Here is a 52,377-nt window from a genome sequence, read left to right as displayed (position 1 = left end):
AGACGTTCTGTTGCCAGCCCTTTACGACGTCTTCTGCGTTTTACGCCCAGGCCACTGAGGTGATAAAGCCGGTACACGCGCTTATGATTAACATGAAGCCCTTCACGGCGCAGCAACTGCCAAATACGACGGTAGCCAAAACGCCTGCGCTCCAGTGCCAGCTCAGTGATGCGCCCTGATAAATGCGCATCAGCAGCCGGACGGTGAGCCTCATAGCGGCAGGTCGACAGGGATAAACCTGTAAGCCTGCAGGCACGACGTTGCGACAGACCGGTCGCATCACACATCAACATCACGGCTTCCCGCTTCTGGTCTGTCGTCAGTACTTTCGCCCAAGAGCCACCTGAAGCGCCTCTTTATCCAGCATGGCTTCGGCAAGCAGCTTCTTGAGTCTGGTGTTCTCTTCCTCAAGCGACTTCAGGCGCTTAACTTCAGGCACCTCCATACCGCCATACTTCTTACGCCAGGTGTAAAACGTGGCATCGGAAATGGCATGCTTGCGGCAGAGTTCACGGGCGGGTACCCCAGCTTCGGCTTCGCGGAGAATACTGATGATCTGTTCGTCGGAAAAACGCTTCTTCATGGGGATGTCCTCATGTGGCTTATGAAGACATTACTAACATCGGGGTGTACTAATCAACGGGGAGCAGGTCACACTGAGCAGCGCGGCGACGCCAGGAACTGAGGCTATAAGTCCGCTGATAAAGGCAATATTGCTGACATTACCGGCAAGATCGCGAACATACAGCGTCAGAATGGGGGCGATGGAACCGGTCGCGACCTGAATAATCATTGTGGTAACAAAAAGGCTCAGCACAAGTTTGGGATTTTTCAGCGAGGCCAATACATCACGCGCATGGAGCATCTCTTTTTTCGGTACAGGGGTAAAATTCTCACGGATACACAGCAATGTCACAATAAAACAGGCGAAGAGCACGCTGGCTGTGATGAAAAAGACGGGACGCAAGCCGTAGTTATCTGCCAGTAAACCGCCTGCCAGTGGCCCTAACAGAGCGCCGCTCACCGCTCCCGTAGACAGAGTCCCTAGCGCCCAGCCACTTTTATGACGAGGAATTTGTGTGGCAATCAGGGCGTTAGCATTGGGGACAAAACCGCCTAACAGGCCAAGTAATGCCCGCAACACTAAGAATTGCCAGACGTTTTGTGCAAATCCCATTAACACCATAATCATGGACATGCCGAGTGCTGAACGCAGCAGCATGATTTTGCGTCCCTTACGGTCAGCGAGGCCACCCCAGAAAGGAGAGGCAATAGCTGAAAACAGGAAGGTGATGCTGAAAACCAGCCCCGACCACATGTTGAGCGCACTGTGGCCAGTGACACCAAGTTGTTCGACATAGAGCGGGAGGAAAGGCATGACCAGACTAAACGCTGCACCAGTGAGAAAGCAGCCGAGCCAGGCAACCGCAAGGTTACGTTTCCAGTTTATGGGGGCATCATTGGGTGGCATAACAATCCGCATTGCGAGGTGCTGAGCACCATGAAAGTAGAGGTAATAAGCCTGCTAATTATGCACCTGGGTTATGATTGCTGCAACGTCGGGGGGCTTTTAATGCTAAAACAACATGCGGCCACGAGGGCCGCAGGGGGATCAGTACCGGGAGGGAACGCCTTCTGGGCGGGTTTTGAAGCGACGATGTAGCCACATATACTGCTCCGGAGCCATCATAATGCACTTCTCGATAATGCCATTCATCCAGGCTGCCGTGGTTTCTGCATCATCCAAAGGTGGTGAGTTTTCCGGTTCCAGCATGATTAATTGATAGCCTGAGCCATCTGGTTTACGCCGTGGAACAAAGGGGACAATGCTGGCTTTCGACATGCGGGCCAGCATCCATGTCCCGGTTGTGGTAGCCGCATCGGGGACCGCGAAAAACGGAACAAAGACGCTGGCCTGTGGGCCGTAATCATGATCGGGGGCATACCAGATAACTTCGCCTGATTTCAGGGCGCGGATCATGCCTTTAAGATCCTTACGGTCGATCATGCTTTTGTTGGAGCGCATACGTCCCCAGGTTTGCAATAAATCAATCACAGGGTTGTCATTGGGGCGGTAAACACCAATGCCGGGGGCTTGCATACCGAACATTCTGGCCCCTATTTCCAGGGTAAGAAAATGCACGCCAATCAGCAGTACACCTGTTTTATTCGCCTGGAGGGTATGTACTGGATCCATGCCGGTTCCGGCAACCTCCATCCAGCGAGCCATGCGCTTATCGGACCAAAACCAGGCCATGCCCGTCTCCATCAGACCCATGCCGACAGACTCGAAATTCTTCGTCACCATGTTCTGTCGTTCTGATTCGCTCATCTGAGGAAAGCAGAGTTCAAGATTGCGGTGCGCAATTTTGGCGCGCCGTTTCATGATTATTTGAGCAAGGTGACCCAGACTTTTACCCAGGCGGAAAATCACCGGGTAGGGAAGTTGTACAATAAGCCACAAAAAGCCAATGCCAAGCCAGATCAACCAATAGCGGGGGTGTAAAAGGGTGGCAGTAAATTTTGGTAACTGGGTCATGTCTGTCCTGTTTTCTTACGTCCTGATGGCCTTATTGTCTCATTTTTTAAGGCTTAGCCAAAATCTCTGGCATCACAATGCGTGCTAATAACACGAATGTTATAACTGAATAGCCAGGTTGCATGAAATGTAGCGCAAAATGTGTGGATGTAAATTGTCATTGTTTGCTATATGATGCGGCCCGATTTTCTTTCTCTTAACGATTGCAGGACTTGTACACCATGCCAGTGTTACACAACCGCATTTCGAATGAGATGTTAAAAGCGCGTATGTTGGCTGAAACCGAACCGCGTACAACCATCTCATTCTACAAATATTTTACGATCAATGATCCACAGACGACACGTGATGCCCTGTATCAGGCTTTTACTGAACTGAATGTATTTGGACGAGTCTATCTGGCCCGTGAGGGCATTAACGCACAGATCAGTTTGCCAGAAAGTCATGTGGATGCATTTCGTGACTTTCTCTATGCCTTCGATCCTGCATTGAAAGATTTGCGCCTCAATGTTGCGCTCGATGATGACGGTAAATCATTTTGGGTGCTGCGCATGAAAGTGCGTGAGCGCATTGTGGCAGATGGTATTGAGGATCCAGCGTTCAATGCAGCAGATGTGGGTGAATATCTCAAAGCGGCTGAAGTGAATGCGATGCTGGACGATCCCGATGCCGTTTTCATTGATATGCGCAACCACTACGAATACGAAGTCGGGCATTTTGAAAATGCCATGGAAATCCCGGCAGACACCTTCCGCGAACAACTGCCTAAAGCCGTTGAAATGATGCAGGAACATAAAGATAAAAAAATCATTATGTACTGCACGGGCGGGATCCGTTGTGAAAAAGCCAGTGCGTGGATGAAACACAATGGATTTAACAAAGTGTGGCACATAGAAGGCGGGATTATTGAATATGCCCGTCGTGCCCGTGAGCAGGGATTACCGGTACGTTTTATCGGTAAAAACTTTGTGTTTGATGAGCGTATGGGCGAGCGTATTTCAGATGACGTGATTGCTCACTGTCATCAATGTGGTACGCCATGTGACACGCACACGAACTGTAAAAATGACGGTTGTCACCTGTTGTTTATCCAGTGCCCGGCCTGTGCTGAAAAGTATCATGGCTGCTGTAGTGAGCTGTGTAGCGAAGAGAGTGTACTGCCTGAAGAAGAGCAGCGCCGTCGCCGTGCAGGACGCGAAAACGGGAATAAAATTTTCAATAAATCTCGCGGTCAACTGAATACCAAACTGGGTATTCCAGACCCTGAGTAAAGATAAAGCCCGGCGGAGCCTCTGCTCTCCGGGCTTATATATCAGGATTTCTGCTGTACACCCTCTACGGAAATAATCAGATCAACATCCTGAGACGCCGGGCCTAAATCGGTGGTGATGTTAAAGTCCTTCAGGCGAATTTTACCGGTTGCTTCGAAGCCTGCGCGTTTGCCGCCCCACGGATCATCCCCCTGACCGATTAATTTTGCATCCAACGTGATCGGTTTCGTTACACCATTGAGCGTCAGATTACCGGTAATATCCAGCTTGTCTCCATCCTTTTTCACCTCGCTTGAGGTAAATGTCGCCTGCGGGAATTTGGATACATTCAGGAATTCGGCACTGCGTAAATGTTTATCACGCTCTGCGTGATTGGTATCCACACTGTTAGTATTAATGGTTACGTTCACTTTATCCGATGCCGGGTTTTTATCGTCAAAGCTAAATGTCCCATCGAAATCTTTAAACGTACCATACAGCCAGCTATATCCCAGATGCTGAATACGGAAATTGACAAAGGCATGCTGACCTTCTTTATCAATTTTATAGTCAGCGGCAATAGCAGAACCGGCAGTAAATAACAGTGAACCTAATGCGATACCCAGCAGGTGTTTTTTCATTTTATGCTCCAGAGTCAACTGACGAACGGCCCAGCATGCGCTTTAGCGTATCGTCTTTATCGATAAAATGGTGTTTGAGTGCGGCAAGCCCATGGAGGACAGACAGGATCACGATGCTCCACGCCAGCCACAGATGCAGAGTGCCAGCGGTGTCAGCCTGAGATCCGGCATCAGCCAGTGTGGCGGGAATCTCGAAAATCCCGAATACACTAATGGGCTTGCCGTCAGCCGTTGAGATGAGGTAGCCGCTAATCAGAATGGCAAAGAGCAGGGCGTAGAGCGCAATATGGGCTGTTGTCGCACTGAGGCGAGTAAGGCGAGTATGGTGTTTGGGTGCAGGTGGTGGTGGGGAGATGCGCCGCCAGACGACGCGGATCACCAGACCCATCATCAATAGTACACCAATGCTTTTATGCAATTCGGGAGCCTGGTGATACCAGCCGTCATAATAACTCAACGTCACCATCCAAAGCCCAATTCCGAACATGGCATAGACAGCAATGGCGAATATCCAGTGCAAAAACATGGATATTATTCCGTAGCGTTGAGGAGAATTACGAAATTGCATGAGGTTTACCATTCTTAATAAACTGAGAGGTAAAAATGACGGGTAAAAAAAGTAATTGCAACTGAAATATATAGATAACGTTTTTTATTTTATTTATTTCAGGTGTTTTGAAAGTGATCGTGAAATGTAATTCAAAGGATTCGTGCAATACGGTGAGTAGGCTTGCAGGGATGAGGTTGGTCAACGATTTTAAATATTATAGAAATATATAATATCGTCAATAATTGTCAGCCTTTTCTTTTCAATAAAATACAATGTAAATAAAATCAATGATTGCCAGTAGTGACCACAACAATATATAGAGTATTAAATGTTCGCGTATATTATTGATGAGGTAAGCAAAGAGTTTGCGCATAGGTATCAGCTAGTCAGAGTTAAAGAACAGGTTCCGGATGTCCGGAACCCGCATTGTATTATCGGTCAAAACGGGATAACGCGAAGGGCGTCAGATCAAATTGCGGGGTCATACCCTGCGCAAATTGCGCGGCAATTTCGCCAAGGACAGATGCAAATTTAAAACCATGACCACTGAGCCCAGTGATCAGCAGGGTGTTGCTGTGGCCTGGTAAGGTATCGATGATGAAGTCTTCATCCGGCGTATTGTCATAGGTACAGGCTGCCCCATAGAGTAATCCACCGATTCCCGGCAGCACATTACGCAAGAATGTGAAGGCTTCTGAGCCATCTTGCGGGTACGCACCGAATGGCTTACGGTCCTCTGGTGATGTGATGGGTTGTCCACCATTATGTTTGCCAATTTTAAGCGCATCTTTCTCAGAGGGAAAACCGTAGAACTGGTCACCGTTCGGGAGCTCACCAGTGAATGCCGGGAAATGATTCTGGGTGCTGTAACGACCATCGGCCTGGAACCATGAGAAGACTTTGCGGACCGGTTGAACGGGCAGATCAGGCAACAGTTTTGTCACCCAGGTTCCCGCACTGATCAGCAGTCGGGATGCTGAATATTCGCCCTCCGGTGTTGTCACTATGACACCATCGGCGAGATGTTCAATTGCATTGACCGGGCAATTGAACAGTTGCGCGCAGCCTGCTTTAGCCGCCAGATCAATCCAGTTTTTGATGGCTGTTTCGCAATGCAGCACGCCAGAATTAGCTTCAAATAACCCAATGTAATCATCGGGAACCTGAATTTCTGGCCAGCGTTTCGTAATGGACGTCGCGTCAAGACGTTCAACATCCAGGTTAAATTCGCGAGCACTTTGCTCGACGGTGGTCAGAAATGCAGAGTGAGCGGGACCAAGATTGATAATGCCTGTGCGGTCAAAAATGCGTTCTTCTGTCTGTTTCGCGAGCTCATCCCAAAGTGTCTGAGCACGTAATACCAGCGGTACATAACGCTCTCCTTCGCCGTAGGCGTGGCGAATAAGGCGGGTATCACCATGATGGCTTCCTTCCGAATGCGGAGGGAGGTGCGAATCAATCATCAGAACCTTGAGGCCAGCTTGCGTCGCGTAATAACCTGCGGCAGAACCAACGGAGCCGCTACCAATAATGATCAGGTCGTATTTCATGAGGATCTCTTAATCAGCACTTTGATTAGCAGAGTAATTAACATCACAGGCTTATACAAGGGAGAAATAAATAAGGCACCTCATGGGTGCCTGTTGAGTGAAAAGTGGGCATAAGATTAATGCCGTTTATACTCATTTTCCTGATAGTCGCCAGATTCTATTTTTGCAATACCTGCTTCCAAAATAGAAATAAACTGACGGGCAACGTCTGTGGTTAGCCACAGCGTCTGTCCAATTTCCGCTTCTTCACGGTTTGGTTGATTCGGGGTCTGGTAGTGCAAACGCAGCATCAAAGCATCGTAGCTATCTACGGTACTGATATCCCAGCCAACAAGCGGGTGGGTCTGGATGACTTCACTATTCTTTTCCATTATAACCCCCGTAATACGTGTTAGAAGACAACGACTTTGAGGTTCAATGCATGTTTTTCTGAAGCAACTTCAGTATATCAATAAATAAGGGTTATGCCTGGAAAAATAAATAGCTGGCAACACATTTTTCTGTTTTTTAGGATTGTTCGAACAATAAATCACCATCTGCTTCACGTTTTTTAAAGAAGATGGCCAATTAATTTGAACGTAATGGATTAAGACGAAAAAAAGCCGGGGCGACCCGGCAAAAAACACAATGAGGGAGCAAGTTTTAATCAGTAATGAACCAGTCGTCAGCACTTTCCCACGTTTCCTGCAGGATCTCGCTGATGCGATCTTTATCTTCTCGCGCGCCACCGATGACGGACAAATTGTTCGCGGCAGCATAACGAACTGTTACGGAACCTTCATTTTCTGGAAACGAGCTGTGAATACGGCGGGATAACTCACCAGCCAGTGCATCGATCGCACCAGCTGGCAGGATGGTTGTTTTGGCAATAGTGACTTCAATACGCATAAATGCCCCCTGTGTAATATACTGTTTATTTATACAGGTAATTTCTAAGCTTTACAACCAGGGGCGTTCATTTTTTAGCGCTTTATCGTCCAGTGTACGGTTTCACCCGCCAGGAACGGGATCAGCGTATCATCCGTCAGGGCTATAGATTCCTCAACCTGGCTTGTTTTGCGCTCAAGTTCAATAAAGGTGTCATTGACAGGCAGGTCATAAAAACGTGGGCCATTAAGCGAGCAGAAGGCTTCGAAATGCTGCAACGCGCCCATTTCTTCAAACACGGTCGCGTAGCTGGCGAGGGCCGTCGGGGCATTGAAACAGCCAGCACAACCACAACTGGCTTCTTTACGATGGCGGGCATGAGGCGCAGAGTCAGTCCCGAGGAAAGCGCGCGTGAAACCATTGGCAACCAGCTCACGCAATGCCTGCTGATGGATATTTCGCTTGAGGATCGGCAGGCAGTACAGATGCGGACGCACGCCGCCTACCAGCATATGGTTACGGTTAAACATCAGATGCTGAGGTGTAATCGTTGCGGCAATAAGCTCATTACCTTCACGCACATAATCAGCGGCATCTTTTGTTGTGATGTGCTCAAACACCACCCTCAGACCAGGAAGACGCTGACGCAAAGGTTCCATCACTGTTTCAATGAAGCGGGCTTCTCTGTCGAAGATGTCGATATCGGCATGAGTGACTTCACCATGCACCAACAGCGGCATGCCCAATTTTTGCATTCTTTCCAGCACTGGCATAATGGCATCGATACTGGTGACACCGTGGCTGGAGTTGGTGGTCGCATTGGCAGGATAGAGTTTGGCTGCCGTAAACACACCTTCATTGAACCCGCGCTCGACTTCATTTGGGTCGAGTGTGTCCGTCAGATAACAGGTCATTAACGGGGTGAAGTCATGTCCAGCCGGAACGGCAGCAAGAATTCGCTGGCGATAAGCGATAGCGGCATCGACGGTGGTGACAGGCGGAACCAGGTTAGGCATAACAATCGCGCGGCCATAAATTTCGCTGGTATAAGGCACGACGGTTTTTAGCATATCGCCATCACGCAGATGGATATGCCAGTCGTCAGGGCGGCGGATTTTAAGAACCTGGGGTTGTGCAGTCATGGATGTGCTCCGGCTTGTCAGGAATCAGTCACTAGGATGGCTGTTTTTGCCGGACACAAATCATATGCGGAAACGTTTTCGTTTGCACACTTTTCCGCAAAAAAAAGGGCGCATTTGCGCCCGTAAGGTTAATCGGTGAAGGGAATAATGATTTCACCCGGTTTCACCTCTATCCCTTTCGCATATTTTTTCGCCAGTGATTCACCTTTGCTCTTGTCCTCACTCAGGACATACGCAGGTTGCTGATTAAAATAATTACGCAATGACTGGTTCAGATAAGGCATCAGGGTCTGCAATACGGGCTTCATCTTGTCTGGCGAGACGTCTGCATCCACCACTTCCATCTCCTGAAGATAGATAGCCCCTTTCTCTTTATTAAAGACCGGCAGCGCTTTAAGTTTCAGTTTGATATTCGCTTTTTGGCTACCAAACAATGAATTCATATCCAGGCTGGCATCGCCGGAGAGGGTCACTTTGTTGGGTTCCTCGCGTCCGATCTGGCTGGCGAGATTGGTGAGTTCGATATGGGCATCAGCGACACCCGGCACGCCGATGTCTTTGGCGAAGTTATTGTGTTTTTCCAGCGCCTGATTAATTTCCTGCTCACTGACGGTATATTGCGTAAGCTGGTTACAACCTACCAGCAGGCCGCTGACGATCAACGCCGCGGCAATGACGATCTTGTTCATGGGGTTCCTCAACATGATATCGGCGCTTCTGTCCTGACGCGTCAGTATGTCAGGCTGATATAGCACAAACCAGCAGAAAAAACTGATAACGCAAGGATACCGCCCATCCGTTTGTCATGCGCCGGGTTCGAGCATACTGCGGGCACTGCGTTTTGGGCTGAACTGCCACCACAATGCGAAAAGGGTCATAAAGCCTACAACGCCGAGCATCATCCACGGCAGTTCAGGCTGATTCATTGCTTTACCTGCATCAAACAACCAGCCGCCACCGGTATAACCCAATGCGCCACCAAAAGCGAGCCCCAGACGGCTGAATCCCATATAGCTGCCGCGTGCCCGGGCATCCGCAAGACCGGCGCTGAGCGTTTCACGGGCCGGTTCGGCGATAATAGAACCGATGTAGAAGGTACAAATCAGCATGAAAAGTTGCTGTAACGAATTCACCAGGCCAATAGGCATCATGCTTAATGTCATCAGCAATAGCCCAGCCATCAGACGATGTTCAAGCCGGAATCGCTTTTCGCTCCAGCGTGCAATCGGGTAGAGCAGCGTCAGTGACAGACTGGCCTCAATGGCATACATCCACTTAACGGCCGCCGGAGAACCGGCAACATCGTTAACCATGATGGGCAACATCAGCATGACCTGGACGGCCAGCATGTAGTAACCCGTCAACGTTAATACATAGGTGACAAAGCGTTTGTCACGCAGCACGCGGCCAAGACCTTCACGCACGGGCGCTTTAACGGTAGAAAGTTTCCATGCCGGCAGGAGCCAGGCATTAAAGCCCGCACACAGAATAAACAGTATCGCACCCGTCGCACAGACTAACCGGAAGTCATACTGCAACAACCAACTTCCCAGCAGTGCACCAATCACTGCACCCGCGCTATCCTGCATCATCAGGAGGGAGAAGAACCGGCCACGCTGTTGTGGTCGAATCAGTTTTACCACCAGCGCGGTGCGTGGAGGATCAAACAGTGTGCCGCCAATACCGGAGAGAAAGCAGGAAAACCACAGTAGCCAGGGTTCATGCGCAATCGCCATAGTGGCGAATCCGGCCGCACGTAACAGCATCCCCGTGACAATCATCGGCTTTGCGCCAAACCGATCGGCAATAGCCCCGCCAAAGACGCCCAGCCCTTGTTGAACAAACTGACGTAAGCCGAGCGCGATGCCGACCATTAATGCCGCCCAGCCCATTTGATCCACAAAGCGAATAGAAATGAGGGGAAAAACGACAAAAAAGCCGAGCACGACCAGCATGTTATCAACTAACAGGAAATATTTACCCAGATTACGGGCCTGCGATACGCGGGACATTTCCCCTCCAGGGAAAAGAAGATGGTGAGCACGCTAATATTCTGCGGTGTTGCCGCCTGTTTTCCCACCCAACCAGCGACAATATTTTTTTATCAAAAGGGTGCTTTGATAGAGAGTTCTCATCGAAAAAGATGAAAAGTACGCAAAATGGTATGTCACTGTTTTCACAGAAAGCGAACGCGCAGGTATAGTAAAGCTATTAGGGTGAGCAGAAGTCACGGGAAGGAGTGGTATCGATGTTTGGCTATCGCAGCAATGTGCCAAAAGTGCGTCTGACGACAGACAGGCTGGTTGTTCGTCTGGTGCATGAGCGTGATGCCTGGCGGCTGGCGGATTATTACGCTGAGAATCGTCAGTTTTTAAAGCCCTGGGAACCGGTTCGGGATGAGAGTCATTGTTATCCATCAGGCTGGCAGGCGCGTCTTGGCATGATCACCGAGTTTCACAAGCAGGGGACAGCGTTTTATTTTGCTCTGTTAGATCCTGAAGAAAAAGAGATTATCGGTATCGCCAACTTTTCGAATGTGGTGCGTGGCTCGTTTCATGCTTGCTACCTCGGTTATTCCATTGGACAGAAATGGCAAGGACAAGGGCTGATGTATGAAGCGTTAACGACGACGATTCGCTATATGCAACGTACCCAGCATATCCACCGTATTATGGCGAATTACATGCCGCATAATCAGCGCAGCGGTAATTTGCTGGCGCGACTGGGGTTTGAAAAAGAAGGTTATGCCAAAGATTATCTGCTGATTGATGGTGAGTGGCGGGATCACGTGTTGACGGCGTTAACCACCAAAGAATGGACCGCAGGTCGTTAAGGAGTGAAGATGAAATATCAGTTAACCGCCGCTGAAGCGCGCGTCATTGGTTGTCTGCTTGAAAAGCAGGTTACCACGCCGGAACAGTACCCGCTTTCCATTAATGCTGTCACGATGGCCTGTAATCAGAAAACCAACCGAGAGCCAGTAATGAACCTGGGCGAGCATGATGTGCAGGACATTCTGGATGCGCTGGTCAAACGTCATTATCTGCGCACCGTTAGCGGGTTTGGTAACCGGGTCACTAAATACGAACAGCGCTTCTGTAATTCCGAATTTGGCGATTTGAAGCTGAGTCCGGCTGAAGTGGCTGTGATAACGACCTTACTATTACGCGGCGCGCAAACGCCGGGTGAGCTGCGGACTCGTGCGTCCCGAATGCATGAATTCAGTGACATGCAAGAGGTTGAGCAGACGCTGGAAGGGCTCGCCGCCCGTGATGATGGGCCTTACGTTGTGCGCCTTGCGCGAGAACCGGGTAAACGCGAAAGCCGCTACATGCATCTGTTTAGCGGTGATGTTGATGCCGCGTCGGTGAGCGCGTCGGAAACGGCGTCATCTGTCGTTGATGAGAGTTTGCTTGCGCGTGTTGAGGCGCTAGAAGATGAGGTCGCCGGACTAAAACAGCGCCTGGATGCGTTGCTGGCTCATTTGGGGGATTAAGGGTGGCAAAATTACGCGTAGGCGTTGTTGGGTTAGGGGGTATTGCCCAGAAAGCCTGGTTGCCCGTATTAGGTGCATCGACGGACTGGACGCTACAGGGAGCCTGGTCGCCAACGCGCGAGAAGGCGGAGCGTATTTGCGAAACCTGGCGGATGCCATATGCCAACTCAATGCTGGCGTTAGCCCGTGATTGTGATGCGGTGTTTGTGCATACCTCGACGGCAACACACTACCAGGTGGTCAGCGAATTATTGAATGCCGGGGTTCACGTCTGCGTAGATAAGCCCCTGGCAGAAAATATTCAGGATGCAGAGCGCCTGATTGAGCTGGCTGCCCGTAAAAAACTGACGTTGATGGTGGGTTTCAACCGCCGCTTTGCCCCGCTTTATCAGCAACTGAAAGCGCAGCCAGGTGATCTTGCCTCGTTGCGTATGGATAAACACCGTACCGACAGTATTGGTCCGCACGATTTGCGGTTCACCCTGCTGGATGATTATCTCCACGTTGTCGATACGGCTCTGTGGCTAACAGGCGGTAATGCGCAACTGAAAAGTGGCACGCTGGTAACTAACGAGCAGGGCGAAATGGTCTATGCTGAACACCATTTTGCACATGACCACCTGCAGATCACGACCAGCATGCACCGCCGCGCCGGTAGTCAGCGCGAATCGGTTCAGGCCATTACAGAGGGGGGGCTGTACGACATCACCGATATGCGTGAATGGCGGGAAGAGAAGGGCGACGGCGTGGTAACGCTTCCTGTTCCTGGCTGGCAGAGTACGCTGGAACAGCGTGGTTTTGCCGGGTGTGCTCGTCATTTCATCTCTTGTGTGCAAAGTCAGACGGTTCCTGAGACATCGGGTGAGCAAGCCATTTTAGCCCAGCGCATTGTGGATAAGCTCTGGCGAGACGCCATGAGTGAATAACCCGCTGTAACATCTGTCGATAGTAATTCGCTTAAATCCAGGTAGACTAAGCGCTTCTTCAACGCCTGCATTGCAGGCGTTTTGCCGTGTGGTTGTGGAAATTCACGTTAATGAACTTATTAAAATCGCTGGCAGCAGTCAGCTCGATGACCATGTTTTCTCGCGTGCTCGGCTTTGCGCGTGATGCGATTGTGGCGAGGGTTTTTGGCGCAGGCATGGCAACGGATGCCTTTTTTGTGGCGTTTAAATTACCCAATCTGCTACGCCGTATTTTTGCGGAAGGGGCATTTTCTCAGGCATTTGTTCCGATTCTTGCGGAATATAAGAGTAAGCAGGGCGAAGATGCTACCCGCGTATTTGTGTCCTATGTCTCCGGCTTGCTGACACTGGCCCTGGCCGTTGTGACGGTTATCGGGATGCTGGCAGCCCCCTGGGTCATTATGGTCACTGCGCCGGGCTTTGCTGATACGGCAGATAAATTTACACTGACCACGCAGCTCCTGCGCATTACGTTTCCTTATATCCTGTTGATCTCACTGGCCTCGCTGGTGGGGGCGATACTCAATACCTGGAACCGTTTCTCTGTTCCGGCGTTTGCGCCGACCTTTTTGAATGTCAGCATGATCGGCTTTGCCCTTTTTGCTGCACCGCATTTCAACCCGCCGGTACTGGCGCTGGCATGGGCGGTGACCGTAGGTGGCGTACTGCAGCTCGCGTATCAACTGCCGCATCTGAAAAAAATAGGAATGCTGGTTCTGCCTCGCGTTAATTTTCGTGATGCAGGCGCAATGCGTGTGATCAAGCAGATGGGACCGGCGATCCTGGGGGTCTCTGTCAGCCAGATCTCGCTTATCATCAACACTATTTTTGCCTCTTTCCTGGTGTCCGGTTCGGTTTCATGGATGTACTACGCTGACCGTCTGATGGAGTTTCCGTCGGGGGTATTAGGCGTGGCGCTTGGGACGATTCTGCTGCCTTCGTTGTCAAAAAGTTTCGCGAGCGGCAATCATGATGAATATTGTCGTTTGATGGACTGGGGTTTACGCCTTTGCTTCCTGTTGGCACTGCCAAGCGCAGTCGCATTAGGCATTCTGGCAAAGCCACTGACCGTTGCTCTGTTCCAGTACGGTAAATTTACGGCCTTCGATGCGGCAATGACCCAGCGTGCGCTGGTGGCCTACTCCGTAGGATTAATGGGGCTGATTGTTGTGAAGGTGTTGGCTCCGGGCTTCTACTCACGTCAGAACATTAAGACACCGGTTAAGATCGCTATAGTGACGCTGATAATGACTCAGGTGATGAACCTGGCATTTATTGGCCCCCTGAAGCATGCCGGTCTGTCTCTGTCGATTGGTCTGGCGGCCTGTCTCAATGCGGCACTGCTGTACTGGCAACTGCGTAAACAAGATATTTTCACACCGCAACCCGGCTGGACGAGTTTCCTGGTTCGCCTGGTAATTGCTGTGTTGGTGATGTCTGCCGCGCTGCTGGGGATGATGTACGTGATGCCTGAATGGTCTTCAGGAACAATGCCTTACCGCTTGATGCGTCTGATGGCCGTGGTCATTGTGGGGATCATTGCTTACTTTGCAACGCTTGCGGTTCTGGGCTTTAAAGTGAAAGAGTTTGCCCGCCGTACGGCATAAACGCCAAAAGGGGAGTTCACCAGAGGTGCTCCCCAAAACATAACTTGTCGCTTATGCGATCAAATCGAAATCTTTTTTCCGCCCGCCAAACGTGAGCTGGATGTTTGACCATCCGCACCGTACAGTCCTGGCTCCTGATGCGGCTTTAACACCTCAAGGGCCTGCTGATTACGGACTATCTGTCCTTCCAGCAACCAACCGTTATGTTGGTTAAGGTCGCGAAGATGCTGGGTTTTTTCTGTAATAGTCTGCCAGCGTTCAACAATCTCATCATTGGCACTGCGTCGTGGATCTTGTTCTGCACGTCGCTGCTGCTCCAGATAATCCAGCGTCGCCAGAAGTGAGCTTTTATCTTCCGTAATGCGTTGCAAAGCACTGCCGTTGATATGACCGACAGACAATTGCTGCTGCTCTGCATCCATTACAGTTTTCAGGTCGTTCAGGACAACCGTCATTTGATCCAGTATTTCTGACAGTCGACTCATAGGGTTAATTACTCTGTAAGAAACTCTGAGCTTCCTGAATCAGCGCGTCAGCGATTTTGCTGGTGTCCATTTTCAGTTCGCCGTTACGGATTGCCGTTTTCAGCGTTTCAACACGTTCCATGTTGATATCGCTGCTGCCTGGTTGCATCAGTTTCGCCTGCGCATCGCTCAGCGTCACGCTGGTGCTGTTGGCCGTCGATGTTTTTTCCAGACGCGTTTTTTGCGGTGCAGCGTCATTCGTTTCGCGAGGTTGTACAGTGCTAACCGGTTTTAGGGCCGATGTACGATCAATGCTCATGGTGTTGTCCTCATCGAGGGTTCGCGGCGTTTGCGCCAGATATTATCATTAGTGCAATATTTATCGGCAGCCGCCGCGAAATCTTTAAAAAGATTATAGGTTAATCAGAATATTCCCATCAGAACCGACGGTTCCGCTCACCACCTGGCCTGAGGACATCCTGACCCTGGCGTTTTGGGCAACGGCAGCGTTGTTTAGCGCCTGCCCTTCACTGTTGACACTAAACCCATCTCCGTTAGCAACAACCATCACCCGTTGACCCGCTTTTACCCGCCATGCCTGGCGCAACATGGAGAGCTGAATTGGCTGTCCTGGCGCCATATCACGCAGGCTGACGGAGTCCTGCGCCTGGCTGATATCGAGCATGGTTCGTGGCGGAAGCTGGTCCAGCCGCCCCCGCTTCAGTGTGACGCTATCCGCCTGAAGTACGCTACCGCGCGCAATCGGGGATGCCGCCACAACATAATTACCCGTGGCCTGTACGGTAACCTGTAAATAGCGCTTCTCATTGGCGCAACGCGCAAGCACATTCAGATTTCCCCACAGCTTTGCACTGCCGGTGACACTGAAAGAGGGTTGCTCGCATGAAGGCAGAAGATTCGTGGGTGTCCGGACGGTGACGGATACGTCATCGCTGAAGCCAGCCAGTTGCTGGGTGAAAAAAGCGGTCAGTTGATCGCTCAGATTATCAGCCTGCACCAGGGGGCTTAAAAGCAATAAGGTTGCCGCCAGGCCGCTTTTTAATGTCCACATCGCACGTTCCACCGTTTCCAGAGTTGGGACGATTCTACCTGCAGTGGTTTCTCATCAACGCAATAAATAGCGACGCATTTTGTGCTTATTCCGTCGATAAGGGACACGGGTTGAGATTTAAGCTGTGAGCTGAAATTTTGCCATCAGCGGAGGAGACATGCTCGATAAACTCGACGCCGCGTTACGTTTTCAGCAGGAAGCGCTCAATTTACGTGCCCAGCGGCAGGAGATTTTGGCCGCCAACATCGCTAACGCGGATACCCCAGGGTTTCAGGCGCGCGATATTGATTTTTCCAGTGAGCTAAAAAAAGTGATGGAGCGTGGACGTGCCGAAGGTACGGGGGTTGCACTTGCATTGACATCCTCACGCCATATTCCCGCTCAGGCGATGACTGCGCCAACGACTGACTTACTTTATCGCATTCCCGACCAGCCTTCCCTCGACGGCAACACCGTTGATATGGACCGGGAACGTACACAGTTTGCCGATAACAGCCTGAAATATCAGACAGGACTGACCCTACTCGGTGGACAAATCAAAGGCATGATGAGCGTCCTGCAGGGGGGCAACTAGTAAATGGCCTTGCTGAATATTTTTGATATCGCCGGTTCGGCGCTAACGGCACAGTCTAAACGTCTGAACGTTGCCGCCAGTAACCTGGCTAACGCCGACAGCGTAACCGGACCTGATGGGCAGCCTTATCGTGCGAAACAGGTCGTCTTTCAGGTCGATGCTGCACCGGGTGCAGCGACGGGCGGCGTGAAAGTCTCTGAAGTGGTAGAAAGCCAGGCACCAGACAAGCTGGTTTACGAACCAGGTAACCCTCTGGCAGATGCCAGCGGTTACGTAAAAATGCCAAACGTGGATGTGGTGGGCGAAATGGTTAACTCCATGTCTGCGTCTCGCAGCTACCAGGCAAACGTCGAAGTGCTTAATACCGTGAAGAGCATGATGCTCAAAACGCTCACTCTCGGCCAGTAAAGGAGACACGCATGTCCATCGCTGTAAAAGTGAATGATACGACGAACTCGACTGCAACGAGTTCAACCAGTTCCACTTCTCTGACGGGAAACAGCGCATCCGACCTGCAAAGCAGCTTCTTGACGCTGCTGGTCGCGCAGTTGAAGAACCAGGACCCGACAAACCCGATGCAGAATAACGAACTGACTACGCAGCTTGCGCAGATCAGTACGGTGAGTGGCATTGAAAAACTCAACACCACGCTGGGGTCAGTTTCTGGTCAAATCGACAGCAGCCAGTCACTGCAGGCTGCGAGCCTGATTGGTCACGGTGTCATGATCCCGGGTACAACCATTTTGGCGGGGTCGAGCACGACAGACGGAACCACCACCACATCAACAACACCATTTGGCATTGAGCTGCAGCAGGCAGCCGACAAAGTGACGGCAACGATCACCGACTCCGGTGGCAACGTTGTGCGTACGATTGATATCGGTGAACTGAAAGCCGGTGTTCATACCTTTACCTGGGATGGCAGCCTGACGGATGGGACTACCGCACCAAACGGTTCGTACAAAGTGGCCATCAACGCCAGTTCCGGAACAACTCAGTTGACCGCTCAGCCACTGCAATTTGCCCTTGTTCAGGGGGTGATTAAAGGCAGTGATGGTAACAAACTGGATTTGGGTACTTCAGGTACTACCACACTCGACGAAGTTCGGCAGATTATCTAAGCCTTAACACTTATCAGGAGTAAGTCATGGCCTTTTCTCAAGCGGTCAGCGGCCTGAATGCTGCGGCCACCAACCTGGATGTCATTGGCAACAACATCGCCAACTCCGCGACCTATGGTTTTAAATCCGGTTCTGCCTCTTTTGCAGATATGTTTGCCGGTTCCAAAGTTGGCCTGGGCGTTAAAGTCGCTGGCATCACTCAGGACTTCACCGACGGTACGACCACCAATACCGGTCGTGGCCTGGACGTTGCCATCAGCCAGAACGGTTTCTTCCGTATGGTTGATAGCAACGGCTCTGTGTTTTACAGCCGTAACGGCCAGTTCAAGCTGGACGAAAACCGTAACCTGGTGAACATGCAGGGCCTGCAGCTGACCGGTTATCCGGTTGCGGGGACGCCTCCATCCGTTCAGACCGGTGCGAACCCACAGGCGATCAATATCCCGAATACCCTGATGGCAGCTAAGTCGACCACCACGGCGACTCAGCAGATCAACCTGAACTCCACGGATACGATTCCTACAGCGGCCTTTGATCCGACAAACTCGGATAGCTACAACAAAAAAGGGACTGTGACGGTATTCGACAGCCAGGGTAATGCCCACAACATGTATGTTTACTACGTCAAAACAGCAAACAACAAATGGGATCTTTACACCCAGGACGGCAGTGTCGCGAATGCCGCGACAACCAAAGCGGCACAGATGAGCTTTGATACCAGCGGCAATCTGAACGGGATCTATAACTACGATGCAGCTGGCGTGCTGAGTGGTACACCGAACGCAAACCCAGCGATTAACATTACGACGGATGCGCTCAGTGGCGCGACGCCAGCAACGTTCTCCCTGAGTTTCCTGAACTCTATGCAGCAGAACACGGGCGCGAACAACGTCGTCAGTACTACTCAGAATGGTTACAAACCCGGTGATTTGGTGAGCTACCAGATCAACGACGACGGTACTGTTGTCGGTAACTACTCGAACGAGCAGAAACAGGTTCTGGGCCAGATCGTGCTGGCGAACTTTGCGAACAACGAAGGTCTGCAATCGGAAGGCGATAACGTCTGGTCTGCCACTCAGTCCTCAGGCGTCGCACTGTTAGGGACAGCTGGTACGGGTAATTTCGGCACACTGACAAACGGTGCGCTGGAAGCGTCTAACGTCGATCTGAGTAAAGAGCTGGTGAACATGATTGTCGCGCAACGTAACTATCAGTCGAATGCGCAGACGATCAAAACCCAGGATCAGATCCTCAACACGCTGGTTAACCTGCGTTAAGCGGCTGACAGGAAAGCGCAATGGATCACGCAATATATACAGCGATGGGCGCGGCAAGCCAGACGCTCAATCAGCAGGCGGTTACCGCCAGTAACCTGGCGAATGCCTCTACACCAGGCTTTCGCGCTCAGCTTAATGCGCTGCGCGCCGTGCCGGTAGAAGGGCTGTCATTACCGACGCGTACGCTGGTGACTGCCTCCACGCCTGGTGCTGACATGACGCCAGGCCAGATGGATTACACCTCACGCCCGCTGGACGTTGCTCTGCAACAGGATGGCTGGCTGGCCGTGCAAACAGCTGATGGCAGCGAAGGCTATACCCGAAACGGTAATATCCAGGTGGATGCGACCGGCCGGTTAACGATTCAGGGACACCCGGTGATTGGTGAAGCTGGACCGCTCACCGTGCCGGAAGGATCTGAGCTGACCATCGCGGCGGACGGGACCATCTCGGCATTAAACCCGGGTGACCCGGCAAATACCGTTGCGCCAGTTGGGCGTCTGAAGCTGGTAAAAGCCGATGGTAAAGAAGTGCAGCGTGGTGATGACGGCATGTTCCGTCTTACCGCGACAGCACAGGCAGCACGTGGGCCCGCTTTACAGGCCGATCCGAGCATTCGCGTGATGTCGGGTGTGTTGGAAGGCAGTAACGTCAAACCGGTTGAAGCGATGACCGATATGATCGCCAGCGCACGTCGTTTTGAAATGCAGATGAAGGTTATCAGCAGCGTGGATGAAAACGCGAGCAAAGCTAACCAACTACTGGCTATGAGTTAACAGGACTTCTTATGATCAGCTCTTTATGGATCGCGAAAACCGGCCTGGACGCACAGCAAACCAATATGGATGTTATCGCCAACAACCTGGCGAACGTTAGCACCAATGGTTTTAAACGTCAGCGCGCCGTTTTCGAAGATTTGCTTTACCAGACCATTCGTCAGCCGGGTGCGCAGTCTTCTGAGCAAACGACGCTGCCGTCCGGTTTGCAGATTGGTACAGGTGTTCGCCCGGTTGCGACCGAACGTCTGCACAGCCAGGGCAACCTGTCACAGACCAACAACAGCAAAGACGTGGCGATTAAAGGTCAGGGGTTCTTCCAGGTTCAGTTACCTGATGGAACCTCAGCCTATACCCGTGATGGCTCTTTCCAGGTGGACCAGAATGGTCAGTTGGTCACGGCGGGTGGCTTCCAGGTTCAGCCTGCGATCACGATCCCGGCTAATGCCCTGAGTATCACCATTGGGCGTGATGGCGTGGTGAGTGTGACGCAGCAAGGTCAGGCCGCACCAGTACAGGTAGGACAGCTTAACCTGACAACCTTCATGAACGATACGGGTCTGGAAAGCATTGGTGAGAACCTTTATACCGAAACGCAATCCTCCGGCACGCCGAACGAAAGTACCCCAGGTCTTAACGGTGCAGGCCTTCTGTATCAGGGGTATGTAGAAACCTCTAACGTAAACGTTGCAGAAGAACTGGTGAACATGATCCAGGTCCAGCGCGCGTATGAAATTAACAGTAAAGCAGTGTCGACGACTGACCAGATGCTGCAAAAACTGACGCAACTCTAAGGTGGAGTCCGGTGCGGTAAGTGCCGCGCCGGCTCCCTGTTTTCGAAGATGAAGGCAATGCAAAAAAACGCGGCGTTTCGTTATCCTATAGTGACTGTCCTGGCTGTGGCTCTGAGTGGCTGTGCCTTGATCCCGTCGAAACCTTTGGTGCAGGGTGCGACTACCGCCCAACCCGTTCCAGGTCCTTCGCCTGTTGTGAACGGCTCAATTTTCCAGACCGCGCAGCCGATTAATTATGGCTATCAACCGCTGTTTGAAGACCGTCGTCCACGTAATGTCGGCGATACATTGACCATTGTGCTGCAGGAAAACGTCAGTGCGAGCAAAAGCTCGTCTGCGAATGCCAGCCGCGATGGCAAAACGAATTTCGGTTTCGACACTGTTCCGCGTTACCTGCAAGGGCTGTTTGGTAATGCGCGTGCTGATGTTGATGCTTCTGGCGGCAATACCTTTAATGGTAAAGGTGGGGCGAACGCCAGCAATACCTTTAGCGGCACGCTGACGGTAACGGTTGACCAGGTGCTGGTTAACGGCAATTTACACGTTGTGGGTGAAAAACAGATCGCCATCAACCAGGGTACTGAGTTCATCCGCTTCTCTGGTGTGGTTAACCCTCGCACCATCAGTGGCAGCAATACCGTTCCGTCCACTCAGGTGGCGGATGCGCGCATTGAATACGTCGGTAACGGCTATATCAACGAAGCGCAAAATATGGGCTGGCTGCAACGTTTCTTCCTTAATTTATCGCCGATGTAATCGAGGTGACCTATGTTTAAATCCCTCTTCGCAGTGGTGCTGGCCCTGGTAGCGACCTTCGCCCAGGCTGAGCGCATTCGCGATCTCACCAGTGTACAAGGCGTGCGAGAAAACTCCTTAATTGGCTATGGCCTTGTGGTCGGTCTGGATGGTACAGGTGACCAGACGACTCAAACGCCTTTTACGACACAGAGTTTAAATAACATGCTCTCCCAGTTAGGTATTACCGTACCGGCCGGGACCAATATGCAGTTAAAAAACGTGGCGGCAGTTATGGTGACGGCCTCTTACCCGGCATTTTCACGCCAGGGGCAAACCATCGATGTGGTGGTTTCCTCTATGGGTAACGCCAAAAGCCTGCGTGGTGGTACGTTGTTGATGACGCCACTGAAAGGTGTCGATAGTCAGGTGTATGCACTGGCTCAGGGTAACATTCTGGTTGGTGGTGCAGGTGCATCAGCGGGAGGCAGCAGCGTTCAGGTAAACCAGTTGAATGGCGGGCGTATCACCAACGGTGCAATCATTGAGCGTGAATTGCCGACTCAGTTTGGGACGGGCAACACCATTAATTTACAGCTGAACGACGACGACTTTACGCTGGCACAACAGATTGCCGACACCATCAACCGTGGCCGTGGCTACGGGAGTGCGACAGCGCTGGATGCGCGTACTGTGCAAATTCGTGTCTCCAGCGGTGGCAGTAATCAGGTTCGCCTGCTGGCAGATATCCAGAATATGGAAGTTAATGTCACACCGCAGGACGCTAAAATCGTTATCAACTCCCGTACCGGATCGGTAGTCATGAACCGTGAAGTGACGCTGGACAGCTGTGCTGTGGCACAGGGTAATCTCTCTGTGACGGTGAACCGCTCGGCCAACGTGAGCCAGCCGAATACGCCATTTGGTGGTGGTCAGACGGTTGTTACTCCGCAAACGCAGATTGATTTGCGCCAGAGCGGAGGGTCACTTCAAAGTGTACGCTCCAGTGCCAACCTGAACAGCGTAGTGCGCGCACTTAACGCGCTGGGTGCAACGCCGATGGATCTGATGTCCATTCTGCAGTCCATGCAAAGTGCAGGCTGTCTGCGTGCCAAACTGGAAATCATCTAATGCTGACTGATAGCAAACTGCTGACCAGCGCCGCCTGGGATGCCCAGTCGCTCAATGACCTGAAAACGAAAGCAGGTAAAGACCCGGCAGCGAATATCCGCCCGGTTGCCCGCCAGGTTGAAGGGATGTTTGTACAGATGATGTTGAAAAGCATGCGTGAAGCCCTGCCAAAAGACGGGATTTTCAGCAGTGATTCAACGCGACTGTACACCAGCATGTACGACCAGCAGATTGCACAGCAGATGACCGCCGGTAAAGGCCTGGGTCTGGCTGACATGATTGTGAAGCAGACCGCTGCCGCACAAGGTGTACAGCCAGAGGACCAGCCTCAGCAAGTGCCGATGAAGTTCGATCTGGAAACGGTGACCAGTTATCAGAACCAGGCGTTGACGCAAATGGTGCGTAAAGCAATGCCGAAGACTTCCGGGGGAAGTGATGAGCCGCTCTCTGGAGACAGCAAAGACTTCCTGGCGCAGCTTTCCTTGCCTGCACGTCTGGCCAGTGAACAGAGTGGCGTGCCGCATCACCTTATTCTGGCCCAGGCGGCGCTCGAGTCTGGCTGGGGTCAGCGGCAAATTCGTAAGGAAAACGGCGAGCCAAGCTTTAACATTTTTGGCGTGAAGGCTTCTTCAGGCTGGAAAGGGCCGACGACAGAAATTACCACCACTGAATATGAAAACGGTGCTGCTGTTAAGGTCAAAGCCAAATTCCGCGTATACAGCTCTTACCTTGAAGCGCTCTCGGACTATGTTGGCCTGCTTAGCCGAAATCCGCGTTATACCGCAGTGACTCAGGCGGCAACGCCAGAGCAGGGCGCGCAAGCGCTGCAAAATGCCGGATATGCAACCGATCCTAACTATGCGCGTAAGCTGACCAGCATGATCCAGCAATTGAAATCGATGGGCGAGAAAGTCAGCAAAGCCTATAGCACAGATATTGAAAATCTGTTCTGAAAGTTCTCAAGTCCCGATGGAGGCTGCCGATAACCTTCATCAGGACTCGTGTCTGAAAGTATAAAAGGAACCCCCATGTCCAGTTTGATTAACAGCGCCATGAGTGGCCTCAGTGCCGCACAGGCTGCACTGAATACCGTCAGTAATAATATTTCAAGCTATAACGTGGCAGGCTATACCCGCCAAAGTACAGTGCTGACCGCATCAAACAGCACATTGACCGGTGGTGGTTGGGTAGGCAACGGGGTGTATGTCTCCGGTGTGCAGCGTGAATATGATTCATTCATTACTAACCAACTGCGTGCAGCACAAACGCAGAGCAGTGGCCTGACGACACGCTATCAGCAGATGTCGAAAATTGACGACGTTCTTTCTGATACCACAAATTCGCTGTCGACCACTTTGCAGAGTTTCTTTACCAGCCTGCAAACGCTGGTGAGTAATGCCGAAGATCCTGCGGCGCGTCAGACTGTACTGGGCAAAGCGGATGGGCTGGTAAACCAGTTCAAGGTGAATGACCAGTACCTGCGTGACCAGGATAAACAGGTTAATACCGCGATTTCTACCAGTGTTGATCAGATCAACAACTACGCTAAGCAGATCGCAAACCTGAACGATCAGATTTCTCGTCTGACCGGCGTGGGTGCGGGCGCATCGCCGAACAATTTGCTCGATCAACGCGATCAACTAGTGAACGAGTTGAACCAGATTGTTGGTGTGGAAGTGTCTGTTCAGGATAGTGGCACAATGAACATTGCCCTGGCGAATGGCTATAGCCTCGTTCAGGGAAGCACCGCAGGTCAGCTTGCGGCTGTTCCATCCAGTGCAGACCCTTCACGCACAACTGTTGCTTTTGTTGACCAGGCATCGGGAAATGTTGAGATCCCTGAGAAACAGTTGACCACTGGCTCATTAGGCGGATTGTTAACGTTCCGTTCAGAAGATCTGGATAAAGCACGTAACAACCTCAACCAGATGGCTCTCGCTTTTGCTGACGCAATGAACACTCAGCATGAGGCTGGGTTCGATGCAAGCGGTGTGGCAGGCGGTAAATTATTTGATTTCGGTTCTCCAGCGGTGCTGAGCAACAGCAAGAATGGGGGAACTGCTGCGGTCACTGCCTCTGTTGCTACCAGTAGTAAAGTGCAGGCCACAGACTATAAGCTGGAATTTAACGGAACAAACTGGACCGTTACTCGTACTGCTGACAAAACAAGCTTTACGGCAACGCCCGATGGCAGCGGCAACATGACGTTTGATGGTCTTACTGTTAATGTCACCGGGACAGCAAACACGAAAGACAGCTTCACCGTAAAACCAGTTGTCGACGTTATCGTGAATATGGATTTGGCGATTAGCGATGAATCCAAACTGGCAATGGCATCGGTAAGCGGCGGCGGTGACAGTGACAACCGCAATGGCCAGAAGATGCTGGATTTACAGAACAGCAAGATTGTGGGCGGGAATAAAACCTTCAACGATGCCTATGCGTCGCTGGTCAGTACCGTGGGAAGTACAACGTCTTCACTGAAGACGAGTAGCGCAACTAAAGCAAACGTGGTGACGCAACTGAGCAACCAGCAGCAGTCCATCTCCGGGGTTAACCTTGATGAAGAGTACGGTAACCTGCAGCGCTATCAACAGTATTATCTGGCAAACGCTCAGGTGCTGCAGACAGCGAGTACGTTGTTTGACGCGATAATCAACATTCGCTAAGGCTGAGGTGAACAATGCGTATTAGCACCCAGATGATGTATGAGCAGAACATGCGGGGGATCACTGATTCCCAGAGCAAGTGGTTGGGTTATGGCGAGCAAATGTCGACGGGCAAGCGTGTTAACCGCCCTTCGGATGACCCCATTGCGGCCTCACAGGCTGTGGTTCTGTCTCAGGCACAAACTCAGAATAGCCAGTTTGCGCTTGCCCGTACTTTCGCCTCGCAGAAAGTCTCTCTGGAAGAGAGCGTGTTAACCCAGGTGACACAGGCCATCCAGAGCGCGCAGGAGAAAGTCGTTAACGGTTCCAATGGAACCTTAAGTGATAATGACCGTGCTTCTCTGGCGACCGACCTGAAAGGGTTGCGCGATCAATTGATGAACCTTGCAAACAGCACCGATGGAAATGGTCGTTATATCTTTGCGGGCTATAACACTGAAGCGGCTGCTTTTGACCAGGCAACCGGTGACTACAATGGCGGAAGCACGGCAATTAGCCAGCAGGTTGATGCGGCACGTACCATGCAGATTAGCCATACCGGAACTGAGGTTTTTGCCAGCTTTACCAGCAACGCAACCCCAGAACCTGGTGGTGCTACACCGGAAAAGAACCTCTTCAAGATCCTGGATAATGTGATCACCTCGTTGAACACTCCGGTTGAAGGCAATCAGGCTCAGGCTGAGATTGAAAGTGCCAATATGAGTGTGGCTAATCGCGGTTTGCATAATGCGCTGGAGAACGTTCTGACGGTTCGTGCAGACATTGGTACAAAGATGAATGAACTGAGTCAACTTGATACGCTGGGTGACGATCGTGCACTGGGACAGACTAAGCAGATGAGTGACCTGGTTGATGTTGACTGGAACTCGGCTATTTCGTCTTACACCATGCAGCAGGCTGCATTGCAGGCATCGTATAAAGCGTTCAGTGACATGCAGGGTATGTCTCTGTTCCAGCTTAATAAATAACATTCAGACCTCTTAGAACATGTCTTGAAACTGGACATGTTTTTGCTGCCCAATCCGGGTTTCTGGATTGGGCATTTTTTTTACAGTGACGGAGTCTGCACAGAGGCTGCTACTCGCGCATTTTCAATAAATCGAATAGCAAGGGCGATTGCGCCACAGACGGTAGCCAGTGCCACCACGCCTGACCAGCCAGCAACGCTGTAAATGTTGCTGCCTAAAGCGGAGCCCAGGGCCATTCCAATAAACACCACGGTAAACAGCAATGCGTTCAGGCGACCCCGAGCTTGTGGTTCGAGGCTGTAGACCAGGTTCTGATGTGCGACGAGGCTTGATTGCAGACCGAGGTCAAAGCCGACGGCGGAGAGGGAGATCAGAATCAGTTGCCCGTGAACACCCAGAGCTGGCATCAGGAACATTGCGGCAAAGGAGAGTGTTACCAACGCCGCACCGAGTTGCGTGACTTTTCCTGCGCCCAGTTTGTCTGCCAGACCACCTGCCAACGGAGCTGCTAACGCACCTGCTGCCCCCGCGATACCAAATCCGCCTGCTACAGCACTGCCCAACTGGTAACGCTCAAGCAGCATAACGGCGAGCGTCGACCAGAATGCGCTGAAGGCAATCGAGAGAAAACCCTGAGCCAGTGCCGCACGACGCAATGCCGGGTAGCGACGCCACAGATGTTCCATTGAGCGCATTAACGCCGGATAACTCAGCGTCGAGTGGATCGCAAAACGGGGAAGGACAGCCCACATCACGACGCCGATGAAGGTAATGCTCGCTGCAGCCAACTGATACATCACTCGCCAGCCGAAGGCTTCGCCTACCACACCGCTGACGGTTCTGGACAGTAAAATACCCAGTAGCAGGCCCGTCATAACAGTACCTACGGTTTTGCCTTGCTTTCCTTCTGGCGCAAGGATTGCAGCGGCTGGAACAATATCCTGGGCCATTGTCGCAGCCATCCCGATCAGCAGGCTTGCCAGTAATAACGTGTGCAATTGCCCGGCCAGGCTACAGCCCAACAGGAAGAGTGCCAGCGCGGCGCTCTTAAGCAGGATTAGCGTTCTGCGATCGTGGCGGTCACCCAGAGGCAGAAGAAAGAGTATGCCCAGTGCATAACCTGCTTGTGTCAGAGTGGGGACCATCCCCATGCCTTCAATGCTCAAATGAAGGCCGGAACCCATCAGGGGTAACAGCGGTTGCGCGTAATAAATCGACGCCACGCTAAAGCCAGCCCCAAGAGCCAGCATAAAAATAACCCAGCGACTCGCGGCATGGGTGGCAGTATTTGTTTTCATAAGACGTTCCTCAGTCGTGGTGTGAGGCTATTTTTCAGTACTGCGCCTTGCGGTGGTAGAGTGCCCGGTGGTAAAACACTTATACGTTATACGTATAACCATTAACAATATGAAACGATCTGAGCGTATAGATAGAGTGGAATTAATGCGAACATTCGTTCGCATTGTTGAAACGGGTTCACTCTCTGCGGCAGCAAGGCAGCTCGAGACAACACAGGCTACGGTGAGCCGACGTCTGCAGTCGCTGGAGACACTATTGGGTGTAAAATTGTTGCTTCGCACAACCCATGCCACAAAGCTCACCGATGACGGCGAGCGCTGTTATCAGCATGCCAGACGAGTGATTGATAGCTGGCTGGCGCTGGAAGATGAAGTTGGACAGACCGAAGATGAGCCTGTTGGGGTTTTACGGGTTCGTGTGCCACATGCATTCGGCTAGGAGCAGCTCCTTAACCCCTTAACACAGTTCTTGCAGCGGTATCCGCAGCTAACCGTTGAGTGGATGCTGAACGATAAGTCGGTAGACTTTCTGAGCGACAATCTTGATTGCGCGATCCGTGTTGGGGCTGACATTGACCCCGCTACCGTTTCCGTATTGCTGGCGGAAGTTCCCCGAAGTGTGGTGGCATCACCGGCGCTTTTAGCCCAGTTTCCAGCGGTACGGACGCCAGACGATCTCGCGCGTCTTCCCTGGATTGCCATCAATACTTTCTACCAGCAACACATCGAACTCTTTGACGGCATGTCGCCACAGCCTACCCGAATTGCCATTACGCCACGTCTGAGTACCGACAGCTTGTATGTTGCACGTAATACGGTGCTGACGGGGCTGGGTGTGGCGGTTGTCTCAAGCTGGATTGTTGACGACGATATTCGGGAAGGGCGGCTGGTTCATCTGTTGCCTGACTGGCAGCCGAAAGCATTGCCCGTTCATCTGGTTTATCCGTGGTCCCGGTACTACCCGGCAAGATTGCGGCGGTTTCTTGACATGATGAGGCAGGTGATGCCAGAAATTGCGGGAATGAGAACGCCTGTGAAGCCAGCGTAAATAAAAAAGCCGACCCGGAGGTCGGCTTTTTAGATCTTACCTCTGTTTATTCAACAGGCTGTGGGCGGGTTGCAGGAGCTGTGGCCTGGTGCGTAGCACTGTGACCACCAGCGGAACCTTTACCTTCGAAGTTAAACTCCGGGCGAACCCAGTCGCTTTGACGTGGCGCTTCCGGAACGTATTCCGGGGCAGGTGCGCGAGTCATTGGCGCAGAAGCAACGTGAGCTTGTTCGGTTACATGAACGACCGGCTCAGCATTTACTTCTGGAACACTAACTTCAGCCACTTCAATGGCTTTTACCGGCTCAAGGGCGGTTTCAACCGCTATTGGCGTTTCCTCAACCACAACGTCTTCGGTGACAACAGCTGCAGGTGCAGCAGGTTCAGCCTCTTCAGTAACCTGTTCGGCAACCACGGTTTCTGCTTCAGGAACGATCTGCGGTTCGGCATCAACCGGTGCAGTAATCACTTCAGGATGCGCAGTTTCCACTTCAGCAACTTGTGGCTCAGCCACAATAGTCTGCGACTCAATAACGGCAGCGGCTTCAGTCACCACCTCGTGTGCTGTTTCGACAGGAGCAAATGCCTCTTCGGTAGCGACGCGCTCTTCGGTCTGCTGGTCCTGTGGGCGTGTAACCGGATAGCGGATCCAGACTTTACCTGAAGCCATTTCCGGAGACATACAGGCTACGGTAAGTGGCATTGGGGACTGAGTCGGATAACGCTCATCACGGTAACGACGACGACGCTGGCCGCTTACGCGCAGATGGCGTGGGGAACGACGGGAGCGGCGAGGCATACCGGCGTTATCACGGCCCTCACTGTTTTCATCGTGTTCGGTGCTGTTGTCGACAACGGCTGGCAGATCAACTTTTGCCAGTTGCGTGTTCGGCACGATATCCGCTTTCGGCTCATCGGTGACCACAGAGGTATTTTCCGCTTGCTCACCACCGATGCGCACCTTCTGCGACAGTTGGCGCTGTTTACGGCGTGGCATAACAACCTGTGCTCGCTCTTCCTGTTCCGCTTCCGGTTGCTCAACAGGTTCTTCACGGTTAAGTGCTTTAACTTCCTGCTGCGCCTGACGCTTCTCATCGTTGCGACGACGGTTGCGCTCGCGGCGAGGTTGCTGCTGCTCGTCACGTTGTTTGGCTTTTTCCGGCTCATCACCCGCCTGCTGGCGAATTTCACGATCTTCCACATTTTGCTGTGGTTTCTCGCGGCGGTTACGACGGTTGTCTTCGCGCGGTTCGCGGCCTTCGTTGTTGTCAGAACGATTATCACGGCGCTCATTACGATCGTTGCGATCATTACGGTCGCGACGATTATTTTGTCGTTTACGACGATCCTGCGGACGTTCTTGTTTCTCTTCTTTTGGCTCGACTTTCGGCTGTTCCGGCTGAACTTCTTCGCCTGCAAACATTTTTTTCAGTGCGCCGAAGAAACGACCCAGCAGACCAGGTTCAGTTGACGATGCTTTCGCTGCCGCCGCAGGTTTCTGCGTGGCAGGTTGTGCCACGGTTTTTTCCTGCACAGGTTCTGGCGGTGCTTCAGGCATGATGAAGGTAGCTAACGCTGGCTGCTCAGGCAGTTTGCGCTCAGCGGGTTCTTCATCTGCAGGCAGAGCCATTGCTTCTTCATGAAGCTTAGGCAGCAGGTAGCTAAGTGTAGTGGTCTCTTCACCTTTGCGGACACGCAGCACGGAGTAGTGTGGCGTTTCCATCTGATCGTTTGGCACGATGATGCAACGAACACCACCCTGACGTGATTCTACAGCGCTAACTGCATCACGTTTTTCGTTCAGAAGGTAGGACGCGATAGGCACAGGCACAATCGCATGAACCTCTTTGGTGTTCTCTTTTAATGCTTCTTCTTCAATCAGACGCAGAATAGAGAGAGACAACGATTCGTTATCACGCACTGTACCCGTACCGCTACAGCGTGGGCACACATGGTGGCTCGACTCACCCAGTGACGGGCTGAGTCGCTGACGCGACATTTCCAGCAGGCCAAAACGAGAAATATGGCTAATCTGGATACGTGCACGGTCCTGGCGTACCGCTTCACGCAGACGGTTTTCTACCGCACGCTGGTGGCGTACCGGCGTCATATCGATGAAGTCGATAACGATCAGGCCACCGAGGTCACGCAGGCGTAACTGGCGGGCAATCTCATCGGCAGCTTCAAGGTTTGTATTGAAGGCCGTTTCTTCGATATCTCCGCCGCGAGTAGCACGTGCGGAGTTGATGTCGATAGCGGTCAGCGCTTCCGTGGAGTCGATAACGATGGAACCGCCTGACGGCAGACGCACTTCACGCTGGAAGGCAGACTCGATCTGAGATTCGATCTGATAGTGGCTGAACAGCGGAATCTCACCGGTGTAGAGCTTAATTTTGCTGGTGAAATCTGGGCGTCCCAATGCCGCAATGTGCTGGCGAGCCAGCTCAAGCACTTTCGGGTTATCAATTAAAATTTCACCAATGTCCTGACGCAGGTAGTCACGGAAAGCACGTACAATAACGTTGCTCTCCTGGTGAATCAGGAATGGTGCAGGGCGGCTATCAGCCGCTTTCTGGATAGCTTCCCAATGCTTCAGGCGGAAGCTTAGGTCCCACTGCAGCGCTTCTGCAGATTTACCCACGCCCGCAGTACGAACGATAAGACCCATACCATCTGGCAATTCGAGGCTTGCCAGCGCTTCTTTCAGTTCAGTGCGATCGTCGCCTTCGATGCGACGGGAGATACCACCCGCGCGCGGGTTGTTTGGCATCAGAACCAGGTAACTACCTGCCAGGCTGATAAAGGTGGTCAGCGCAGCGCCTTTGTTGCCGCGTTCTTCTTTATCGATCTGGACGATGACTTCCTGGCCTTCACGCAGAACGTCTTTAATGTTCGGGCGACCATGGGAGTTATAGTTGGCAGGGAAGTATTCGCGGGCAATTTCTTTAAGAGGAAGGAAACCGTGACGCTCAGCACCATAATCAACGAATGCGGCTTCAAGGCTGGGTTCAATGCGGGTGATTTTGCCTTTGTAAATGTTCGCTTTTTTCTGTTCGTGTCCAGGACTTTCAATATCCAGATCGTACAGACGCTGCCCATCCACAAGGGCGACACGCAACTCTTCTTGCTGAGTTGCGTTGATTAACATTCTTTTCATCGTAACTTACTCATTATTCTTACATTGACGACAAAGCTGCGGGCAAGGTGACGCTTTCCGGGGTATGAACCGATGGCCTCGTGACTGTTCACGTCGCCAACCTCACGGTTGTCGCTCGCTTAAGAGGCGCAGAGTGTCGGTTGCCTGTATTTCATAGGGAAATACAGCGCAATTATCAGGGGAACAGCCTGGGTAAAACTCTCCAGAGAATATTCCATTTACCGGGAAGTACTGCAACCCGCAGCCCGCTAACTGTCTGAAAGATCAATACGTCTTACGCCATTGCTGCGTGGATGATCGGTCAGACAAAATTGGTCATTCCGTCGACATCCTTACTTAACCAGGATTTAACACGGAAAACAGCCTCATTATTCCACTGCTCGCCGGGTTATAGCAAGATGACTTTTACCAATTATCACCCGGTTACTCACAGTTTCTCCACTTCAAAGCGGTGATTGGTTTAATAACCACCAAATCGATTGCGTGAAAGGGAAGCGGGCCGGATAAAAGTAAATATAAGCATAGAAAAATGAGTGGCGCTAATGGCTGACGATATTTAGAATCGCCAACCATGAAAACAGAGACTCCATCGGTAAAAATAATTGCCATCGCGGATGACTACGCAGGGCAACGAATCGACAATTTTTTGCGCACTCAATTAAAGGGTGTGCCGAAAAGCATGATTTATCGCATCTTGCGTAAAGGCGAAGTTCGGGTGAACAAAAAGCGCGTGAAGCCTGAGTACAAGCTAGAAGCCGGCGATGAAGTGCGTATCCCTCCTGTCCGCGTTGCGGAGCGTGAAGAGGAAGTGGTTTCACCTAAGTTGCAGAAAGTCGCGGCCCTGAGTGATGTGATCCTCTATGAGGACGATCATATTCTGGTGTTGAACAAACCTTCCGGTACAGCAGTACACGGCGGTAGCGGCCTAAGCTTCGGTGTCATTGAGGGACTGCGGGCATTACGACCAGAGGCGCGCTTCCTGGAGTTAGTGCATCGCCTGGATCGTGATACGTCTGGTGTTCTTCTGGTGGCGAAAAAGCGTTCTGCTTTGCGCTCGCTCCACGAGCAATTACGCGAGAAGGGGATGCAGAAAGATTATCTGGCACTGGTCCGTGGTCAGTGGCAATCCCATGTCAAAGTAGTTCAGGCTCCTTTGCTGAAAAATATTCTGCAAAGCGGCGAGCGCATTGTGCGTGTAAGCCAGGAAGGCAAACCCTCAGAAACGCGTTTCAAAGTAGAAGAGCGTTATGAATTTGCCACGCTGGTACGCTGTAGCCCGGTCACGGGTCGCACACACCAGATCCGTGTCCATACGCAACATGCCGGACATCCTATCGCATTCGACGATCGCTACGGCGACCGTGAGTTCGATAAGCAACTCGCCGGGACGGGGTTATCACGTCTGTTCCTGCATGCCGCAGCGCTGAAGTTTACCCATCCGGGAACGGGTGAGGTGATGCGTATTGAAGCGCCAATGGATGAACAACTGAAGCGTTGCCTTAAGGTTTTGAGAAACGCAATGTGATAAAGAAACCGGCTGTAGCCGGTTTTTTTATGCCGTCAGCGGATTGAAGTGCTCGCGGCGCAACATCTGGCACAGGGCAATTAGTGGAAGCCCGACAAGCGTGTTTGGGTCACGGCCGTCCAGTTTTTCAAAGAGCGCAATTCCCAGGCCTTCGCTTTTAAAGCTGCCAGCACAGTTCAGTGGACGTTCCCGACGCACATAGTCGATAATCTCTTGCTCGCTGAGATGGCGAAAGTGTACATCGAAAGGTTCGCACTCGGTCTGTAAATGCCCGGATGCAGAGTTATACAGTGCAAGCCCGGTATAAAAGGTAACAATATTGCCGCGTGCGCTCATGAGCTGCCGGCACGCGTTTTCTTCAGTATGAGGTTTTCCGGTGATTTCACCCTCCAGTACACAAACCTGATCTGAACCTATAATCAGATGTGCGGGATAACGAGCGGCCAGTGATTGTGCTTTTTCCTGAGCCAGACGAGTGACCAGATGACGTGGTGATTCTCCTGGCTGTGGCGTCTCATCTACAGTCGGCGCTGCGCATTCAAATGGGATCCCGAGCTTTTCCAGCAGCATTCGGCGGTAGGGTGATGTCGAGGCGAGAACGAGATTTGGCATATTTTTATCACCAGATATAGCGTATCGATGCCAGCCATTTTAAACTACTGGCCGCAATGTGTGCGAATAATTGGCAAAAGGCAGCCCAGGTTGCCTTTTTCTTTGACTATATGACGTTACAAAGTTAATATGCGCGCCCTATGCAAAAGGTAAAATTACCCCTGACTCTTGATCCGGTTCGTACGGCTCAAAAACGCCTTGATTACGAAGGTATCTATACTTCCGATCAGGCTGAACGTATTGCCGAATCTGTAGTCAGTGTGGACAGTGATGTAGAATGTAGCATGTCGTTTGCTATCGATAACCAGCGCCTTGCCGTTTTGACCGGCGATGCAAAGGTGACGGTAACGCTCGAGTGTCAGCGTTGCGGGAAACCGTTTGTACAACATGTTCACACAACATATTGTTTCAGTCCGGTTCGTTCTAACGAACAGGCTGAAGCACTCCCGGAAGCGTATGAGCCGATTGAGGTTAACGAATTCGGTGAAATCGATCTGCTTGCTTTGGTCGAAGATGAAATCATCCTCACCTTGCCAGTAGTTCCGGTGCATGATTCTGAACACTGTGAAGTGTCCGAGGCGGACATGGTCTTTGGGGAATTGCCTGATGAAGCGCAAAAACCAAACCCATTTGCCGTATTAGCCAGCTTAAAGCGTAAGTAATTGAGGAGTAAGGTCCATGGCCGTACAACAGAATAAACCAACCCGTTCCAAACGTGGCATGCGTCGTTCCCATGACGCGCTGACTGCAGTTACCAGCCTGTCTGTAGACAAGACTTCTGGTGAGAAACACCTGCGTCACCACATCACTGCTGACGGTTTCTACCGCGGCCGCAAGGTTATCACTAAGTAATCACGCGCAAGCGTGATGAGGCTTAGTGAGGATTTCCCCGCGCAAGCGGGGAATCACCAAACCGGGCAGCGTAGATACCTTGACACGTCTAACCCTGGCGTTAGATGTCATGGGGGGAGATTTTGGCCCATCCGTGACAGTGCCTGCAGCATTGCAGGCACTGAATTCTAATTCGCAACTCACACTTCTTTTAGTCGGTAATCCCGACACCATCACGCCATTACTTGCAAAAGCTGACTTCGAACAACGTTCTCGTCTGCAGATAATTCCTGCGCAGTCAGTTATTGCCAGTGATGCACGACCATCACAGGCTATTCGCAATAGCCGTGGTAGTTCTATGCGAGTTGCGCTGGAGCTGGTGAAAGAAGGGCGAGCGCAGGCTTGCGTCAGCGCGGGAAATACCGGTGCGCTGATGGGACTTGCAAAATTACTGCTCAAACCCATCGAGGGGATTGAGCGTCCGGCGCTGGTGACGGTACTGCCGCACCAGCAAAAGGGCAAAACGGTGGTGCTTGATCTGGGTGCAAACGTCGATTGTGATAGTACAATGCTGGCGCAATTTGCCGTAATGGGCTCAGTGCTGGCTGAAGATGTACTCGGAATCAATAATCCCCGCGTGGCGTTACTGAATATCGGTGAAGAAGAGACAAAAGGCCTGGACAGCATTCGCGATGCTGCTGAATTACTCAAACAGGTTCCTTCTATCAACTATATTGGTTATCTCGAAGCTAACGAGTTGCTGACGGGAAAAACTGATGTGCTGGTGTGTGATGGCTTTACCGGAAATGTAACTCTGAAAACCATGGAAGGGGTCGTAAGAATGTTCCTCTCGCTGCTTAAATCGCAGGGCGAAGGGAAAAAAAGGTCCTGGTGGCTGATTATTTTGAAGCGTTGGTTACAAAAAAGCCTGACGCGGCGATTCAGTCACCTCAACCCCGACCAGTATAATGGCGCCTGTCTGTTAGGATTGCGCGGCATTGTGATTAAAAGTCACGGTGCTGCCAATCAGCGAGCATTTTCTGTCGCGATTGAACAGGCAGTGCAGGCGGTGCAGCGACAAGTCCCACAGCGGATTGCCGCTCGCCTGGAATCTGTATTAGCAAAAAGTGACTGAGCGTACATGTATACGAAGATTATAGGTACCGGCAGTTATCTGCCAAAACAAGTGCGAACTAACGCCGACCTGGAAAAAATGGTAGATACGTCTGACGAGTGGATTGTCTCACGCACAGGTATCCGTGAACGCCGTATCGCCGCGCCAGATGAAACGGTTGCTACCATGGGCTATGAGGCCGCACAGCGCGCACTCGAAATGGCTGGCATCGATAAAGAACAGATCGGTTTGATTGTGGTAGCTACCACCTCCGCGACTCATGCGTTTCCAAGTGCGGCATGCCAGGTTCAAAATATGCTTGGCATTAAGGGCTGCCCGGCATTCGATGTTGCCGCTGCTTGTGCAGGGTTTACCTATGCACTAAGCATTGCCGATCAGTATGTGAAATCTGGCGCAGTGAAGTATGCGCTGGTTATCGGTGCTGATGTTCTGGCACGTACCTGCAATCCAGAAGATCGCGGGACAATTATTATTTTTGGTGATGGTGCTGGCGCTGTGCTGCTCGGGCAGTCAGAAGAGCCTGGTATCATCTCCACGCATTTACATGCTGACGGTAGCTACGGCGAGCTGTTGACGCTGCCTAACGCGGATCGCGTGAATCCGGACAACTCGATTTACCTGACAATGGCAGGTAATGAAGTGTTTAAAGTGGCAGTGACTGAATTGGCGCACATCGTTGACGAAACGCTGGAAGCAAACAATCTCGAACGCACTGCGCTCGACTGGCTTGTACCGCATCAGGCGAATCTGCGTATCATTAGCGCAACGGCCAAAAAACTGGGTATGTCGATGGACAACGTTGTTGTGACTTTGGATCGTCACGGTAATACTTCTGCGGCATCAGTACCTTGTGCGTTTGATGAGGCGGTACGTGATGGACGAATCAAACGCGGTCAACTTGTCTTGCTTGAGGCCTTTGGTGGCGGTTTCACCTGGGGTTCCGCGCTGGTTCGTTTCTAGTATAAGGATAAAAAGATGACGCAATTTGCTTTTGTGTTCCCAGGTCAGGGTTCTCAGGCTATGGGTATGCTGTCTGATATGGCGGCGACCTATCCGGTAATTGAAGAGACGTTCCGTGAAGCGTCCGATGCGCTGGGCTACGATCTTTGGGCACTGACGCAACAGGGCCCGGCTGAAGAACTGAACAAAACCTGGCAGACACAGCCTGCATTGCTGACCGCATCATTTGCACTGTGGCGTGTGTGGCAACAGCAGGGTGGCAAAGCGCCTGCTCTGCTTGCTGGTCACAGCCTGGGTGAGTACTCTGCTCTGGTATGTGCTGGAGTGATTGCATTTGCGGATGCTGTTCGCTTGGTCGAAATGCGCGGTAAATTCATGCAGGAAGCTGTGCCGGAAGGTACGGGCGGAATGTCAGCGATTATTGGCCTGGATGATGCCGCTATTGCGAAAGCATGCGAAGAATCGGCGGAAGGTCAGGTGGTTTCACCTGTAAACTTCAACTCTCCTGGGCAGGTGGTTATCGCCGGTCATAAAGAAGCGGTTGAGCGTGCCGGTGCTGCCTGTAAAGCAGCTGGTGCAAAACGCGCGCTGCCGCTGCCGGTAAGCGTGCCATCTCACTGCGCATTGATGAAGCCTGCAGCAGATAAACTGGCGGTTGAACTGGAAAAAATTACGTTTAATGCCCCGGTAATCTCTGTTGTGAACAACGTTGATGTTAAATGCGAAACTGCACCGGAAGCTATCCGTAATGCACTGATTCGCCAGCTTTACAGCCCTGTACAGTGGACGAAAACCGTTGAGTTTATGGCTTCGCAAGGCGTTGAACATCTGTATGAAGTTGGTCCTGGTAAAGTCCTCACCGGTCTGACAAAACGTATTGTTGACACCCTGACTGCCTCGGCGATTAACGAGCCGGAAGCGATGTCAGCGGCACTCTCGCAATAAAAGAGGAATACCATGAGTTTTGAAGGAAAAATCGCACTGGTTACCGGCGCAAGCCGTGGTATCGGGCGTGCAATTGCTGAAACACTGGTTGCGCGTGGCGCGAAAGTGATTGGTACAGCAACCAGCGAGAATGGCGCTCAGGCCATCAGTGAGTATCTTGGTGCAAATGGTAAAGGTCTGGTACTGAATGTGACCGATCCTGCATCTATCGAATCTGTTCTGGGAAATATTCGTGCAGAGTTTGGCGAAGTCGATATTCTGGTAAATAATGCCGGTATCACTCGCGACAACCTGCTGATGCGAATGAAAGATGATGAGTGGAACGATATTATCGAAACCAACCTGTCATCTGTTTTCCGTCTGTCAAAAGCGGTAATGCGCGCTATGATGAAAAAGCGTCATGGTCGTATTATCACTGTTGGTTCCGTGGTTGGTACCATGGGAAATGCTGGTCAGGCTAACTACGCTGCGGCGAAAGCAGGTCTGATCGGTTTCAGTAAATCGTTGGCACGTGAAGTCGCGTCCCGCGGTATTACTGTAAACGTTGTTGCTCCGGGTTTTATTGAAACGGACATGACGCGTGCGCTGACTGATGAGCAGCGTGCGGGTACGCTGGCAGCAGTTCCTGCGGGTCGTTTAGGCGATCCAAAAGAAATTGCCAGCGCGGTTGCATTTTTAGCCTCTGACGAGGCGAGTTACATCACTGGTGAGACTCTCCACGTCAACGGCGGGATGTACATGGTTTAACCACGATGAAAAATATTTGCGTTATTAGGGCGAATGGCCTCAAAATAACGTAAAATCGTGGTAAGACCTGCCGGGATTTAGTTGCAAATTTTTCAACATTTTATACACTACGAAAACCATCGCGAAAGCGAGTTTTGATAGGAAATTTAAGAGTATGAGCACTATCGAAGAACGCGTTAAGAAAATTATCGGCGAACAGCTGGGCGTTAAGCAGGAAGAAGTTGTGAACTCCGCTTCCTTCGTTGAAGACCTGGGCGCAGATTCTCTTGACACCGTTGAGCTGGTAATGGCTCTGGAAGAAGAGTTTGATACTGAGATTCCGGACGAAGAAGCTGAGAAAATCACCACCGTTCAGGCTGCCATTGATTACATCAACGGTCACCAGGCGTAAGTGAACATCTCCAGGCGGTCATTCGACCGCCTGAGTTTTATCTTTTTTAGACCCACAAATCTCTTTTTTTATCCCTCCCTGGAGGACAAACGTGTCTAAGCGTCGTGTAGTTGTGACCGGACTTGGCATGTTGTCTCCTGTCGGCAATACCGTAGAGTCCACCTGGAAAGCTCTCCTTGCCGGTCAGAGCGGCATCAGCCTAATCGACCATTTCGATACTAGCGCCTATGCAACGAAATTTGCTGGCTTAGTAAAGGATTTTAACTGTGAAGAGATCATCTCGCGCAAAGAACAGCGCAAGATGGATGCCTTCATTCAATATGGAATTGTCGCTGGCGTTCAGGCCATGCAGGATTCTGGCCTTGAAATAACGGAAGAGAACGCAACCCGTATTGGTGCCGCAATTGGCTCCGGGATTGGCGGTCTTGGCTTAATCGAGGAAAACCATACATCACTGATGAATGGTGGCCCACGTAAGATCAGCACATTTTTCGTTCCGTCAACGATTGTTAATATGGTGGCAGGTCATCTGACCATCATGTTTGGCCTGCGTGGCCCAAGCATTTCTATCGCGACTGCCTGTACATCCGGTGTGCATAACATTGGCCAGGCGGCGCGTATTATCGCTTATGGCGATGCTGATGCGATGGTTGCAGGTGGTGCTGAAAAAGCCAGTACCCCGTTGGGTGTTGGTGGCTTTGGTGCAGCACGTGCGTTGTCTACCCGTAACGATAACCCGCAGGCTGCAAGTCGTCCGTGGGATAAAGACCGTGATGGTTTCGTGCTGGGTGATGGTGCGGGTATGGTCGTACTGGAAGAGTACGAACATGCGAAAAAACGTGGCGCGAAAATTTATGCTGAAATCGTTGGCTTTGGCATGAGTAGTGATGCTTACCACATGACATCTCCACCGGAAAATGGTGCGGGTGCTGCGCTGGCAATGGTGAATGCGATCCGCGATGCGGGCATCACACCAGGCCAGATCGGCTATGTCAATGCTCATGGTACATCTACACCAGCAGGGGATAAAGCCGAAACTCAGGCCGTTAAGTCTGTGTTTGGTGATGCTGCACGCAGTGTTATGGTGAGTTCTACAAAATCCATGACCGGTCACCTGTTAGGTGCGGCGGGTGCAGTAGAATCTATCTACTCCATCCTTGCGCTGCGCGATCAGGCTGTTCCGCCGACCATCAACCTGGATAATCCAGATGAAGGTTGCGACCTGGACTTCGTTCCGCACGAAGCTCGTCAGGTGAGTGGCATGGAGTATACGCTGTGCAACTCCTTTGGCTTCGGTGGTACGAATGGTTCTCTGATCTTTAAAAAAGTCTGAGACTGATTGCCAGATGGAAAATAAAAAAGGTCCGCTTGTCGGACCTTTTTTATTCAGTTTTATCCCCTTGTCCGGTGCCATTCTGCCTGCCAGACTGAATCACCACGCATAAGGAGCCACCATGTTTTTAATTAATGGCCTTGAGCAAGATTACTTACCTGCAAGTGACAGGGCGACTCAGTTTGGTGATGGCTGTTTTACGACTGCAAGGATCCTTTCCGGAGAGGTTTGCCTTCTCGCCGAACATATCCGGCGGTTGAAGAGTGCCTGTGAGAAACTGCTGATCTCTTTTACGCAATGGGATGAGCTTCAGCGCGAAATGATCGGGCTGGCAGCAGGAAAAGAAACCGGTGTGCTCAAAGTGATTATCAGTCGGGGAAGCGGTGGCCGTGGTTACAGCGGTGCTAATTGCCAGTATCCCACCCGCATACTCTCCGTTTCGGATTATCCGGCCCATTACGACCGCTGGCGTCGTGACGGGATTAGGCTTGAATTAAGTCCGGTACGATTGGGGCGAAACCCCATGCTTGCAGGTATTAAACACCTCAATCGCCTTGAACAGGTCTTAATCCGCGCTCATCTTGAACAGTCAGATGCTGACGAAGCGCTGGTTCTTGACAGCGAAGGGGTCATTACGGAATGCTGTGCGGCTAATTTATTATGGCGGAAGGGCGCAGATGTGTTCACACCGGGGATGGAACAGGCGGGTGTGGATGGCATCATGCGCCAGTTTTGTTTACAACACCTGGCACGCTCTTGCTTCCGCGTTGTCGAAGTTAACGCAAGTCTGGATGCACTATCATCCGCAGATGAAGTTGTCATCTGTAACGCATTGATGCCTGTTGTCCCCGTGTGTACTTATGGGGAACAACGCTGGTCATCCCGTGAACTTTTTCAGTTTTTAGCCCCGTTATGTGAACAAACCAGGTCGTCATGAAGAAAATGTTGCGCTTTGTCCTCCTCCTTGTTGTTGTGCTGGCTATCGCTGGTGGGGCTGGGGTGTGGAAAGTCCGCCAACTGGCGGACAGTAAAATTCTGATCAAAGAAGAGACCATTTTTACGCTGAAAGCGGGTACAGGGCGGCTGGCTCTGGGCGAGCAGCTTTATGGTGATAAGGTTATCAATCGGCCGCGAGTCTTTCAGTGGCTCCTCCGTCTTGAGCCTGAATTATCGCATTTCAAAGCCGGTACTTATCGCTTTATTCCAGGTATGACGGTAAGAGACATGCTGCAACTGCTGGAAAGTGGTAAAGAAGCGCAGTTCCCGCTGCGTTTTGTTGAAGGAATGCGTGTGAGTGATTATCTCAAACAACTGCGCGACGCACCCTACATCAAGCATACGTTGAAAGATGATAGCTATCAGACCGTTGCTGAAGTATTGAAATTTGAACACCCTGAGTGGGTTGAAGGCTGGTTCTGGCCTGATACGTGGATGTATACGGCTGGCACAACCGATGTCGCTATCCTGAAACGCGCACACAAAAAGATGGTCGCGGCAGTGGATGCTGCATGGGAAGGGCGTGTGGATGGGTTGCCTTACAAAGATCAAAACCAGTTCGTCACGATGGCTTCAATCATCGAAAAAGAGACGGCTGTAGCAGCAGAACGTGACCAGGTGGCCTCAGTATTCATCAACCGACTGCGTATCGGCATGCGCCTGCAAACCGATCCTACGGTGATCTATGGAATGGGTGAAAACTATACCGGGAAGATCGGCAGGAAAGATCTGGAGACGCCAACGGCGTATAATACCTACGTGATTAGTGGGTTACCGCCAGGCCCGATTGCCACCCCGAGTGAGGCATCATTACAGGCCGCCGCACATCCGGCAAAAACACCGTATCTCTATTTTGTGGCTGACGGAAAAGGTGGACATACCTTTAATACAAACCTTACCAGTCACAATCGCTCTGTTCAGGATTATCTGAAGGCACTTAAGGAAAAAAATGCGCAGTAAATACATTGTCATTGAGGGACTAGAGGGGGCAGGGAAAACCACCGCCCGCAATGTGGTCGTCGACACGCTCAAAGAGTTGGGCATCACGGAAATGGTGTTCACCCGCGAACCGGGTGGTACACAACTGGCTGAAAAACTGAGAAGCCTGGTGCTGGATATCAAATCCGTTGGCGACGAAGTTATCAATGACAAAGCCGAAGTGCTGATGTTCTACGCTGCGCGCGTGCAATTGGTTGAGACGGTCATCAAGCCCGCGCTGGCTAAAGGTCAGTGGGTGATTGGCGATCGTCACGATCTGTCTACTCAGGCGTATCAGGGCGGTGGACGTGGTATTGATCAGAACATGTTAGCGACGCTGCGAGATGCTGTGCTAGGGGATTTCCGTCCAGATCTTACACTTTATCTGGATGTGACTCCGGAAGTTGGCTTGAAACGCGCTCGCGCTCGCGGTGAGCTGGATCGCATTGAACAAGAGTCGCTGGACTTCTTCAACCGTACACGTGCTCGCTATCTGGAGTTGGCCGGGCAGGATCGTTCGATTCGAACTATTGATGCTACGCAATCACTGGAAGGCGTGACCCATTCAATTCGTGAAACGGTTACTCAGTGGCTACAGGAGCTGCAGGCATGAAATGGTATCCATGGTTGCGCCCGCACTTTGAACAGCTGATTAGCAGCTATCAGGCTGGTCGGGGGCATCATGCATTACTGATTCAGGCGTTACCTGGAATGGGCGATGATGCGTTGATTTACGCCATCACCCGGTTTTTGATGTGTCAGCAACCAGAAGGGCATAAGAGCTGCGGCAAATGCCGGGGCTGCCAGCTAATGCAGGCGGGTACGCATCCTGACTATTACACCCTTGAGCCGGAGAAAGGGAAGAATACGCTTGGCATTGATGCGGTGCGTGAAGTCAGTGAAAAGCTGTATGAGCATGCCCGACTGGGGGGCGCGAAGGTTGTCTGGTTGAAAGATGCTGCGCTTCTTACAGAGGCAGCGGCCAATGCATTATTAAAAACGCTTGAGGAGCCGCCAGAAAAGACCTGGTTCTTCATGACGTGCCGTGAACCTGGCCGATTACTGGCGACATTACGTAGCCGCTGTCAGCTTCATCACCTTTCAGCCCCCCAGGAAAACTGGGCTTTAGCGTGGCTGGAGCGCGAGGTGACAACGTCACAAGACGAGGCGCTCGCGGCATTACGACTTTGCAGCGGCGCGCCTGCTGCCGCACTGGTTATGTTGACACCTGAAGTCTGGTCGCAACGTACCTTGTTGTGCCAGGGCGTTGAGTCTGCACTGGAAAGCCGTGACTGGTTGAGCTTGTTAGGTATTCTGAACCATGAACAGGGTGCTGAACGTTTGCACTGGCTGGCATCACTGCTTCTTGATGCGTTGAAAGTGCAACAAGGGGCAACGCTATTAACCAATCCAGACGTCTGGGTACTGGTTAATACGCTGGCAAACCGTCTTTCAGGTGCTTCACTACGAGCCATCCTTCACGATGTCTGCCAGAGTCGTGAACAACTTTTAACAGTGACCGGGCTGAATCGCGAGCTTTTACTTACAGACCAGTTACTGCGTATCGAACATTACCTGCAACCAGGCACATTGCTGCCTGTTTCCCATCTCTGAGAGAGACATCATGTTTTTAGTCGACTCACACTGCCATCTCGATGGCCTGGATTATCAATCCCTGCATAAAAATGTGGACGATGTGCTGGCAAAAGCCGCCGCCCGTGATGTGAAATTTTGTCTGGCCGTTGCAACGACTTTACCGGGATATCGCACTATGCGTGACCTGGTAGGCGTTCGCGATAACGTGGTCTTTTCCTGTGGCGTACATCCCTTGAATCAGGACGAAGAGTACGATGTAGAAGATCTGCGGCGTCTGGCGGCGGAAGAGGGCGTGGTAGCCATGGGGGAAACCGGGCTGGATTATTTTTACACGCCTGAAACAAAGCCACGTCAACAGGAGTCTTTCCGTCATCATATCCGCATTGGTCGTGAGCTGAATAAGCCGGTTATTGTACACACCCGCGATGCCCGGGCGGATACGCTTGCTATCCTCCAGGAAGAAAAGGTGACGGATTGCGGTGGCGTACTACACTGTTTCACAGAAGACAGAGAAACGGCGGGCAAGCTGCTTGATTTAGGTTTTTATATCTCGTTCTCGGGGATTGTGACCTTCCGTAACGCTGAGCAGCTTCGTGATGCGGCACGTTATGTGCCTCTTGATCGCATGCTTGTGGAAACTGACTCTCCTTACCTGGCCCCAGTACCGCATCGCGGTAAAGAAAATCAGCCAGCGATGACGAGAGATGTGGCGGAGTATATGGCCGTCCTGAAAGGTGTCAGTATTGAAGCGCTGGCACGTGTAACGACGGAAAACTTCTCTACGCTGTTCCATATCGACCCCGCCCGCCTGCAATCTGTTTGATACACCTGTTTTTTTTAGGCTCGTAATTAATAAATAAAGCGAGTAAAGTTCACCGCCTCATTTGGGGCGGTGACGGTGTATTTAGACACATCCAGAAATGCTTTTTGTAAATCTCTGAAAGTTTTTCGTCCGCCTTAAGCTGAAACGTGATAGCCGTCAAACAAAGTCAGAGGGATTTATTTTACTCTGTGTAATAAATAAAGGGCGCTTAGATGTCCTGTCCACGGCGCGGTCCTCCCCCCGAGCCCATGCGTGAAAGCGTAAAAAAAAGCACAAATACTCAGGAGCACTCTCAATTATGTTTAAGAATGCATTTGCTAACCTGCAAAAGGTCGGTAAATCGCTGATGCTGCCAGTATCCGTACTGCCTATCGCAGGTATCCTGCTGGGTGTCGGTTCTGCAAACTTCAGCTGGCTGCCAGCCGTAGTTTCCCACGTGATGGCCGAAGCAGGCGGGTCTGTTTTTGCTAACATGCCGCTGATCTTCGCTATCGGTGTTGCTCTGGGCTTCACCAATAACGACGGTGTATCCGCTCTGGCCGCAGTTGTCGCCTACGGCATCATGGTAAAAACCATGGCTGTAGTTGCGCCTCTGGTACTGCACTTACCTGCTGAAGAAATCGCAGCGAAACACCTGGCTGATACCGGTGTTCTCGGCGGTATCATCTCGGGTGCTATTGCAGCGTACATGTTTAACCGCTTCTATCGCATCAAGCTGCCTGAGTATCTGGGCTTCTTTGCGGGCAAGCGTTTTGTCCCGATCATCTCTGGTCTGGCAGCGATTTTCACTGGCGTGATCCTGTCCTTCATCTGGCCACCGATCGGCTCTGCTATCCAGACCTTCTCTCAGTGGGCGGCATACCAGAACCCAGTTGTGGCGTTTGGTATCTACGGTTTCATCGAGCGTTGCCTGGTGCCGTTTGGTCTGCATCACATCTGGAACGTTCCATTCCAGATGCAAATTGGTGAGTACACCAATGCTGCGGGTCAGGTCTTCCACGGTGATATTCCACGCTACATGGCAGGTGACCCGACTGCAGGCAAACTGTCTGGCGGCTTCCTGTTCAAAATGTACGGCCTGCCGGCTGCTGCAATTGCTATCTGGCACTCTGCTAAACCAGAGAACCGTGCAAAAGTGGGCGGTATCATGATCTCTGCAGCGTTGACCTCGTTCCTGACCGGTATCACCGAGCCGATCGAGTTCTCCTTCATGTTCGTTGCACCGATTCTGTACGTTATCCACGCGATTCTGGCGGGTCTGGCGTTCCCAATCTGTATCCTGCTGGGTATGCGTGACGGTACGTCCTTCTCTCACGGTCTGATCGACTTCATCGTTCTGTCTGGTAACAGCAGCAAGCTCTGGCTGTTCCCAATCGTGGGTGCGTGCTATGCCGTGCTGTACTACACCATCTTCCGCGTGCTGATTAAAGCACTGGACCTGAAAACACCAGGCCGTGAAGATGCTACCGATGACGTGAAATCGGGTGCAACCAGCGAGATGGCTCCGGCACTGATCGCAGCATTCGGCGGTAAAGAAAACATCACTAACCTGGACGCATGTATCACTCGTCTGCGTGTCAGCGTGGCTGACGTTGCTAAAGTTGATCAGGCTGGCCTGAAAAAACTGGGTGCAGCAGGCGTAGTTGTTGCAGGTTCTGGTGTTCAGGCAATTTTCGGTACTAAATCCGATAACCTGAAAACCGAAATGGATGAATACATCCGCAGCAACTAAGTTGTGATTCGGGGAGACTAAGGCAGCCAGAAGGCTGCCTTTTTTATTGCCGACTGAAAAGCACGTCCTGTGGGCGTGGTCATCAACAGGCTTTGGCTCTGCCTTATTGTCTTTGGATTTAAATCTCACAGGACTGGCAGAGACTTCTTCCTTAGGTTTTTAGTACGCCCTTTCAGGGCGTAACCAATTCCGCCTTCTAAGAAGGCGGATTTTTACTGATGTCTCCCCCGCTGAGTGGACGGAAGATTTAGGACAAAAAAAGGGAACCCTCAGGTTCCCTTTGTTGGAAATGCATGCTTAGAAGTCGTAGCTTGCGCTAACAGAGAAGTTAAGCGGCGCACCATATACCAGGTACGAACCGGCGTAATCGTAATACTCTTTGTCGAAGAGGTTATTAATATTCCCCTGCACGGCAAAGTTTTTGGTAACCTGATAACGGCTAAACAGGTTAACCAGTGCATAGCTGCCCTGTTCTGCACGGGTTCTGTTTGCGGGAGCACCTGCTACATCTGTCCAGGTTTTGTTCTGCCAGTTCACGCCTCCGCCCACGGTCAGTTCCGGCAACATAGGCAACTGATAACGGGTAAACAACTTCATGGTGGTGCGAGGCTGATCGGAACTTACTGCGTTTCCGCTCTTATCTTCGGCGATGTAACGGGTTGCACCATAGGTCAATTGCCAGTTGTCGGTTAACGCACCGTTCAGTTCAAACTCGATACCTTTGCTCACCACGCCATCCAGAGATTCGTAAATGGACTCACCGCTAGGCATATAGGTGTAAGTGTTATTGGCGACGTTATCTTGTTCAATTCGGAACACAGCAATCGACGTGGTCAGGCGCGTGTTGAACCAGTCGGCTTTCACGCCTGCTTCATAACTTTTCCCGGTGGTCGGATCGAGATAGCGGCCATTGGCATCACGCTTGTCCTGCGGCTGGAAGATAGAGGTGTAGCTGACATAGGTCGACCAGTCTTCGTTGATGTCGTAAACCAGGCCTGCATATGGCGTCACTTCATCTTTAGTGCTCTCCAGTCTGGTGTCCGGGGAGCCGGCAGGGTTATAGCGAATGTTATAGTTGGTGTAACGTGCCCCCAGGATCAGGTGCAGTGGGTCGGCCAGAGAGAAGCGAGCTGAGCTATAGGCTGAGGTCTGGCGAATATCGTCCTGACTGTAGAGCTTCCACGGGGTCCATTGTGGGTCCGCGATGTTGCCGCTCCAGTTCTTGAAGTTACCGACATCAACCATACCGTACTGTGCATCTGGCATAGTGTTATCGTAGTGATTACGCTGACGGCTGAAACTGCCGCCAAACATCATTTCATGCTGGCGACCAAACAGATCAAAGCCGCCGCGCAGGAAGGCATCCACTGCATCTTGCTTGCGCTCGCCACGGTTCCAGCCACCATAACCCACCATGCCTGCACCAGTGTCTTTATCCGGATAACCCGACATGTACATCAGCTTGGAGTCGAAATTCGTTTCAGCATGCATCCCGTTGACATGGGCTTCCCAGCCATTGTCGAAACGTTGGGTCAGGTTGGCGAATATCCGGGTGTTGTCTTTGTCAGAGTAAGCCCAGTCAGGGGCAACTGTCTGACTCTTGTTGTAATGTGTTTTGCTACCGTCGCTGTACCAGGTCGGCAGGCCGCCCCAGGTCGGGTCTTCTGTTTTGCTTTCCTGGTATTCATAACCCAGTGAGAGGGTGGTGCTGTCAGTAACATCGGCATCAACCACGCCATACAGGAATTTTTTACGGTAGTGGTAGTTATCAACGAAACTGTCATTATCCTGATAACCGGTGATCAAGCGACCACGGACTTTACCGGACTCCACCAGTGGCGCTTGTAGATCCAGCACATAGCGCTGTTTATCCCAGCTGCCGTAGCTGGCAGAGACATTGCCTTTGAATTCATTGCTGTCTGCATGCTTACGTACCATGTTGACGTAGGCGGCGGGGTTACCCGTGCCCGACATCAGACCCGTCGCGCCGCGAACAACTTCGATGCGGTCGTAGATTGCCGTATCGGCAGCGGTATCACCAAAGTTCCATACTTCACTGATGGATGTTGGCAGATCGTCGTAAGCATAATTACTCACAAAGAAGCCGCGAGAGTAAAATACGCTACGGTCGCTATCCTGTACCTGAGCAGTTACCCCTGTGGTATTTGTTAGCACCTGACCAATCGATTGCAGGTTCTGATCGGCCATTCGTTGCTGACTAATCACGCTGACAGATTGCGGAATATCACGCGGGACGAGTAACAGCTTCGTGCCGGTAGTGGTGGTTTTTACACTGTAGTCCTGATCCTGGCCGGAGGATGAAGGCTGTGTATCATCAGATCCACCGTCGACAACAACGGTATCTTCAGTAGAAGAGGCGGCGAAACTTACGGCTGGCGTCAATGCCATAGCAATGCAGGCTGCCAGCAACGAAGGCGTTGCGACAGGCTGACGTTGCCCATCCCTGGTGTGATTAATGAAAGACATCATCAAACCCTTAATGAATGGTGAAGGTCGAGCGTCAGTCCCGGTGTGTTGAGCTGGCGTCGTTTTATATGTTGAAAATGCGCATGAAAATGCAAATGCGAAATATACGCATTGTGATTAGCTATGTAAACAGATGTTTCGAATGGAACTGAAATAATGTTTCAGTGAATCAGAGAGTAAGAGTGGTGACTCTCCGGGCTGCCAGTAGGCAATAAGGAAAGAAATCGAGGGATAAGGTTGAAAGGACAGGAGAAACTCGCTCATACTCTTGTGTTGTGTCACACAGTAATACCGACAAGGTGTGTTACTGACGGACGCACCACGCCAGATTAAACAGAAAAGGAAAAGGTCATGGCTGAAGAAACGATTTTCAGTAAAATTATTCGCCGCGAGATCCCGTCGGATATCGTCTATCAGGATGAGCTGGTGACGGCTTTCCGGGACATTTCACCCCAGGCTCCGACGCACATCCTGATCATTCCTAATATTCTGATCCCGACCGTGAATGATGTGAAAGCTGAGCACGAAGTGGCATTAGGTCGTATGCTGACGGCGGCCGCGAAGATCGCGGAGCAGGAAGGGATTGCTGAAGACGGCTATCGTCTGATCATGAACTGTAACCGCCATGGTGGGCAGGAAGTTTATCATATCCACATGCACCTGTTGGGCGGACGCCCGTTAGGTCCGATGCTGACACATAAAGGTCTTTAACATGTTAAGAGGACGTATTGCAGCGCTGTTTATTACGCTGGCGATAGTCGGGTGCAGTGCGCGACCCGCCATTCCGGTTAGCGATGAACAGACGCTGGTTATGGAGTCCTCTGTGCTGGCTGCCGGTATTACGGCAGAGCAGCCTTCGTTGACCATTAGTGAAATCCAGCCTTCTGCATCCTCTACGCTTTATAACGAACGACACGAACCAGTAACGGTGCATTATCGCTTTTACTGGTATGACGTAAGAGGTCTTGAAATGCACCCACTTGAAGCGCCGCGTAGCGTTACGATACCGGCAAATTCGTCGGTCACGCTCTACGGTAGCGCAAATTATTTGGGTGCGCATAAGGTGAGACTTTATCTTTATTTGTAAGGGGTGAACCTTGATTAAGAATATGAGCCGTTTTGCGCTCGTTACGGCATTTGTACTCTTTTTGGCTGGGTGTATGACGCGACCAGGACAGGAGCCAGCCCCTGTGGAGCAGGCTAAACCGGGTACGGAACAACCCACACAGCCGACACAGCCCGAACCAACTGTGCCATCTGTTCCCACGATCCCGGCTCAACCGGGTCCCATCGAACATACGGATGAAAATGCACAACCCGCACCCCGGGTTCGTCATTACGACTGGAACGGCGCAATGCAGCCAATGGTGGGGAAAATGCTGCAAGCTCAGGGCGTGACGGCAGGCAGTGTTCTGCTGGTGGACAGCGTGAATAACCGCACTAATGGAACGCTTGATACGGGCGATGCCACGGAAACGCTGCGCAATGCGCTAGCGAACAACGGCAAATTTACGCTGGTGTCTGCACAACAACTGTCGATGGCAAAACAACAGCTAGGCTTGTCACCACAGGACAGTCTGGGTTCGCGCAGTAAAGCGATCGGCATTGCCCGTAACGTCGGTGCACAGTACGTGCTGTATTCCAATGCCACGGGCAACATCAATACGCCAGCGCTGCAGATGCAACTGATGCTGGTTCAGACAGGCGAGATTATCTGGTCAGGTAAAGGTGCGGTTACGCAGCAATAACATCACGCGTGATGAACTCCTGACGCGTTATTTCCCGCAATATCGTCTTGTCGCGCCGCAAGCCCAGTCCGGGCTTGGCGGCGCGAGTTGTCTTATTGAGTTGGGTGAGCATCGGCTGGTATTGCGTCAACACCACGATCGCTCAGCTCCTGCCTTCCATTTTCGCCGTCAATTCCATACGCTGATGCGCCTTCCGGCCACCCTTGTGCCCAGGCCTCGCTTCTTTATGCAAGGGTGGATGGCGGTCGAGTATCTTGTGGGTGAGATCAAAAGTGAACTGCCGGATGCTCCGACGCTGGTGAGCATGCTGTATGATTTGCACCGTCAACGGCGTCTGGGCTGGCGAATCGCGCTTACGTCACTGCTTGAGCAGTATTGGCTACAGGCCGCTCCCGCCCGGAGGACACCGTTCTGGCTGGCTCAGCTCAGGCAACTGCGTAAACATGGGGAACCGCGGCCACTGAGGCTCGCCCCACTGCATATGGATGTCCATGCCGGAAATATTGTCCATACGCCTGCCGGAGCGCGGTTGATTGACTGGGAGTATGCAGGAGATGGCGATGTAGCCCTTGAGCTTGCCGCAGTCTGGACTCCCGATGAAGCCGCGCGTCAGTGTCTGCTACTGACGTATGCTGAGATTGCAAACATCGATATCAGGCAGTTACGTCAGCAGGTCGCAGCCTGGCGACCGTGGGTATTAATGCTGATGGCTGGGTGGTTTGAGCTGCGCTGGCAGCAGTCCGGTGACAAACAATTTATCGCGCTGGCAGATGACGTCTGGCGTCAGTTACACATTAAAGGATAAGAGAGGTTCGTGTGGGTCCAGTCATGTTGGATGTCGAAGGTTTTGAGCTGGATGCGGAGGAGCGCGAGATTCTGGCGCACCCTCTGGTTGGCGGCCTGATTCTGTTTACCCGCAACTATCACGACCCGGAGCAACTGCGTGAGTTGGTTCGGCAAATTCGTGCGGCATCGCACCATCGTCTGGTGGTTGCCGTGGATCAGGAGGGTGGGCGCGTACAGCGTTTTCGCGAAGGATTCACCCGTTTGCCGGCAGCACAATCTTTTGCCGCGTTGCTGGGAACGGAGAAGGGAGGTCAACTGGCGCAGGATGCCGGCTGGTTAATGGCAAGTGAAATGATTGCTATGGATATCGACATCAGTTTTGCACCGGTGCTGGATGTCGGGCATATCAGTGCTGCGATTGGCGAGCGTTCATATCATGCCGATCCGCAAACGGCGCTGGCGATGGCCACGTGTTTTATTGATGGAATGCATGATGCAGGAATGAAAACCACCGGGAAACATTTTCCAGGACATGGTGCTGTGACGGCTGATTCTCATAAAGAGACGCCTCGCGATCCGCGTCCGGAAGCAGACATTCGCGCCAAAGATATGTCTGTTTTCCGCTCACTTATCACCGATAACAAACTGGATGCCATCATGCCCGCGCATGTTATCTACAGTGATGTTGACCCTCGGCCAGCGAGTGGTTCTGCGCACTGGCTAAACACGGTGCTGCGAAGTGAGCTTGGTTTTAACGGTGTGATTTTTTCTGATGATTTGTCCATGGAAGGCGCGGCTATCATGGGCAGTTATGCGGAGCGTGGACAGGCATCGCTGGACGCAGGTTGCGATATGATCCTGGTCTGCAATAATCGTAAAGGGGCGGTGAGCGTGCTGGATAACCTGTCGCCGATCAATGCTGAGCGTGTTACGCAATTGTATCATAAAGGTTCATTTAGCCGTGAGGAGCTGATGAGTTCCGCGCGCTGGAAGACGATCAATGAACAGCTTGAGGCGCTGAATGAGCGCTGGCTGGCACATAAAGCAGGCCTTTAATCCCT

53 protein-coding genes and 3 pseudogenes are annotated in these 52,377 nt (G+C 51.7%); 37 read left to right on the top strand and 19 right to left on the bottom strand.

Annotated features, from left to right (window positions below; all coding sequences use genetic code 11):
- The 3 genes and pseudogenes from GF617_RS11260 to GF617_RS11250 all read right to left on the bottom strand — a co-directional run.
- A pseudogene (locus GF617_RS11260) lies at positions 1-583 on the bottom strand (IS3-like element ISSen4 family transposase); the annotation flags it as partial.
- A 72-nt stretch (positions 584-655) separates the two neighbouring features.
- Positions 656-1,471 (bottom strand): annotated as a pseudogene (gene mdtG, locus GF617_RS11255) (multidrug efflux MFS transporter MdtG); the annotation flags it as partial.
- A 141-nt stretch (positions 1,472-1,612) separates the two neighbouring features.
- Positions 1,613-2,539, bottom strand: coding sequence for a Kdo(2)-lipid IV(A) acyltransferase (locus GF617_RS11250; RefSeq protein WP_203451691.1), 927 nt, complete (start codon positions 2,537-2,539; stop codon positions 1,613-1,615).
- Positions 2,540-2,760: 221 nt separating this feature from the next.
- Between GF617_RS11250 and GF617_RS11245 the strand changes: the two genes are divergently transcribed.
- Positions 2,761-3,810, top strand: coding sequence for a rhodanese-related sulfurtransferase (locus GF617_RS11245; protein ID WP_181623035.1), 1,050 nt, complete (start codon positions 2,761-2,763; stop codon positions 3,808-3,810).
- Positions 3,811-3,851: 41 nt separating this feature from the next.
- Here the strand turns inward: GF617_RS11245 and GF617_RS11240 are convergent, their stop codons facing one another.
- The 9 genes from GF617_RS11240 to mdtH all read right to left on the bottom strand — a co-directional run bounded on the left by GF617_RS11240 (position 3,852) and on the right by mdtH (position 10,551).
- Positions 3,852-4,430 (bottom strand): YceI family protein, encoded by a 579-nt coding sequence (locus tag GF617_RS11240; RefSeq protein ID WP_181623036.1) that lies wholly within the window; start codon positions 4,428-4,430, stop codon positions 3,852-3,854.
- Position 4,431: 1 nt separating this feature from the next.
- Entirely contained in the window at positions 4,432-4,998 is a 567-nt protein-coding gene (locus tag GF617_RS11235) for a cytochrome b (RefSeq protein WP_181623037.1), read from the bottom strand.
- Positions 4,999-5,239: 241 nt separating this feature from the next.
- Positions 5,240-5,353, bottom strand: a complete 114-nt coding sequence (locus GF617_RS11230) for a DUF2770 family protein (protein WP_203451690.1) — start codon at positions 5,351-5,353, stop codon at positions 5,240-5,242.
- Positions 5,354-5,411: 58 nt separating this feature from the next.
- Positions 5,412-6,530: an N-methyl-L-tryptophan oxidase gene (gene solA, locus GF617_RS11225; protein ID WP_203451689.1), complete on the bottom strand. Its 1,119-nt coding sequence runs from the start codon at positions 6,528-6,530 to the stop codon at positions 5,412-5,414.
- Positions 6,531-6,646: 116 nt separating this feature from the next.
- Complete coding sequence (bssS, locus tag GF617_RS11220) at positions 6,647-6,901, bottom strand: biofilm formation regulator BssS (RefSeq protein ID WP_166716960.1); 255 nt, start codon at positions 6,899-6,901, stop codon at positions 6,647-6,649.
- Positions 6,902-7,172: 271 nt separating this feature from the next.
- Positions 7,173-7,418, bottom strand: a complete 246-nt coding sequence (gene dinI / locus GF617_RS11215; protein WP_181623040.1) for a DNA damage-inducible protein I — start codon at positions 7,416-7,418, stop codon at positions 7,173-7,175.
- Positions 7,419-7,492: 74 nt separating this feature from the next.
- On the bottom strand, positions 7,493-8,539 hold the full coding sequence (gene pyrC / locus GF617_RS11210) for a dihydroorotase (protein ID WP_203451688.1): 1,047 nt from the start codon (positions 8,537-8,539) through the stop codon (positions 7,493-7,495).
- A 128-nt stretch (positions 8,540-8,667) separates the two neighbouring features.
- On the bottom strand, positions 8,668-9,228 hold the full coding sequence (locus tag GF617_RS11205) for a lipoprotein (protein ID WP_181623042.1): 561 nt from the start codon (positions 9,226-9,228) through the stop codon (positions 8,668-8,670).
- Between the two features lie 114 nt (positions 9,229-9,342).
- Positions 9,343-10,551, bottom strand: a complete 1,209-nt coding sequence (gene mdtH, locus GF617_RS11200; RefSeq protein WP_203451687.1) for a multidrug efflux MFS transporter MdtH — start codon at positions 10,549-10,551, stop codon at positions 9,343-9,345.
- A 236-nt stretch (positions 10,552-10,787) separates the two neighbouring features.
- Here mdtH and rimJ point away from each other — a divergent pair, with 236 nt between their 5' ends.
- From rimJ to murJ, 4 genes are all read left to right on the top strand, one after another.
- The gene (rimJ, locus tag GF617_RS11195) at positions 10,788-11,372 is read left to right on the top strand and encodes a ribosomal protein S5-alanine N-acetyltransferase (protein ID WP_181623044.1); all 585 of its coding nucleotides are present in this window, start codon (positions 10,788-10,790) and stop codon (positions 11,370-11,372) included.
- A gap of 9 nt (positions 11,373-11,381) precedes the next feature.
- Complete coding sequence (locus GF617_RS11190) at positions 11,382-12,035, top strand: YceH family protein (protein WP_181623045.1); 654 nt, start codon at positions 11,382-11,384, stop codon at positions 12,033-12,035.
- Between the two features lie 2 nt (positions 12,036-12,037).
- Entirely contained in the window at positions 12,038-12,961 is a 924-nt protein-coding gene (locus tag GF617_RS11185) for a Gfo/Idh/MocA family protein (RefSeq protein WP_203451686.1), read from the top strand.
- Positions 12,962-13,071: 110 nt separating this feature from the next.
- Complete coding sequence (murJ, locus tag GF617_RS11180) at positions 13,072-14,607, top strand: murein biosynthesis integral membrane protein MurJ (protein WP_181623047.1); 1,536 nt, start codon at positions 13,072-13,074, stop codon at positions 14,605-14,607.
- A gap of 59 nt (positions 14,608-14,666) precedes the next feature.
- On the opposite strand, the gene flgN is transcribed toward murJ, so the two are convergent.
- The 3 genes from flgN to flgA form a co-directional block, all read right to left on the bottom strand.
- A complete protein-coding gene (flgN, locus tag GF617_RS11175) occupies positions 14,667-15,092 on the bottom strand; it encodes a flagella biosynthesis chaperone FlgN (RefSeq protein ID WP_181623048.1) in 426 nt (141 codons plus the stop codon).
- Positions 15,093-15,096: 4 nt separating this feature from the next.
- A complete protein-coding gene (gene flgM / locus GF617_RS11170; protein ID WP_181623049.1) occupies positions 15,097-15,390 on the bottom strand; it encodes a flagellar biosynthesis anti-sigma factor FlgM in 294 nt (97 codons plus the stop codon).
- Between the two features lie 93 nt (positions 15,391-15,483).
- Positions 15,484-16,143, bottom strand: a complete 660-nt coding sequence (gene flgA, locus GF617_RS11165; protein WP_181623050.1) for a flagellar basal body P-ring formation chaperone FlgA — start codon at positions 16,141-16,143, stop codon at positions 15,484-15,486.
- Between the two features lie 157 nt (positions 16,144-16,300).
- Between flgA and flgB the strand changes: the two genes are divergently transcribed.
- From flgB to flgL, 11 genes are all read left to right on the top strand, one after another.
- Positions 16,301-16,717, top strand: coding sequence for a flagellar basal body rod protein FlgB (gene flgB / locus GF617_RS11160; protein WP_181623051.1), 417 nt, complete (start codon positions 16,301-16,303; stop codon positions 16,715-16,717).
- Positions 16,718-16,720: 3 nt separating this feature from the next.
- Positions 16,721-17,125 carry a flagellar basal body rod protein FlgC gene (gene flgC / locus GF617_RS11155; RefSeq protein WP_181623052.1) on the top strand — a complete coding sequence of 135 codons (405 nt, stop codon included), beginning with the start codon at positions 16,721-16,723 and terminating at the stop codon, positions 17,123-17,125.
- Positions 17,126-17,136: 11 nt separating this feature from the next.
- Positions 17,137-17,838 carry a flagellar hook assembly protein FlgD gene (gene flgD / locus GF617_RS11150; RefSeq protein WP_181623053.1) on the top strand — a complete coding sequence of 234 codons (702 nt, stop codon included), beginning with the start codon at positions 17,137-17,139 and terminating at the stop codon, positions 17,836-17,838.
- Between the two features lie 26 nt (positions 17,839-17,864).
- Positions 17,865-19,115: a flagellar hook protein FlgE gene (flgE, locus tag GF617_RS11145; protein ID WP_181623054.1), complete on the top strand. Its 1,251-nt coding sequence runs from the start codon at positions 17,865-17,867 to the stop codon at positions 19,113-19,115.
- Positions 19,116-19,135: 20 nt separating this feature from the next.
- The gene (locus GF617_RS11140) at positions 19,136-19,891 is read left to right on the top strand and encodes a flagellar basal body rod protein FlgF (RefSeq protein ID WP_181623055.1); all 756 of its coding nucleotides are present in this window, start codon (positions 19,136-19,138) and stop codon (positions 19,889-19,891) included.
- A gap of 11 nt (positions 19,892-19,902) precedes the next feature.
- Positions 19,903-20,685: a flagellar basal-body rod protein FlgG gene (flgG, locus tag GF617_RS11135; RefSeq protein ID WP_008500810.1), complete on the top strand. Its 783-nt coding sequence runs from the start codon at positions 19,903-19,905 to the stop codon at positions 20,683-20,685.
- A 57-nt stretch (positions 20,686-20,742) separates the two neighbouring features.
- The gene (gene flgH, locus GF617_RS11130; protein WP_181623056.1) at positions 20,743-21,441 is read left to right on the top strand and encodes a flagellar basal body L-ring protein FlgH; all 699 of its coding nucleotides are present in this window, start codon (positions 20,743-20,745) and stop codon (positions 21,439-21,441) included.
- A 12-nt stretch (positions 21,442-21,453) separates the two neighbouring features.
- Positions 21,454-22,551, top strand: a complete 1,098-nt coding sequence (locus GF617_RS11125; RefSeq protein WP_181623057.1) for a flagellar basal body P-ring protein FlgI — start codon at positions 21,454-21,456, stop codon at positions 22,549-22,551.
- Entirely contained in the window at positions 22,551-23,504 is a 954-nt protein-coding gene (gene flgJ / locus GF617_RS11120) for a flagellar assembly peptidoglycan hydrolase FlgJ (protein WP_203451685.1), read from the top strand. The genes GF617_RS11125 and flgJ overlap by 1 nt, the downstream gene beginning before the upstream one ends.
- Positions 23,505-23,579: 75 nt before the next feature.
- On the top strand, positions 23,580-25,220 hold the full coding sequence (gene flgK / locus GF617_RS11115) for a flagellar hook-associated protein FlgK (RefSeq protein WP_181623059.1): 1,641 nt from the start codon (positions 23,580-23,582) through the stop codon (positions 25,218-25,220).
- Positions 25,221-25,234: 14 nt separating this feature from the next.
- Complete coding sequence (gene flgL / locus GF617_RS11110; protein ID WP_181623060.1) at positions 25,235-26,188, top strand: flagellar hook-associated protein FlgL; 954 nt, start codon at positions 25,235-25,237, stop codon at positions 26,186-26,188.
- Between the two features lie 80 nt (positions 26,189-26,268).
- Here the strand turns inward: flgL and GF617_RS11105 are convergent, their stop codons facing one another.
- The gene (locus GF617_RS11105) at positions 26,269-27,486 is read right to left on the bottom strand and encodes an MFS transporter (RefSeq protein ID WP_203451684.1); all 1,218 of its coding nucleotides are present in this window, start codon (positions 27,484-27,486) and stop codon (positions 26,269-26,271) included.
- Positions 27,487-27,595: 109 nt separating this feature from the next.
- On the opposite strand from GF617_RS11105, the pseudogene GF617_RS11100 reads away from it, so the two are divergent.
- Positions 27,596-28,534 (top strand): annotated as a pseudogene (locus GF617_RS11100) (LysR family transcriptional regulator).
- A 46-nt stretch (positions 28,535-28,580) separates the two neighbouring features.
- On the opposite strand, the gene rne reads toward GF617_RS11100, so the two are convergent.
- A complete protein-coding gene (gene rne / locus GF617_RS11095) occupies positions 28,581-31,691 on the bottom strand; it encodes a ribonuclease E (protein ID WP_203451683.1) in 3,111 nt (1,036 codons plus the stop codon).
- A 571-nt stretch (positions 31,692-32,262) separates the two neighbouring features.
- Between rne and rluC the strand changes: the two genes are divergently transcribed.
- A complete protein-coding gene (gene rluC, locus GF617_RS11090; RefSeq protein WP_181623064.1) occupies positions 32,263-33,216 on the top strand; it encodes a 23S rRNA pseudouridine(955/2504/2580) synthase RluC in 954 nt (317 codons plus the stop codon).
- Positions 33,217-33,243: 27 nt separating this feature from the next.
- Here rluC and GF617_RS11085 read toward each other — a convergent pair whose 3' ends face one another.
- Complete coding sequence (locus GF617_RS11085) at positions 33,244-33,828, bottom strand: nucleoside triphosphate pyrophosphatase (protein ID WP_181623065.1); 585 nt, start codon at positions 33,826-33,828, stop codon at positions 33,244-33,246.
- Positions 33,829-33,968: 140 nt separating this feature from the next.
- Between GF617_RS11085 and yceD the strand changes: the two genes are divergently transcribed.
- From yceD to ptsG, 14 genes are all read left to right on the top strand, one after another.
- Positions 33,969-34,490, top strand: coding sequence for a 23S rRNA accumulation protein YceD (gene yceD / locus GF617_RS11080; RefSeq protein WP_203451682.1), 522 nt, complete (start codon positions 33,969-33,971; stop codon positions 34,488-34,490).
- Positions 34,491-34,506: 16 nt separating this feature from the next.
- Entirely contained in the window at positions 34,507-34,680 is a 174-nt protein-coding gene (rpmF, locus tag GF617_RS11075; RefSeq protein ID WP_003857964.1) for a 50S ribosomal protein L32, read from the top strand.
- A gap of 79 nt (positions 34,681-34,759) precedes the next feature.
- Complete coding sequence (plsX, locus tag GF617_RS11070) at positions 34,760-35,794, top strand: phosphate acyltransferase PlsX (protein ID WP_181623067.1); 1,035 nt, start codon at positions 34,760-34,762, stop codon at positions 35,792-35,794.
- Between the two features lie 6 nt (positions 35,795-35,800).
- Positions 35,801-36,754, top strand: coding sequence for a beta-ketoacyl-ACP synthase III (locus GF617_RS11065; protein WP_203451681.1), 954 nt, complete (start codon positions 35,801-35,803; stop codon positions 36,752-36,754).
- Between the two features lie 15 nt (positions 36,755-36,769).
- Complete coding sequence (gene fabD / locus GF617_RS11060; protein ID WP_203451680.1) at positions 36,770-37,699, top strand: ACP S-malonyltransferase; 930 nt, start codon at positions 36,770-36,772, stop codon at positions 37,697-37,699.
- A 12-nt stretch (positions 37,700-37,711) separates the two neighbouring features.
- Positions 37,712-38,446 (top strand): 3-oxoacyl-ACP reductase FabG, encoded by a 735-nt coding sequence (fabG, locus tag GF617_RS11055; RefSeq protein WP_181623070.1) that lies wholly within the window; start codon positions 37,712-37,714, stop codon positions 38,444-38,446.
- A gap of 154 nt (positions 38,447-38,600) precedes the next feature.
- Positions 38,601-38,837, top strand: coding sequence for an acyl carrier protein (gene acpP / locus GF617_RS11050; protein WP_003857954.1), 237 nt, complete (start codon positions 38,601-38,603; stop codon positions 38,835-38,837).
- A 91-nt stretch (positions 38,838-38,928) separates the two neighbouring features.
- Positions 38,929-40,170, top strand: coding sequence for a beta-ketoacyl-ACP synthase II (gene fabF, locus GF617_RS11045; RefSeq protein WP_203451679.1), 1,242 nt, complete (start codon positions 38,929-38,931; stop codon positions 40,168-40,170).
- A gap of 121 nt (positions 40,171-40,291) precedes the next feature.
- Positions 40,292-41,107, top strand: a complete 816-nt coding sequence (gene pabC, locus GF617_RS11040) for an aminodeoxychorismate lyase (RefSeq protein WP_203451678.1) — start codon at positions 40,292-40,294, stop codon at positions 41,105-41,107.
- On the top strand, positions 41,104-42,126 hold the full coding sequence (gene yceG, locus GF617_RS11035; RefSeq protein ID WP_181623073.1) for a cell division protein YceG: 1,023 nt from the start codon (positions 41,104-41,106) through the stop codon (positions 42,124-42,126). The genes pabC and yceG overlap by 4 nt, the downstream gene beginning before the upstream one ends.
- Entirely contained in the window at positions 42,116-42,757 is a 642-nt protein-coding gene (gene tmk, locus GF617_RS11030) for a dTMP kinase (RefSeq protein WP_181623074.1), read from the top strand. Before yceG ends, tmk begins: the two co-directional genes overlap by 11 nt.
- Positions 42,754-43,758: a DNA polymerase III subunit delta' gene (gene holB / locus GF617_RS11025; RefSeq protein WP_203451677.1), complete on the top strand. Its 1,005-nt coding sequence runs from the start codon at positions 42,754-42,756 to the stop codon at positions 43,756-43,758. The genes tmk and holB overlap by 4 nt, the downstream gene beginning before the upstream one ends.
- 10 nt (positions 43,759-43,768) lie before the next feature.
- On the top strand, positions 43,769-44,563 hold the full coding sequence (locus GF617_RS11020; RefSeq protein WP_181623076.1) for a metal-dependent hydrolase: 795 nt from the start codon (positions 43,769-43,771) through the stop codon (positions 44,561-44,563).
- A 298-nt stretch (positions 44,564-44,861) separates the two neighbouring features.
- On the top strand, positions 44,862-46,295 hold the full coding sequence (gene ptsG, locus GF617_RS11015; protein WP_181623077.1) for a PTS glucose transporter subunit IIBC: 1,434 nt from the start codon (positions 44,862-44,864) through the stop codon (positions 46,293-46,295).
- 297 nt (positions 46,296-46,592) lie between these two features.
- Here ptsG and fhuE read toward each other — a convergent pair whose 3' ends face one another.
- Positions 46,593-48,782: a ferric-rhodotorulic acid/ferric-coprogen receptor FhuE gene (gene fhuE / locus GF617_RS11010; protein WP_203451676.1), complete on the bottom strand. Its 2,190-nt coding sequence runs from the start codon at positions 48,780-48,782 to the stop codon at positions 46,593-46,595.
- Positions 48,783-49,133: 351 nt separating this feature from the next.
- Between fhuE and hinT the strand changes: the two genes are divergently transcribed.
- Genes hinT through nagZ form a run of 5 tightly spaced genes read left to right on the top strand, consistent with a single transcriptional unit; the run spans position 49,134 to position 52,372 of the window.
- Positions 49,134-49,493 carry a purine nucleoside phosphoramidase gene (gene hinT / locus GF617_RS11005; RefSeq protein ID WP_181623079.1) on the top strand — a complete coding sequence of 120 codons (360 nt, stop codon included), beginning with the start codon at positions 49,134-49,136 and terminating at the stop codon, positions 49,491-49,493.
- 1 nt (position 49,494) lies between these two features.
- Positions 49,495-49,869, top strand: a complete 375-nt coding sequence (locus GF617_RS11000; protein WP_181623080.1) for a YcfL family protein — start codon at positions 49,495-49,497, stop codon at positions 49,867-49,869.
- 13 nt (positions 49,870-49,882) lie between these two features.
- Positions 49,883-50,530: a penicillin-binding protein activator LpoB gene (lpoB, locus tag GF617_RS10995; RefSeq protein ID WP_203451694.1), complete on the top strand. Its 648-nt coding sequence runs from the start codon at positions 49,883-49,885 to the stop codon at positions 50,528-50,530.
- Positions 50,511-51,335 (top strand): thiamine kinase, encoded by an 825-nt coding sequence (gene thiK / locus GF617_RS10990; RefSeq protein ID WP_203451675.1) that lies wholly within the window; start codon positions 50,511-50,513, stop codon positions 51,333-51,335. Before lpoB ends, thiK begins: the two co-directional genes overlap by 20 nt.
- An 11-nt stretch (positions 51,336-51,346) precedes the next feature.
- Positions 51,347-52,372 (top strand): beta-N-acetylhexosaminidase, encoded by a 1,026-nt coding sequence (gene nagZ, locus GF617_RS10985; protein ID WP_203451674.1) that lies wholly within the window; start codon positions 51,347-51,349, stop codon positions 52,370-52,372.
- Positions 52,373-52,377 lie beyond the last annotated feature (5 nt).

Source organism: Lelliottia sp. RWM.1 (assembly GCF_016859735.1).
Classification (GTDB): Bacteria; Pseudomonadota; Gammaproteobacteria; order Enterobacterales; family Enterobacteriaceae; genus Enterobacter.
The sequence above is the reverse complement of the archived record's forward strand: the minus strand, read 5'-3'. Positions and strand labels throughout refer to the sequence as shown.

Excerpts from the sequence above, each read along its gene's own strand:
- bssS (WP_166716960.1), bottom strand. The coding sequence starts at position 6,901 with ATGGAAAAGAATAGTGAAGTCATCCAGACCCACCCGCTTGTTGGCTGG.
- flgK (WP_181623059.1), top strand. The coding sequence starts at position 23,580 with ATGTCCAGTTTGATTAACAGCGCCATGAGTGGCCTCAGTGCCGCACAG.
- GF617_RS11190 (WP_181623045.1), top strand. The coding sequence starts at position 11,382 with ATGAAATATCAGTTAACCGCCGCTGAAGCGCGCGTCATTGGTTGTCTG.
- ptsG (WP_181623077.1), top strand. The coding sequence starts at position 44,862 with ATGTTTAAGAATGCATTTGCTAACCTGCAAAAGGTCGGTAAATCGCTG.
- rimJ (WP_181623044.1), top strand. The coding sequence starts at position 10,788 with ATGTTTGGCTATCGCAGCAATGTGCCAAAAGTGCGTCTGACGACAGAC.
- mdtH (WP_203451687.1), bottom strand. The coding sequence starts at position 10,551 with ATGTCCCGCGTATCGCAGGCCCGTAATCTGGGTAAATATTTCCTGTTA.
- GF617_RS11245 (WP_181623035.1), top strand. The coding sequence starts at position 2,761 with ATGCCAGTGTTACACAACCGCATTTCGAATGAGATGTTAAAAGCGCGT.
- GF617_RS11250 (WP_203451691.1), bottom strand. The coding sequence starts at position 2,539 with ATGACCCAGTTACCAAAATTTACTGCCACCCTTTTACACCCCCGCTAT.
- acpP (WP_003857954.1), top strand. The coding sequence starts at position 38,601 with ATGAGCACTATCGAAGAACGCGTTAAGAAAATTATCGGCGAACAGCTG.
- fabD (WP_203451680.1), top strand. The coding sequence starts at position 36,770 with ATGACGCAATTTGCTTTTGTGTTCCCAGGTCAGGGTTCTCAGGCTATG.
- GF617_RS11000 (WP_181623080.1), top strand. The coding sequence starts at position 49,495 with ATGTTAAGAGGACGTATTGCAGCGCTGTTTATTACGCTGGCGATAGTC.
- pabC (WP_203451678.1), top strand. The coding sequence starts at position 40,292 with ATGTTTTTAATTAATGGCCTTGAGCAAGATTACTTACCTGCAAGTGAC.
- flgA (WP_181623050.1), bottom strand. The coding sequence starts at position 16,143 with ATGTGGACATTAAAAAGCGGCCTGGCGGCAACCTTATTGCTTTTAAGC.
- flgB (WP_181623051.1), top strand. The coding sequence starts at position 16,301 with ATGCTCGATAAACTCGACGCCGCGTTACGTTTTCAGCAGGAAGCGCTC.
- GF617_RS11230 (WP_203451690.1), bottom strand. The coding sequence starts at position 5,353 with ATGCGCAAACTCTTTGCTTACCTCATCAATAATATACGCGAACATTTA.
- rpmF (WP_003857964.1), top strand. The coding sequence starts at position 34,507 with ATGGCCGTACAACAGAATAAACCAACCCGTTCCAAACGTGGCATGCGT.
- murJ (WP_181623047.1), top strand. The coding sequence starts at position 13,072 with ATGAACTTATTAAAATCGCTGGCAGCAGTCAGCTCGATGACCATGTTT.
- flgD (WP_181623053.1), top strand. The coding sequence starts at position 17,137 with ATGTCCATCGCTGTAAAAGTGAATGATACGACGAACTCGACTGCAACG.
- yceG (WP_181623073.1), top strand. The coding sequence starts at position 41,104 with ATGAAGAAAATGTTGCGCTTTGTCCTCCTCCTTGTTGTTGTGCTGGCT.
- rne (WP_203451683.1), bottom strand. The coding sequence starts at position 31,691 with ATGAAAAGAATGTTAATCAACGCAACTCAGCAAGAAGAGTTGCGTGTC.
- fabG (WP_181623070.1), top strand. The coding sequence starts at position 37,712 with ATGAGTTTTGAAGGAAAAATCGCACTGGTTACCGGCGCAAGCCGTGGT.
- flgG (WP_008500810.1), top strand. The coding sequence starts at position 19,903 with ATGATCAGCTCTTTATGGATCGCGAAAACCGGCCTGGACGCACAGCAA.
- GF617_RS11205 (WP_181623042.1), bottom strand. The coding sequence starts at position 9,228 with ATGAACAAGATCGTCATTGCCGCGGCGTTGATCGTCAGCGGCCTGCTG.
- flgJ (WP_203451685.1), top strand. The coding sequence starts at position 22,551 with ATGCTGACTGATAGCAAACTGCTGACCAGCGCCGCCTGGGATGCCCAG.
- flgH (WP_181623056.1), top strand. The coding sequence starts at position 20,743 with ATGCAAAAAAACGCGGCGTTTCGTTATCCTATAGTGACTGTCCTGGCT.
- GF617_RS11125 (WP_181623057.1), top strand. The coding sequence starts at position 21,454 with ATGTTTAAATCCCTCTTCGCAGTGGTGCTGGCCCTGGTAGCGACCTTC.
- tmk (WP_181623074.1), top strand. The coding sequence starts at position 42,116 with ATGCGCAGTAAATACATTGTCATTGAGGGACTAGAGGGGGCAGGGAAA.
- GF617_RS11065 (WP_203451681.1), top strand. The coding sequence starts at position 35,801 with ATGTATACGAAGATTATAGGTACCGGCAGTTATCTGCCAAAACAAGTG.
- holB (WP_203451677.1), top strand. The coding sequence starts at position 42,754 with ATGAAATGGTATCCATGGTTGCGCCCGCACTTTGAACAGCTGATTAGC.
- flgE (WP_181623054.1), top strand. The coding sequence starts at position 17,865 with ATGGCCTTTTCTCAAGCGGTCAGCGGCCTGAATGCTGCGGCCACCAAC.
- GF617_RS11105 (WP_203451684.1), bottom strand. The coding sequence starts at position 27,486 with ATGAAAACAAATACTGCCACCCATGCCGCGAGTCGCTGGGTTATTTTT.
- rluC (WP_181623064.1), top strand. The coding sequence starts at position 32,263 with ATGAAAACAGAGACTCCATCGGTAAAAATAATTGCCATCGCGGATGAC.
- pyrC (WP_203451688.1), bottom strand. The coding sequence starts at position 8,539 with ATGACTGCACAACCCCAGGTTCTTAAAATCCGCCGCCCTGACGACTGG.
- GF617_RS11235 (WP_181623037.1), bottom strand. The coding sequence starts at position 4,998 with ATGCAATTTCGTAATTCTCCTCAACGCTACGGAATAATATCCATGTTT.
- flgM (WP_181623049.1), bottom strand. The coding sequence starts at position 15,390 with ATGAGCATTGATCGTACATCGGCCCTAAAACCGGTTAGCACTGTACAA.
- yceD (WP_203451682.1), top strand. The coding sequence starts at position 33,969 with ATGCAAAAGGTAAAATTACCCCTGACTCTTGATCCGGTTCGTACGGCT.
- fhuE (WP_203451676.1), bottom strand. The coding sequence starts at position 48,782 with ATGTCTTTCATTAATCACACCAGGGATGGGCAACGTCAGCCTGTCGCA.
- solA (WP_203451689.1), bottom strand. The coding sequence starts at position 6,530 with ATGAAATACGACCTGATCATTATTGGTAGCGGCTCCGTTGGTTCTGCC.
- GF617_RS11140 (WP_181623055.1), top strand. The coding sequence starts at position 19,136 with ATGGATCACGCAATATATACAGCGATGGGCGCGGCAAGCCAGACGCTC.
- GF617_RS11240 (WP_181623036.1), bottom strand. The coding sequence starts at position 4,430 with ATGAAAAAACACCTGCTGGGTATCGCATTAGGTTCACTGTTATTTACT.
- dinI (WP_181623040.1), bottom strand. The coding sequence starts at position 7,418 with ATGCGTATTGAAGTCACTATTGCCAAAACAACCATCCTGCCAGCTGGT.
- flgL (WP_181623060.1), top strand. The coding sequence starts at position 25,235 with ATGCGTATTAGCACCCAGATGATGTATGAGCAGAACATGCGGGGGATC.
- GF617_RS11020 (WP_181623076.1), top strand. The coding sequence starts at position 43,769 with ATGTTTTTAGTCGACTCACACTGCCATCTCGATGGCCTGGATTATCAA.
- GF617_RS11085 (WP_181623065.1), bottom strand. The coding sequence starts at position 33,828 with ATGCCAAATCTCGTTCTCGCCTCGACATCACCCTACCGCCGAATGCTG.
- hinT (WP_181623079.1), top strand. The coding sequence starts at position 49,134 with ATGGCTGAAGAAACGATTTTCAGTAAAATTATTCGCCGCGAGATCCCG.
- flgC (WP_181623052.1), top strand. The coding sequence starts at position 16,721 with ATGGCCTTGCTGAATATTTTTGATATCGCCGGTTCGGCGCTAACGGCA.
- flgN (WP_181623048.1), bottom strand. The coding sequence starts at position 15,092 with ATGAGTCGACTGTCAGAAATACTGGATCAAATGACGGTTGTCCTGAAC.